Genomic DNA, 57,086 nt, shown 5'->3' on the forward strand with positions numbered 1-57,086 from the left:
GCAGGCGTTCGCACCGCCGAGTTGAGCACCACCGCCCGTACGCGGCCACCCTGGACCACCTGCTGGGACCAGAGCACCGGCGCGGCCTTGACCCGGTTGGTGGTGAAGACCCCGGCGACGGCGGTGTCGGGGCCCTCGTTGACCACCAGCGCCACGTCCGGCCCACCGCTGGTCTTGAGGCCGGCGGCGACCCCGGCCGCCCGGAATCCCTCGGGAGTGGTCACGGTCATGGCGCGGTCCCCCACACGGACAGGCCCGTGGTTTCGGGCAGACCGAACATCAGGTTGGCGTTCTGCACCGCCTGGCCCGCGGCACCCTTGCCCAGGTTGTCCAGCGCGGCGACCACGATCAGCCGGCCGGAGTCGACATCGACGCCGGCCTGCAGGTGGCAGGAGTTGCCGCCCAGCGTGGCGGCGGTGTGCGGCCACCGCCCCTCGGGCAGCAGGTGCACGAACGGTTCGTCCGCGTACGCCCGCGCCAGCACCGCGCGCGGGTCGGCCTCGCCGGTCGGCAGCGCGGTGACCGTGGCCAGGATGCCGCGCGGCATGGGCGCCAGCACCGGCGTGAACGACAGCCCGGTCGCCCCGGTGGCCTGCTTGATCTCGGGTACGTGCTGGTGTGCGCCCACCTTGTAGGGCGACAGGTCGCCCATCACCTCACTGGCCAGCAGGTGAGCCTTGGCCACCCGGCCCGCACCCGAGGTGCCGGACGCGGCGACGACCACCACGTCGTCGGGTCGGGCGGCACCGGCGGCGATCAGCGGCGCCAGCGCCAGGGTGATCGTCGCCGCGTAGCAGCCGGTGCTGGCCACCCGTTCGGCGGTGGCGATCCGCGCCCGCTGGCCGGGCAGCTCGGGCAGGCCGTAGGTCCACGCGCCCGCGTGCGGGCCGCCGTAGTAACGGGCCCAGGCGTCGCCGTCGGCGAGCCGGTGGTCGGCGCCGAGATCGACGATCCGGACCCCGGCGGGCAGTCGCGCCGCCAGGGCGGCGGACTCACCGTGCGGCAGCGCGAGGAAGACCAGATCGGCCTCGGCCAGCACCTCCGGCGTGGTCCCGCCGAGGGTGATGTCCAGCCCGGTCAGCTGCGGGTGAACGGCCTCGACCGGTTGCCCGGCCTGGCTGTGCGCGGTCGCGGCGACCAGGTCGAACTCGGGGTGCCCGGCGAGCAGACGGAGCAGCTCACCACCGGCGTACCCGCTCGCCCCGGCGACCGCAGCCCGAATCCCCATACCCACCTCCGCATGAATATGCATACGAGGCTAGCAGCAACGCAACGGTCATCGCAAGTTCATGCGTGGTGATGCATTACCATGAGAAGTTGCCCACGACCTCCACGTCCGCCAGGGCCGACCCAATGCCGCTGGCGACGGGCCGTCGCCACTCACAAGGGAATGGCCTGGTCCTCCTCAGCCTCCACCATCTTCTTCAGCGCGGGCGAGTATTGATCCGCCACGGAGCGGAAGTGAACGTTCAGATTAAGCAGCCGACGCCCGATCTCGATCCAGCGGAGAATACGGCGCGCGATGTCCTGTCGCTCGTCAACCGTGAAGAAGCTTCCACGCTGCAACCACAGCGTCCCGTCCTGCACAATGGTGGCGAAGGTGTGTGGCGAGCGATCGCCCTCCTGCGAGGCCACCCGTTCAAGTTCCTTGAACGCCTCCGCAGCCTCCGCGTGCAGCACACTGTCCGCAGGGCTCTCATTGGCCCGACGCAGGCACACCATCCCCCAGGTCGTAACGACCTTGAAGTGGTCTAAGCCACCCTCGCAACCCCTCGCGGTTTCCAAGTAGGTTGCCGCCAAGTCAAGGTTCCGCTTCTCCAATTCGTAAGAACCACACTGCAACCAATAGTGGAAGTCGTCCTTGAGGTAATCGTGCAGTTCGCTGTACACCTCACGAACGGTCTTGACAGACAACCCAGACTTGATCATAACTCGATGGTTGATCAACGCTACCATAGCACGGCGCGTGGGATCATTACGATCCGTTATGCCGGAACCACGTTGCACGTAGAAAAGAAGCAACTGTTCGAAAAGCTGACGAAAATACGCCTTGTCCCCGCGGAGGGACTTCTCCATCGCCTCCGCCACTACGCGGTGTCGCGTCCTAATGTGACCAGACTCTCGCCTGACCAGCATTCGCCGCGAACTGATTAGGCCCTCGATTGCGCGGTTAACGGCAGTGTCGGGCGGACCGTCCGAAGCGATCTGAAGCAGCGCATTCTGCGGAAGCGTCAGGGAGCGATCCTCATACTGCAGCGCCTCGAACATACAAACGGTGGCATATATGTTGCGCTCCCGCTGGTCGAGTTGGTCGAACTCGCTGTTTACTCGCTGCTCGAAGCGGTAACCGGTTATCACCTCCACCATCGCTGCCATCAAATCTCGGTCACAGACTTGGCGCAGTCGCTCGATCCTGGCTGCGTGCAGCTTCAGCTTCTTGAGCTTGCCGAGCTGGCGATACGTATCGAGGCGGCGCACCAACGCGTCCAGATCCTCGTCGGTCAGCCGCAGTGGCGGCACCTGAGTCAAACCGGGTACCTCGTCTAGGAGATGCCCGCGGGTGCTCCGGATCGTCGCGGCGACGAGCACATTTCCTCGACGGCCGAGCCGGGTCATAAGTCGGGCGGCTTCGGCACCGAAGATGTCGACGTCGTCGATGAGCACGGCATCCAGGCCGAGGGCAATGCACTCTTCGAACACGTCCTGGCTAGACTTAGTCGTAGCCCGGTCTACCCACCCCACCGCTAGACCCTTCGTGTGCAGGGCCATCGCGAACTGCATCAACGTCGTCGATTTGCCGGTGCCCGACCGGTCGTTGAGCACCAGCACAGGCCGCTGGGGGACGGATGCCTCGGCCGCCTTCAGCATCGTGCTCAGTGTCGACAGCGACGCGGGAATGGCCTCTTTGACATCCCCCCAGGTCGGGTCCGTGCCCCTAAGATAGAATGGATCGCCTTCAGGTGCCGCCTCCAACAGGGCGGAGACCATCTGCACCCCCGCATTGCGGTCCTGCACAGCTCGCATACGGGCGCGTAGCTGAATGCCGCGACGGATCGGCTCACGGCTCGTACCGAGTTGGTGCCGCGCCAACTCGGTGATCCCGACCGGTAGTTGTGCAAAACCAGCGCCAGCAAGCTTCCAGGCGACTATCGGATCATTCCCCGGCGCGATCACAAACCTCGGCGGTTGTCCCGTCGCAGGACCATCCTCCCCAACAAGCGCGTCCAGGTACAGCGACATGTGCCGGCTGTTGATTTCTTTAGACACGAACACCACCGGGTGCGTGATCAGATCCGCCTTCATCTGGCGAAACCACCGCGCGCGCGATCCCCGACCCCGATCGTCGATGTCGAAGACCACCGGAGCGACAGGGGTGCCCGGGGCGATGCCGTTCATGGCCACCACCTCAAGCTCCGGACGGAGGCTGCCGGGTGCCTCTCCGTGAGCGTCGACCACCACCACGTCCGCGCCTACCTGCACGCGTTCCGCTATTGCCGCGAAGATGTTCGTTCCGGTGCAGTCGTAGATGCGGTACCACGGTGCCAGCAGCAGACGCATGGCCGTCTTGTTGATCGCCGAGCCGGTGTCGACCAGCATGCCGGCAACGGTGCGGCGGACAAGGGCTGGATCCACCTGTCGCAGCCGGTTCATGACCTCAGCGAGAGCAACCCGCCCGTCGGTCTGCGCTGGTAGGTACTCTGCTAACGCCTCGAAAAGAGCGTCAGGAGTGCTCAGTTCAGTCTCCCACTCGCCGCACGACTCGGCCTCGATCCCGGAAGTAACCACAAGGACCGCGTTGCCGGTAGCGATGGATTGATCAAGGGCTCCGAGCAGGCCGAGTAGCTCCTCGTTAGTCGTTCGCAACGGCTCGCCGCCGTCGTTAACCGAGGAGGAAGGCTGCACCTTAGGTTGTGCCGGGCTTGCCGACTCATTCGAGACCGGTGCCATCACGTCGAGGCGATGGACTCGCATCTGGTCGGTCAACCGGACGTTCCCGGCCCCGTCTCGACCTGCGATGAGAAGGCTGACCCCTGGTTGAGCCATGTTCCAACCGGCAGCGGACGTCGGTCTTGGGCGTCCGACGATCGGAAAAGCGGGAACCGGCGCAACCGGCGCGAAATTTGCCGGGGCCAACGCTGTTACGAGCGCGAAGGCGTCTACTGGCGGCTGCCCGTTCGTGTCTCTCAGGAATGCCGGCATCTGCATCGGATGAAGCGTGGCGAGATCCTCACCGGCATCGACGGCAAGCATCCGGAATGCGGTGTTAGCCACTGCCAGTCCAAGTCGTACCCCGCCCGCATCAAGTACCACCCCTACGTCGCCGGGAAGCGTGCCATCCCACCGTCCCGACTCTGGCTGGTAATGCTCGTACCATCTGATGAAGTGGGCGAAACTGTCCCGGATGACCTCTTCCACATCGGGGGTCTCGCCTGCCCAAAAGCTCTCCTGTACCTGTGGCCACCAGTCGGTCAACGACCGCACGGTCACCAGCGAGGAGGCCCGCGGCTGCCGATCATGAGGCCCGGGCGCCGCTAGTACGGCAGCCGCCGTTTGAGATGTCGCTGGTGGGGCCGGGTAGACGAGGTGCGGCCACCGCGTGATCGTCTGTCTGCTGTGGACATAACTTCAGATCTGGCGGTGGCCGCGTGCCACAGCGTAAACCCTGCCCGGTGGCGGCGGGTTCTGGCCGGGGTGTGTGATGCGTTCGCGGGTCGGTTCGGGCGGGTCGAGCCGCGGCGGGCTGCGGCGGCGTTCGTGACCGGGCTGCTGGCGGATATCGAGGTCAAGACGTGCTGGCAGTTGGCGGAGCAGGCCGGGCATGCGCGGCCGGATGCGATGCAGAGGTTGTTGTATCGGGCGGTGTGGGATGCCGACGCCGTCCGCGACGATCTGCGTGACGTGGTCGTGGCCCGGTTCGGTGACTCGGACGCGGTGCTGGTCGTTGACGAGACCGGGGATCTGAAGAAGGGCACGCATACGGTTGGGGTGCAACGCCAGTACACCGGCACCGCCGGCCGGATCGAGAACGCGCAGGTAGGGGTGTTCTGTGGCTACGCCAGCCGGCATGGGCACACACTGATCGACCGCCGGGTCTACCTGCCGGTGTCGTGGACCGATGACCGGGACAGATGCCAGGCCGCCGGAGTTCCCGACGAGGTCGTCTTCGCCACGAAGTCCGAGCTGGCCGCCGACATGATCACCGCTGCCCTCGACGCCGGCGTCCCCGCTGGGTGGGCGGCTGCGGACGAGGCCTACGGCAACAGCAGTGTCTTCCGTGCTCGCCTGCGTGAACACCACCTGGGCTACGTCCTGGCCGTGTCCCGCAGCCACCTGGTCCCTCTCGACGGCGGGAAGACTCGGGTGCGGGCTGACCGGGTCGCCGCCGGCCTGCCGGCCTCGGCGTGGCAGCGCCGCAGCGCTGGCGCCGGATCCAAGGGCCCGCGTTTCTACGACTGGGCCTGGCTCGACGACGTCTGCACCGACGCCGACCCCGACGACGGCGGCCACCACAGCCTCCTGATCCGCCGCAACACCACCACCGGTGAACTGGCCTTCTACCGCTGCTGGACACCCAGACCGGCCACCCTCGCCCAGCTCGTGAGGGTCGCCGGCATCCGCTGGACGGTCGAGGAAAGCTTCCAAGCCGCCAAGGGCCAGGTCGGCCTCGACCAACACCAAGTCCGCCGCTGGGACTCCTGGCACCGCTTCACCACCCTCGCCCTGGCCGCCCTCGCCGTCTTGGCGATCTGCGCCGCCGAAGCCGACGATGATTCCACCGACACCGGTCTGATCAAGCTGACCGTCAACGAGACCCGCCGGCTGATCAACACCCTCGTACTCCGCCCGATCCGCGACCTCGCCCACCGTCTGCGCTGGTCAGACTGGCGCCGCCGCCATCAAGCCCGAGCCCGCCAAGCCCACTACACCCGACGCCTCAACCTCGAACTCCAGCCATGATCCCGAACGGCGGCTGCCGTACTAGGACGACAGGCAGTTCCTGGAGTCCAGGCGCCTCGAGGCATTCGCGCAGAACGCGGTCGACCAGCGCGGTGAGGGTCTCAAACTCAGGCGCAGAAGCATTCGTGGTCAGGTCACCGACAAGAACGATGGAATCAAGCGAGCCACCCTCCTCGTGCAAACGCCCAATCGCGTTGACGGCCGCCTCAATGATGTCCGTGGCAACCGCTGACAGGGCGGGTTCGCCGCACAACAGCAGGATCGCCGGATCGTGCCCCAATGCCATGCTGGCTAGCCCTCCCTAGTCAGTGTCCCTGCCACCGCGCTGCGCGGGATCCGTAAGGTCACCTGCCCATCGGTGCCACAGCGAGGAACTGTGATCGCGACGTACTGGCCACCCAATGTCGTCACGTCGATGTCGCCTTCGAGGCGCTCTAATGGGGCGTTACATAGCGTGGCAAGCAACCCTTGGCCCTCCGCACCGAGAATGAGGACTCCACGCCGCGACTTGTCCGGTTGTTCCATGAGAAGTGCGGTGGTGAAGGTGAATACCGTGGCCACCAGCGCGAGCACGGATACGATATTCGCCATGCTCTGCCGCCGATCTATCTGCAGCGCCTCGCGGTCAGCACGCTTGAGGACCTCCTCGATGAGCGAACGAGCGTCACGTGCCGCTGGCGCGGCTTCAGGTCCTACCGGCACGGAAGTGGCGATCGCACGCACGTATAGGACGGCGGCAAGTAGCCACAGACCCACGGCAACGCATCCGCCGGCACGAGTTAACTGCGGGGCGTTCGCCAATGATGTCAGGGTGAAGGTCGCCACCAGTGCCCCGGCGAACACGGTGACCACCGACTGTCCCGCCTGTGCCCTGGTCCGAGCCCCACTTGCGGTACGAACTCGGTCCGGATAATAAGCATGAACGACGGCCTCTTGGACCGAGCCCAGCAACGGATCAGAGGACGGTTCCGGCATATGAAGAAGTCCCTCGTTCTTGTTCACGAAGGACTGTAGGCGGTTGCTCTACTGACGGGTTGGAAGTGTAAAAAGACCGACACAATCATAAGACAGGGAGCTCTCGGCTGCTGTTTGGCAGGCTCCCGCTATGTCTCAGGCATAGCGGGAGGCCCTTCTGAGACCTAGTGCCGTGACCACGAACGTTCACGGTGTTGGTTGACACGCCGCGCGGCCTGTCGGGCGGGCGGCGTTGTGCGGGTCAGGCTGTGGCGGTGGCAGATCTTGTACGCGTGCGGCGGCTGAGTGACCAGGAAGGTCAGCAGCTGCTCAGAATCACCCGCCGGGGAACCGGTTCTCCGATCCGACTACGGCGGGCGATGGTCGTGCTCGCCTCGGCCGGTGGGAACACGGTGCCGGCGATCGCCCGCTTGGTCCAAGCCGATGAGGACACGATCCGGCAGGTCATTCACCGGTTCAACGAGATGGGGATGGCCAGCCTGGACCCTCAGTGGGCGGGTGGCCGTCCCCGCCACATCAGTAGCGACGAAGAGCAGTTCATCGTCGAGACGGCCAACACCCGCCCCGAGAAGCTGGGGCGGCCGTTCACCCGGTGGAGCATCCGCAAGCTCGCCGACCACCTGCGCCTGCATGCCACCCGCCGGGTCCGGATCGGGCGGGAACGGTTGCGGCAGATCCTGCACCGGCACCGGATCACCTTCCAGCGGACCAAGACGTGGAAGGAGTCCACCGACCCGCAGCGCGATGCCGAACTCGCCCGGATCGAGTACGTCAGCACCCACTTCCCACAACGGGTGTTCGCCTTCGACGAGTTCGGACCCCTCGTGATCCGCCCCCAGCCCGGCGCCGGGTGGGCACCCGCAGGCCATCCGCACCGGCTGCCCGCGAACTACCACAAGCTGCACGGCGTCCGGCAGTTCCACGGCTGCTACTCCGTCGGCGACGACCAGCTCTGGGGTGTCGTCCGGCGCCGCAAGAGCGCCGCGAACACCCTGGCCGCACTCACGTCGATCCGCGCCGCCCGCCCGGACGGGGCACCGATCTACGTCATCCTGGACAACCTGTCCGCGCACAAAGGCCGCAAGATCCGGGCATGGGCGGCCCGCAACAAGGTCGAGCTCTGCTTCACCCCGACCTACGCCTCCTGGGCCAACCCGATCGAAGCCCAGTTCGGGCCGCTACGCACCTTCGTCATCGCCGGCTCCAACCACCCGAACCACCCGGCGCTGACTCGAAAGCTGCAGACCTACCTGCGCTGGCGCAACGCCAACGCCCGCCACCCCGACGTCCTGGCCGCCCAACGCCGCGAACGAGCCCGCATCCGCAGCGAACGCCAACAACGCTGGGGCCAACCCGCCGCCCTCGCAGCCTGACCCAACACCGCGAACCTTCGTGGTCAAGGCACTAGAGGCGGCCCTCGGCGACCGCGTCGGTCACCCAGGGGATGACCTCGTCGAGCATCTCATCCAGGGATGTGGTGGCGGTGAAGCCGAGCACCTCATGGGCCTTCGTGGTGTCCGGCACCCGCTTCTGTACGTCATGCTGGAAGGGGTCGTCGCTGACGTACCGGAACGGCACGTCCGGTCCCTTGATCTTGCGCCAGATCAGCTCGGCCAACTCCAGCACGGTGGTCGACTCAGCGGTGGAGAGGTTGAAGTCCTCGTTGGCCGCCGCCGGATGCTCGATGGCCAGCGCGATGCCCCGGGCCAGGTCCCCGCCGTAGGTGTAGTGCCGCACCTGGTCGCCCTCGCCGAGGATGTGCAGCGGATCCTGCCCCTTGACGATCTTCTGCACCAGATCGGGCACCACGTGCGACATGGCCAGCTTGACGTTGCCGGAGAGCACCTCGGCCTGGCCCAGCGCCCGCCCCTCCCCCACGCCGACGCAGTTGAACGGCCGCACGATCGTGTAGGGCAACCGGTACTGGTCCCAGGCCGCGCGGGCGTAGTACTCCACGGCCAGCTTCTGGAAGCCGTACGAGGACAGCGGCGGCGGGACACGTCGCTCGTCGCCTTCCCGGCTGGGCCAGTGCTCGGTGGACTCGAACACCATCGAGGAGGAGAGGTAGGTGACCTTGGACAGCCGGCCGTCGCGGTGGGCTCGGATCGCCGCGTCACAGGTCGCCGCCATGATCCGCTCGTTGGTGGCGAGCAGGTCGTAGGCGTACGCGTGGAAGTAGGAGATCCCGCCGATCATCGCCGCCCCGGCGACCAGGTGGTCGCAGCCGTCGAGCAGCCCGGTCAGCAGCTCGGTGTCGCGGGCGTCCCCCTCCACGAACCGGAACCGGGGGTTCCCCTCGTGGCTCTGGGCGACCGGACCGTACTTCGAGAAGTTGTCGACACCCACCACCTCGTGGCCGCGGTCCAGCAGCTCCGCGACGAGATAGCCGCCGATGAAGCCGGCCGAACCGGTTACCAGGATCTTCGCCACGAACGCTCCTATGCCGTCTTCTCGTACTCGGTGCCACGCGGAGCCGGCACGGCCGCCGTCCGCACCCGGGCGGTCAACTTCTCCCGGCTCAGCCGTCGACCGTAGGCGAACAGGTACCAGCGCAGGTAGCCGGGGAGGAAGCGGCCCAGGTCGAAGTGGGACTCGCCGAGCGGACGGTCCAGCCAGATGGTCGGAATCTCCGCCACCGGCAGGCGCAGCCGGGTGGCCTTCGCGGTCAGTTCCAGCCCGATCTCGAAGCCGGTCCGCGACTCGATGCCGACCTCCCGGACGAACGCCGTGTCGTACGCCTTGAAGCTGTTGGTGGCGTCGCGGGTGCCGGCCCGGGCGAAGGTGTAAAGACTTCGTCCCGCCCAGCGGGACATCATCCGCTTGAGCCTCGGCCCGCCGACCTGCTGACCACCCGGCATGTACCGGGAGGCCGCGGCGACCACCACCCCCCGGTCCACCAACCGGGCCAACTCGTCGATCTGCCGGGGATCGTCACACCCGTCGGCCATCGTCACCACCGCGACCGGTGCCAGGGCCGCGTCGATGCCGAACCGGATCGCGTTGGCCGGGCCCCGGCCGTAGGTGTTGAGCACCGCCCGGACCCTGGGGTCGGTACGCGCGATCCGTTCGACGTACGGGACCGTGGTGTCCTCGGGCATGTCGTGCACGATCAGCACCTCGGCGGGCAGCATCAGTTCACGCAGCATCCGCTCCAGGCAGCGGATGATCGCCTCGCCCTCGTTGTAGACCGGCACGATCACCGAGACCCGGGGATTCATCACACCCGTACCCCCTGCCCGGTCAGACCCCACATGTCGATCACCGGTTTGTCGGTGTCCAGGCGGGCGTACTGCTCATGCGGTGCGGCGATGACCAGCAGGTCGGCCCGGCGCAACACCTCGTCCAGGTCGACGAAGCGGTCGTCGGCCACGTACGGGTCGGTGCAGAGCGTCTCCCGGGTCTTCAACGCCAGGATCTTGCGCAGCTTGTACGCCAGGCTCTCCCGGGGGTCGTCGCTGCCGCCCTTGAAGGCCATGCCGAGGATGCCCACCGTCGAGGTGGCCAGGTCGAACCGGTCTTCCAGGCGGGACACCAGATACAGCGGCAACCCCTCGTTGATCAGCATCGCCGAGTGGCCGAGCACGAAGTTGTTCCGGTTGAACGCGGCCAGTTGCATGGTGTCCTTGAACAGGCACGGCCCGGCGGCGAAACCGGGCATCGGCAGATCGGCCGCACGCGGGTAGTCGTACGCCACTGCGTGCCGGATCCGGGCGAAGTCCAGCCCGAAGTCGTTCGCCATCATCCAGAACTGGTTCGCGGTGGCGAACTTGATGTACCGCCAGGTGTTGGTGAACAGCTTCGCCAGCTCGGCCTCCTCGGGTTCGAGCGGGACGATCTGGTCGGTCAGGTGCCGGAACAGCTCTTCCGCCCGCGCCAGCGCCTCCGGGGTCCGCGCGGCGACGATCTGCGGCAGCGTGAACAGCTCGGTCATCGCCCGGCCCTCGGCGATCCGTTCCGGGCAGAACGCCACGTCCGCGCGCAGGCCCTTGCCGGCCAGCAACTTCTCGGTCAGCGCGGTGACCCCGGGGTAGACGGTGCTGCGCAGCACGATCAACTGACCGTCGCGCAGGTGTTCGGCGCAGCGTTCCAACGCGCGGGGCACAGCACCGAGATCCGGGTTGAGGTGCTCGTCGACCGGCGTACCGACCACGACGACCAGGTGGTCCGAGATCCCGACGGCAGCGGGGTCGGTGGTGGCGCGCAACCGGCCGGCCGCCACCGCCTCGGCCAGCGGATCGGCCGCGCCGGGCTCGGCGAAGGGGAGGGTGGCCGCGTTGACGCCCGCGACAGCCTCGGCGTTGATGTCGTACAGCACGACGGACAGCCCGCGGGCGGCGAAGGCGATGCCCAGCGGCAGGCCCACCCGGCCACAACCACCGACGATGCAGACGTCGACCGAGGCGGGCGGATCATCGGACATGAGGGGGCTCCCGTGGGGGTGGCGGGTGTGATCCCAGGGTCGTCGGGATACAGCAGGCTAACCCCTCAGACGTGACTCGCGGGTAACCAAACAGCCACCGGTGTTGACCTTTCGGTCGATCCCGCACCTACCCCCTTGCCGCCGTCACCGACCGCACACCGCTCCCACTCCCGCAGTGAGCAAGGGCCCCTTCCCCGCACGAGGCGTCGGGAAGGGGCCCTTGCCCGCCGCTCAGGCGCCGCGGAGGGCGGCGCCGCAGCGTTCGGCGGCGCGGGCGACGGCGGCGTCGCGGGCGGCCACCGCCTCCTCGACCGTCAACGTGCGGTTCGGAGCCCGGAAGGTCAACTTGTAGGCCAGTGACTTGCGTCCGGTGCCGAGCTGCTCCGAGGCGTACACGTCGAACAGGCTGACCGACTCCAGCAGCTCGCCGGCACCCTCGACGAGTGCCTGCCGGACCTGCGCCGCCGGTACCGACTCGGCCACCACCAGCGCCACGTCGATCAGCGCCGGCGGGTAGCCGGAGACAGCGGGCGCGGCCGTCACCGCAGGTGCCGGCAGAGCGTCCAGGTCCAGCTCCATGGCGCAGGTCCGCCTCGGCAGTTCGAGCGTCGCCACGACCTGCGGGTGCAGCTCACCGGCGTGGCCGACGACCGCACCGTCGACCAGCAGCGCCGCGCAGCGGCCCGGGTGCCAGGGGGCGTACTCGGCCGAGCGCACCTCGACCTGCCGGTCCGGTATCCCGGCGGCGGCGAGCACCGCGCGGCCCGCCTCGACGGCGTCCGCCCAGCCGGCCGCCCGCCCGCCGCCCCACCAGCCGGCCGGCTCGATCTCACCGGTCAGCACGACGGCGACGTGCCGGGGCTGGTGCGGAACCACCGCGTCGGCGGCGGCGAACTCCGCGTCGGTAGGACGCCGGTCCACGCCCATCGGCGGCGGGCTGCCGGCATCCACCCGAGGCTGGAAGACCGTGCCGATCTCGTAGAGGGACAGGTCCCGCAGGCCACGGCCGAGGTTGCGCCGGACGATGCCGAGCAGCGGGCCGAGCAGCGTGGTGCGCAGCAGCGGCTCCTCCTCCGACAGCGGGTTGGCCAGCCGCACCGCCCGGCGGCGCGGGTCGTCGGCGGGCAGGCCGAGCTGGTCGGCCAGCTCGGTGGCGACGAACGGGTGCGCCAGTACCTCGACGTAGCCGCGCTCGGCCAGGGAACGGGACACCGCCCGGTGGCGTCGCTGCTGCCAGGTCAGGCCCCGGCCGGGCGGCGCGGTCGGCAGCACCGACGGCACCTTGTCGTACCCGTCGAGGCGGACCACCTCCTCGACCAGGTCCGCCGGATCGGTCAGGTCGGGCCGCCAGGTCGGCGGGGTGACGCTCAGCGCCTCGCCGTCTCCGGCGGCCACCCCCACCGAGCCCGGTTCCTCGGCCAGCCGGTCGGTGCCGCGCGCCACGGTGCAGCCGACCTGCTCCAGCAGCGCGACCACCCGGGCCGGCGGGTAGTCCACACCGACCCGCCGGCTGGGCAGGTCCGCCGGCAGGGTGACCGGGGTACGCGGCCGGACGTGGTTGATGTCCAGCACCTCCTCGCCGGCGGTGCCGCCCGCGTACGAGGTGAGCAGCCCGACCGCCCGGTCCAGGGCGACCAGCGGCAGCGCCGGGTCGACCCCGCGCTCCCAACGCTTCGCCGCCTCGCTGAACAGCTTGTGCCGGCGCGCGGTGCGACCCACCATCGCCGGGTCCCAGTGCGCGGCCTCGAAGAGCACGTTGACGGTGCCCGGCAGCACCTCGCTGGTCTCGCCGCCCATCACGGCGGCCAGTGAGATCGGCATGCCGTCACCCTCGGCGGCGACCGGGTTCGGCAGCCCGGCGTCGCAGATGACCATGTCCTCGGGGGCGAGGGCGCGGGTCACCCCGTCGAGCGTGGTCAGTTTCTCCCCCGGTACCGCCCGGCGCACCACCAGCGGGCCGGCGATCCGGTCGGCGTCGAAGGCGTGCATCGGCTGGCCGAGTTCGAGCATCACGTAGTTGGTGATGTCCACCGGCAACGAGATGCTGCGGATGCCGGCGATGGTCAGCCGTTGCCGCATCCAGTCCGGGGTCTGCGCCGCCGGGTCGACGCCGCGCACCATCCGGGCCGCGAACCGGTCGCAGCCGACCGGGTCGCGCACCTCGACCGGGTACGCCGGCTCGGCCGTGCCGGGCGTCGCGGGCATCCGGCCCCGGTCGGAGTAGTCGAGGCCGAGGCCGTGCGCCAGTTCGCGGGCGAGCCCGCGCAGTGACATCTGGTAGCCCCGGTCCGGGGTGATCTCCACCTCGACGATGACGTCGTCGAGGCCGACCACCGGACGGGCGTCGTCGCCGGGCGCCGCCACCACGTGCTCGGGCAGCACCAGGATGCCGGAGTGGTCGTCGCCCAGGCCCAGTTCCCGGGCCGAGCAGATCATGCCGCTGGAGTTGCGCCCGTACGTGCGGCGGGCACCGATGGCGAAGCCACCCGGCAGCACGCCGCCGGGCAGGATCACCACCACCCGGTCACCCGGGGCGAAGTTGCGGGCACCGCAGACGATTTCCTGCGGCTCACCGGTGCCGTTGGCGGCGCCCACGTTCACCAGGCAGAACCGGATCGGCTTCTTGAAGCCGGTCAGCTCCTCGATCTCCAGGACCTCGCCGACCACCAGTTGCCCGGTGACCGTGCCGGACAGGTCCACGATGGACTCGACCTCGATGCCGAGGTCGACCAGGGCCCGCTCCAGCTCGTCGACGGGCAGGTCGGGTACGTCGACGTACTCCCGCAGCCAACTGAGAGAAACTCGCATTATGGGTAACCACCGTCTCCGTAACTCGCGCCCGCACTAAGCCCCGTGGCCGAACGCCCGGGTGAACCGGACGTCGCCCTCGACCAGGTCCCGCATGTCGCCCACTCCGTGCCGGAACATCACCGTCCGGTCGATGCCCATGCCGAAGGCGAAGCCGGAGTAGACCTCCGGGTCGATGCCGCAGGCCCGCAGCACCCGCGGGTTGACCATGCCGCAGCCACCCCACTCGACCCACTGCGGGCCCTTGCGGTGCTCCGGGAACCACACGTCGAACTCCGCCGACGGCTCGGTGAACGGAAAGTAGTGCGGCCGGAACCGGGTCTTCGCCCCCGCGCCGAACATCGCCCGGGCGAAGTGGTCGAGGGTGCCCCGCAGGTGCGCCATCGTGATGCCCTTGTCCACCACCAGACCCTCCACCTGGTAGAAGACCGGGGAATGGGTGGCGTCCAACTCGTCGGTGCGGTAGACCCGGCCGGGCACCACCACGTAGATCGGCGGTTTGCGGCTGAGCATGGTGCGTGCCTGCACCGGTGAGGTGTGCGTACGCAGCACCAGACCGGAACCCTCCGGTGCGATGTGGAAGGTGTCCATCAGCCCCCGCGCCGGGTGGTCGGCGGGGATGTTCAGCGCGTCGAAGTTGGTCCACTCCAGCTCGACCTCGGGGCCCTCGGCCACCTCGTAGCCCATCCCGATGAACAGGTCGCTGATCTGCTCCATCAGCAGCGTGATCGGGTGTCGGGAGCCACGCGGGCGCCGGTCGTACGGCAACGTCACGTCGACTCGTTCGGCGACCAGGACCCGCTCGGCCTGCTCGCGCTCCAGCACCTCGGCCCGGGCGGCGTGCGCCTGCTCGATGGCCCGGCGGGCCTCGTTGACCCGCTTGCCGGCGTCGGCCTTGGCGGCCGGCGGCAGCGCGCCGATCTCGCGACGGGCCAGCGAGACCGGGGCCCGGTCGCCCAGGTGCGCCGGGCGCACCGCGGCCAGCGCGTCCGGGTCACCGGCGGCGGCGAACGCCTTCTCGGCCTCGGTCACGGCCTCGGCCAGCGCGGCCGGGTCCAGCAGGGCGACCTGCTTCGGGTCGTACGGATCGTTGCGGTAAGTCATGGCGTACGGGCACTCCCTCACGACGGCGCCGGCCCTCGCGGGCGGCTAGGCGAGTCTACGGACGCGCGGCTGTGCCGCAGCCCGCCGGTGGGAGTCGTGTGGAGAGCAGGTCAGGCCCGCCGCCCGCCGACACCGGCGGGCTGGCTAAACGAACGCCGTGGTGCGTTCACCATGGGGGCCGCGTCTCCTCCGTCATGCGCGCCTGACCTCGGGTCAGCGCTGTGCTCTGGCCGAAGCGTACAGGCAGACGGCCGCCGCCGCAGCCAGGTTGAGGCTCTCGGCCCGCCCGTGCAGCGGCACCCGGACCCGGGCGTCGGCGGCCTCGGCCAGGTCGACGGGCAGGCCGTGCGCCTCGGAGCCGAACAGCCAGGCGGTCGGTGCCGCCAGCCGGCCGGCGTCGACCAGCTCGTCGAGGTCAGATTCGCCGTGGCCGGTGGCGGCGAGCACCGTCAGTCCGGCGGCCCGGGCGGCGGTGAGCGTTGCGGCCGGGTCGCGTTCGCGTACCACGTCGACGTGGAAGAGGCTGCCGGCCGACGACCGGACGCACTTGCCGTTGTACGGGTCGACGGCGTCACCCGCGAAGATCACCGCGGTGGCGCCGGCCGCGTCGGCGGTCCGCAGCACGGTGCCGGCGTTGCCCGGGTCACGGATGCCGGCGAGCACGGCCACCAGCCGGGGGACGCGTGACAACGCGACCTCCAGGGACACGTCGAGGTGCCGGCAGACGGCGACCAGCCCCTGCGGGGCGACGGTCTCGGCGAGCGCGGCCAAGGCCTCGTCGGTCACCTCGGAGACGGGCACGTCGCCGCCGGCGGCGCTCGCCGCCAGATCGGCGTACCGGTCGAGGGCGGCCGGGGTGCCGAACAGCTCCAGCACGGTGCGGGGTCGGCTCAGCGCCTCCCGGACCGCCTGCGGTCCCTCGGCGAGGAACCGACCCGCGGCCTCGCGGTCGCGGCGACGCTGGAGTCGGCGCGCGGCCACCACCCGGGGCGTACGCGGTGTGAAGAGCATGGTCTCGGCCGCACGCGCGAGGCGTCCCCCGTTGCCGAGGGACGCCTCGCTGCGCTGCGTGGGACTCAGGCGGCCTGGGCGGGCGCGCCGCCGGTGCCCTCGGCCTGCACGGCGGCCCGGGCCAGCTCGACGATCGCCGCGAACGCGGCGGCGTCGTTGACGGCCAGGTCAGCCAGGATCTTGCGGTCGACCTCGATGCCGGCCAGGCGCAGGCCCTGGATCAGCCGGTTGTAGGTCATCCCGTTGGCGCGGGCACCCGCGTTGATCCGCTGGATCCACAGCTGCCGGAAGTCGCCCTTGCGGTCGCGACGGTCCCGGTAGGCGTACTGCATCGAGTGCAGCACCTGCTCCTTGGCCTTGCGGTACAGCCGGGAGCGCTGACCGCGGTATCCGCTCGCGGTCTCCAGCAGGGTACGGCGCTTCTTCTGGGCGTTAACAGCCCGCTTGACGCGTGCCATCTCAACTCCTTCTTGGATTCAGGTGGCGCGCGTCAGCGGCCGAGCAGCTTCTTGATGCGCTTGACGTCAGCCTTGGCCACCTCGACCACGCCCGTCAGCCGGCGGGTGCGGGTGGAGGGCTTCTTCTCGAGGTTGTGACGCAGACCGGCCTGCTGCTTCGTGATCTTGCCCTTGCCGGTCACGCGGACCCGCTTGCCCATCCCCGTGTGGCTCTTCATCTTCGGCATGTGGAACGTCTTCTCCCCTGTTACTGACCGCTGGTGTCAGCGGTCGTGCCGGTCTCACCGGCTGCTGCGCTCTCACTGGTCACCGCAGGTTCGGCGGCCGCGGCGGTGGCGGGCTCCTCCGCGGTCCGCTCCCGGGGTCCACCGCGGGACGCCGTGGCGGCGACCGCGGAGGCCTTAACGGCCCGGTGCGGAGCGAGAACCATGATCATGTTTCGGCCGTCCTGCTTCGGAGCGGACTCCACGTATCCCAGTTCCGTGATCTCGGACTCGAGCCGGCGCAGGAGCCGGTAGCCCAGCTCCGGGCGGCTCTGCTCGCGACCGCGGAACATGATCGTCACCTTGACCTTGTCACCGGCCTTCAGGAACCGCACCACGTGACCCTTCTTGGTCTCGTAGTCGTGCGGATCGATCTTCGGCCGGAGCTTCATCTCCTTGATGACGGTCTGCTGCTGGTTACGCCGCGCTTCGCGCGCCTTCAGTGCGCTCTCGTACTTGAACTTGCCGAAGTCCATGAGCTTGCACACCGGCGGGCGCGCCATCGGCGCAACCTCGACCAGGTCCAGATCGACGTCCGCGGCCAGCTGAAGGGCGCGCTCCAGCGGGACGATGCCCACCTGCTCACCCTCGGGGCCGACCAGTCGGACCTCACGTGCCCGGATCTGCTCGTTCACGCGTGGTTCGACGCTGATGGGGCCTCCTCGAGTCGGATCTTCATGCGTGGCCGACCCGGCGGCTCCCGGTGGGAGCCGGCCCGGAAAGTAGAAGGCCCCGGCGTATGCCAGGGCCCGCTCGACCGGTCGGCACGATCACAGGATCGCGCATCCGGCGCCGGGACGTGCCCGGAACCGGTGACCGGACCCGGACGCCACAGGCGGCGACTCGGGTGGGAGCAGGCGCTCCGCTTTCACGGCCGTCCTAACGGTTAGGACAGCCTGGTCGACTCGACAACACTACACCCTCGGCCAGCGGCTCCTCAAACCGGGCGCCGGCCCGCTGCCCGCTCAGCGAGCGCGGTCAGGTGCGCCTGGTGCAGGCGGCGCAGGGCGCGTACCCCGTCGACGGCGAGCTGCTTGTCGGCGGCCTGGAGGGCGACCACCGGCAGCAGGTCGTCGTCGTAGAGCTCCAGCGCCGCCCAGGGTGCCCCACGGTCGAACCGGACGCCGCGGACGACCTCCCAGGGCAGCTCGTACGAGCCGATGATGTTGCGGACCCGCACCCCCCGCACGTCCGCCTCGACCCGGGGTCGGGTGAACAGCAGGGTGCCCAGGGCGAACATGATCCCGAGCCCGATCATGGCCAACTGGTCGCCGCGCTGGAAGGTGCCGTACCCGTTACCGGTGGGGCCGGTGAGGGTGGTGGCGACCAGGGCGAAGACCACGACCAGCAGGATGGCCGACACCCAGCAGACCAGCCGGATTCGCCGGGGCCGCACCCGGACCACGTCGGTGTCACTCACCCCACCAGTCTGCCATCCGGTCGTACCCGGGCGGCCGCCGCCACACAGCGACGTACCGGCCCACCCACCGGTCACAGCCGGCAGGCGTGGATGTTGGTGACCAGGATCGCGCGGGCGCCCAGTTCGTAGAGTTCGTCCATGATCCGGTGCACGTCGTCGCGGAGCACCATCGCCTGCACCGCCACCCAGCCCTCCCGGTGCAACGGGGAGACCGTCGGCGACTCGATACCCGGGGTGAGCGAGCTGGCCCGGTCCAGCAGCCCGGCCGGCACGTCGTAGGCGAGCATCACGTAGCGGCGGGCCACCAGCACCCCGTGCAGCCGGCGCATCAGCTGCTCGGCCTGCGGGTGCGCCGCCGCGCCGGTGCGGCGGACCAGCACCGCCGAGGACTTCAGCAGGGGCTCACCGAAGACCACCAGACCGGCCTGACGCAGCGTGGCTCCGGTCTCGACCACGTCGGCGACCACGTCGGCGACACCCAGCCGGATGGCGTTCTCCACCGCACCGTCGAGCCGGATGACGTCGGCCTTGACGCCCAGCTCGGCGAGGTGCCGCTCGACCAGCCCCGGGTACGCGGTGGCGATCCGGTGCCCGCCCAGCTCCCGTACGTCGTCGACGTCGTCCGGACGGGCGGCGAACCGGAAGGTGGCCCGCCCGAAGTTCAGGTCGACCACCTCCTCGGCCGGCGCACCGGAGTCGATGAGCAGGTCCCGGCCGGTGATGCCGACGTCCAGGTCACCGGAGCCGACGTAGGTCGCGATGTCCTTCGGGCGCAGGTAGAAGAATTCGATGTCGTTCGCCTGGTCACGGCAGACCAGGTCCTTGGTGTCGGTGCGCTGGCGGTAGCCCGCCTCACGCAGCATCTGGGCGGCCGAATCGGCCAGCGCGCCCTTGTTGGGTACGGCGACACGCAGCATGACGGGAGTGCTCCTTCGATCGGGTCTCTGGTCGACGGCGGGGGCACTCACAGATGTCGGTAGACGTCCTTCAGGTCCAGACCACTGGCGAGCATCAGCACCTGGACCTGGTAGAGCAGCTGGGAGATCTCCTCCGCGGTGCGCTCGGGCCCCTCGTGCTCGGCGGCCATCCACGACTCGGCGGCCTCCTCGACGACCTTCTTGCCGATGAAGTGCACGCCCTTCTCCAGTGCGGCGACCGTGCCCGAGCCGGGGGTGCCGGCCGCGGCCTTGGCCTGCAACTCCGCGAACAACTCCTCGAACGTCTTCACGGAGACGGATTCTCGCAGTCGCCGAGGGTCGCCCCGAGCACCGGGTCGGTGGTGACCGGTGGACGGGACCGGCGCACCTGGCGGAGCGGTGGGACAACCCTTCGATCCTCGCCTATGTTGGTCGTACGCTGTCCGCCATGGTCACCACCCCGCGTACCCTCGCCTTCGCCTCCGCGGCGGCCGTCCTGCTCGCGGCCAGCGCCTGCACGCCGCAGGCCCAGCCCGCGCCCATGCCGACCGTGTCGATGGCGTGCGCCAAGGACAGCCTGCCCACCCAGTCGCCGGGCACCCTCACCGTCGCCACCGGCGAGCCGGCCGAGGCGCCGTGGTTCGTCGACGACCAGCCGGCCAACGGCAAGGGTTTCGAGTCCGCCGTCGCCTACGCGGTGGCGGAGCAGCTCGGCTACGCCCGCGACGACGTCACCTGGACCCGGGTGCCGTCCGACGCCGCCGTCGCCGCCGGGCCGAAGACCTTCGACTTCGGCATCGACAGGTACCCGATGACCGATGAGCACCGGCAGGCGGTCGACTTCTCCGCGCCGTACTACCTGGTCCGGCAGGCGGTGGTCGCGCTGGAGTCCTCCAAGATCGCCGACCGGAGGGCGCTGACCGAGCTGCGGGACGCCCGGCTCGGCGCCCGGACCGGCACGGCCGGCTACCAGGCCATCACCGATCTGGTCCGGCCGAAATCCGAACCGAGGACCTACAAGTCCGACGACGAGGCCACGAAGGCGCTGCGCGGCGGGCGGATCGACGGCCTGGTGGTGGACCTGCCCACCGCGTTCGACCTCACCGGCGGGGAGATCGACGACGCGGTGGTCGTCGGACAACTGCCCCAGGTGGGCAGCCCGGAGGCGTTCGGACTGCTGCTGGCAAAGGACTCGCCGCTGGCCGGCTGCGTCAGCGCGGCGGTCGGGCAACTCGCCGCCGAGGGCGTCCTCGAACAACTCGAACAACAGTGGCTCACCCAGGCCGCCAAGGCCCCCGACCTCACCTGACTCGGCCCTCCCCCGCCCTCCACCTCAAGTGTTGATCAAGAAGTTTTCGTCGCCCGAGCACGGTTTCTTGACGCGAACTTCTTGATCAACCGGGCAGGGGGTGGGGGTCAGGAGGTGAAGCCGACGCGCTGATTGGCGGAGGTGGCGACCTGGCGGATGGCCAGGGCGGCGTCGAGGGCGGCCACCGTCGACGACCAGCCCTTGTCCTCGGCGGAGTCGGGCAGGCCGGCGCGGTCGCGGGCCTGCTCGATGGTGTCCACGGTCAGCACGCCGTGGGCGACCGGCTTGCCCTCGTCCAGGGCGACCCGGGTCAGCCCGTCGGTGACCGACCGGCAGACGTAGTCGAAGTGGGCGGTGGCACCGCGCACCACCACGCCGAGGGCGACCACCACGTCGCAGCGCCGCGCCAGCGCCTGCGCCACCACCGGTAGTTCCACCGAGCCGGCCACCCGGGCCACCACCGCCCGGGCGCCGCACGCCTGCGCGGCGGCCACCGCCCGGTCGAGCATGTGGTCGGTCAGGTCACCGTGCCATTTTGCGGCGACCACACCGACGGTCATCCCGGCCGCGTCGACCGGAGCCGAACCCGGCTCCCCGAAACCCGCCATCTCGCCTACGCTCCGATCTCTGTGCCCGGCACCGTACGCCCCATCGGCGCTTCGGCGGCCTCGTCCAGCTGGTCCAGCAGGTGCCCCATCCGGTCCCGCTTGGTCCGCAGGTACCGTACGTTCTCCGGGTGCGGGCGCACCGGCAGCCCCTCGCGGCCGGTGATGGTCAGGCCGTAGCCCTCCAGCCCCGCCCGCTTGGCCGGGTTGTTGGTCAGCAGTCGCATCGAGCGCACCCCGAGGTCGTAGAGGATCTGCGCGCCGGTGCCGTAGTCGCGCGCGTCGGCCGGCAGCCCCAGGTCGAGGTTCGCGTCCACCGTGTCCCGGCCCTGGTCCTGCAACTGGTACGCCTGGAGCTTGTGCAGCAGCCCGATGCCGCGCCCCTCGTGGCCCCGCACGTAGAGCACCACGCCCCGTCCCTCGCGAGCCACCCGGTCCAGGGCGGCGTTGAGCTGCGGGCCGCAGTCACAGCGCACCGACGAGAAGACGTCACCGGTCAGGCACTCCGAGTGCACCCGGACCAGCACGTCGCGGCCGTCGCCGAGGTCGCCCATCACCAACGCCACGTGCTCGGCCGAGTCGTACTCGCTGCGGTAGCCCAGCGCCCGGAACACTCCGTGCTCGGTGGGCATCCGGGCGTCGGCGACCAGCTCGACCTGCTTCTCGGTACGCCGCCGGTAGGCGATCAGATCCGCGATGGTGACCAGGGTCAGCGAGTGCTCGGCGCAGAACTTCTCCAGGTCCGGCAGCCGCATCATGGTGCCGTCGTCGTTGACCAGTTCGCAGAGCACCCCGGCCGGGCGCAGCCCGGCCAGCCGGGTCAGGTCGACGGCCGCCTCGGTGTGCCCGGGACGGCGCAGCACCCCACCCGGACGGGCCCGCAGCGGCACCACGTGCCCGGGACGGGCCAGGTCCGTCGATCCGGTGGCCGGGTCGGCGAGCAGCCGGATGGTGTGCGCCCGGTCGGCCGCCGAGATGCCGGTGGTCACCCCCTCCCGCGCGTCGACGGTCACCGTGTACGCGGTCTGCCGCCGGTCCTGGTTGGTGTGGTGCATGGGCGGCAGGTCGAGCCGGTCGCACTCGCTCTCGGTGAGCGGTACGCAGATGAAGCCCGAGGTGTGCCGCACCGTGAAGGCCAGCAGTTCCGGGGTGGCCAGCTCGGCCGCGAAGATCAGGTCGCCCTCGTTCTCCCGGTCGGCGTCGTCGACCACCACGACCGGGCGGCCGGCGGCGATCTCGGCCAGGGCCTGCTCGATGTCGGCGAAGGTCATGCCGGCACCTCCGCCCCGTCGGCCGCGCGAGCGCCCAGCAGCCGCTCGACGTACTTGCCCAGCACGTCCACCTCCAGGTTGACCGGATCACCGACGGACCGGCTGCCGAGGGTGGTCGCCGACAGGGTGGTGGGGATCAGGCCGACGGTGAACCAGTCGTCGCCCACCTCGGCGACGGTCAGCGAAACCCCGTCGACGGTGATCGAGCCCTTCTCCACCACGTAGCGGGACAGCGCGGCGGGCAACCGGAACCGGACCGTCTCCCAGCGCGCCGCCGGCTCGCGGGAGAGCACCTCGCCCACGCCGTCCACGTGCCCCTGCACCAGGTGACCGCCGAGGCGGCCGCCCAGCGCGGCGGCCCGCTCCAGGTTGACCCGGTCGCCGGTACCCAGCGCGCCCAGCGCCGAGCGGCGCAGCGTCTCGCCCATCACGTCGGCGGTGAACACCCCGCCGTCGACCTCGACGACGGTCAGGCAGACGCCGTTGACCGCGATCGAGTCGCCGTGCCGTGCGTCGGAGGTGACCAGTGGGCCACGGACCGCTACCAGGGTCGAGTCCTCCGCCGTCGGGGTCATCCCGACGACCTCGCCCAGTTCCTCGACGATGCCGGTGAACATGCCTAGCCCTCCCTCTTCCGGGGCAGCGCGGTGATCCGCAGGTCGGGACCGACCTGCGTAACGTCGGTGAGTTCCAGGTCGATCGCCTCGGCGATGGTGCTCACACCCGCGTCGACGAGCGCGGCTGGCCCGGCGCCGAGCAGCCGGGGTGCGAGGTAGCCGACCACCCGGTCGACCAGGCCAGCGGCGAGGAACGCCCCGGCGAGCCGGGGGCCGCCCTCCAGCAGCACCGCCCGTATCCCCCGGGTGTGCAGGGCGGCGAGCAGCGCCGGCAGGTCCACCCCGCCGTCCGGGCCGGTGCCCACCTCGGCGGCGGTGGCCACCCAGGTGCGGGCGGCGCCGTCGCGGACCCGGGCGTCGTCCGGGGTACGCCCGGCCGAGTCGACCACCACGCGCAGCGGCTGCCGGATGGCCAGACTGCCGTCGCGCAGGTTGCGCACGGTGAGCCGGGGATCGTCGGCGAGGACCGTGCCGACGCCGACGACCACCGCGTCGACGGTGGCGCGCAGCGCGTGCACGTCCATCCGGGCAGCCTCGGAGGTGATCCACATGCTGGTGCCGTCGGCCGCCGCGGAACGACCGTCGAGGGTCGCCGCGTACTTCCAGATCACGTACGGCCAGCCTCGGCGCATGGCGGTCAGCCAGGCCACGTTGCCGGCCTCCGCCTCGGCCTCGCGGACGCCGACGTCGACCCGGATGCCGGCGGACTGCAACGTGGCCGCGCCGCCGGTGGCGACCGGGTTGGGATCCGGCACCGCGATGACGACCCGGGCCACCCCCGCCTGGACCAGCGCGGTGCTACAGGGGCTGGTGCGGCCGACGTGGTCGCAGGGTTCCAGGGTGACCACCGCCGTGCCACCCTTGGCCCGCTTGCCGGCCTGGGCCAGCGCGACGATCTCCGCGTGCGGTCCCCCGGCGTACGCGTGGAAGCCCTCGCCGACCACCTCACCGTCGGCGTCGAGCAGCACGCAGCCGACGACGGGATTGGGACTTGTGGTGCCGAGCCCGCGCGCCGCGAGTTCGATCGCCCGACGCATCGCCTCGTCCACGGAGACGCTCGCCATCGCCTGCCGTTGCCCTCTCGCTCGTACGCGCGGGCGGGGAGTTCGGCCAGGTGGCCACGGGCAGGCGGAGTCCGGGTACGGCACAGCCGCCCCGGTCGGGACGCGCGCACGCCGGAGCCCGGCGAGCCACACGGCCCCCTTCCGTCCCGCGCGCTGTCTCCCATCCGGACTGTCTGGGCGCGGACGAGCCGCCCCCAACCGTCGGCCCCGGATTCTCACCAGGTCCACCGGGCGGACGAACCGCTCCCGGGTCGCGGGCTTACCACGGTCGGACCGTGGATCACCGCCGGTTCGGAATTACACCGAGTCCCGCCAGCGCGTGGTGGGTACTGAGCAAAGTCTTACACGCCCGCCGGGGCGTCGGGGCACCCGGGCGAGCTACTTCACATGACGGTGACCGGGGTCGGCGACACCGCGACGACGGTCCACCGCCACGTACGAGCCGGGTTGGCTCTTGGCCACGGTCTTCATCTCGGAGGCGACCGTCATCGCCTCCAGCGGATCGGTGATGCGCTTGTCGGTGTCGGAGATCGCGACCCCGATGGAGAGGGTGACCAGCGCCGCCCGGCGGATGTTGCCGCGCCGGTCCTTCAACTCCACGTAACCGCGTTCCCGGTCGGTGGGATCGTAGAGGGCGTCCGCAGCCTTCTCGAAGTCCGCCGACACCCGCAGGGTGAGCGGCCGCACCTGCTCGGGCGTGCACACGAAGACGAAATCGTCGCCGCCGACGTGGCCGAGGAAGGCCGGCGGCAGGGCCACCGCGACCACCGCCCGGTGCAGGCTGCGGGCCAGCGCGGAGATGAAGCCGTCGCCCCGGACGAACCCGTACCGGTCGTTGACGCTCTTGAACCGGTCGATGTCGATGTAGCCGACGGCGTAGTCCGCGCCGCCACGGACCCGGTCAGCGATCTCCCGGCGGATCCGGCTGTTGCCCGGCAGGCCGGTCAGCGGGGAGACCTCCCGGAACTCCTTGTTGCGCCGCAGCGTGGAGCTGACCCGGGCGACCAACTCGGCGTTGTCGAAGGGCTTGACCAGGTAGTCGTCGGCGCCGGCGTTGAGCCCGTGAACCTTGTCCTGGGTCATTCCCTTAGCCGTCAACATGATCACCGGCAGGGCGGCGGTCATCGGGTCGGCGCGCAGACGTCGGGTCAGTTCCAGCCCGTCCACCCGGGGCATCATCAGGTCGACCACGGCCAGGTCCGGCCGCTGGCGTTCGATCAGCTCCAGTGCCTCCTGGCCGTCGGCGGCGAGGATCACGTCGAAGCCCTGCAGACGCAGGTTGAACTCGACGAAGCGGGCGATGTCCTCGTCGTCGTCGACGACGAGGATCACGTCCTTGCGATCGTCGGAGGTCTCCACGTCAGGCCCGGGTCGCCGCGCGCTCGGCCAGCCCGCGCAGCCGGCGTACCGCCTCGGCCGGGTCGTCGGCGCCGTAGACGGCGGTGCCGGCCACGAAGGCGTCGGCACCTGCCTCGGCCGCCTGTTCGATGGTGTCGGCGGCGATCCCGCCGTCGACCTCGATGCGCAGCTCCAGGTGGCCGGCGTCGACGTGCCGGCGCGCGGCGCGGACCTTGTCCAGCAACTGCGGGAGGAACCGCTGCCCGCCGAACCCGGCCTTGATGGTCATGACCAGCAGCGTGTCGAAGCTCGGCAGCAGGTCGAGGTACGGCTCGATCGGGGTGTCCCGGTCGATCGCCAGCCCCGCCTTGGCGCCCGCCGCCCGCAGGTCGCGGGCCAACGCCACCGGGTCGTCGCAGGCCTCGGCGTGGAAGGTGACGTTGTACGCCCCGGCGTCGGCGTAGCCAGGCGCCCAACGCCGCGGGTCGGTGATCATCAGGTGTACGTCGAAGGGCAGCTTGGTGGCGGCCCGCAGGCTCTGCACCACGGGCAGCCCGATGGTCAGGTTCGGCACGAAGTGGTTGTCCATGACGTCGACATGCAGCCAGTCCGCGGCGTCCTCGACGGCACGCACCTCTTCGGCGAGACGGGAGAAATCGGCGGCGAGGATGCTGGGCGCGACGATCGGCGGCGGTACGGTCACGGAGCCAGTGTACGAACGTGGCCAGCGGCCACGGCAGCGTGCCAGCAACCGGGACGCCTGGTGACCCGGAGGTGACCAATGGTGCAGAATGACCCCCTTCGAACCGGTGAAACGGAATGAAGCTCGGCTTCCACTGGCCAGACGACCCATTCGCGGCAACACTCCATCGGGGACGGTGACGGTATCGTGCAGGCCGGTGGGCGCGGGAGCCGGCAGCCGGGCGGCAGCTCCCGGAAAGGGCGGACGATGCGACGGTGGCTCGCGGCACTGGCGCTGGCCAGTGTGGCTGCGATGGTGCTCGGCGGCTGCGTGCGGCCGGGCGGAACCGACGGCGACCTCACCGACGACTGGCAGACACTGCGGGCACCCACGATGTTCGTCCCGGCCACCGACGCCTGCCTGCCCCGGATCACCTCGGTCGTGCAGGCGAGCACGTACGAGACCGTGGACTGCGCCCGCAACCACCTCGCCGAGACCATCCACGTCGGTACGTTCACCGACGACGACGCCGAGGGCGAGCGTCCGGAGCCGGGGTCGGCGGCGCTGCGTACCGCCCGGGCGGAGTGCGATCAGCGGGCCCGGCTGGTGCTCGGCGGTGACTGGCACACCGCCCGGTTGACGCTCAACATCGCCCTGCCGTCGGTGCCGGCCTGGAACGGCGGCGCCCGCTGGTTCCGGTGCGACCTGAGCGAGACCGACAGCATCGACAACACCCGGCCGGTCAACCGCACCGGCAGCCTGCGTGGCGCGCTGATCGGCGACTCACCGCTGGTGCATCGCTGCTTCGACCCGAAACTGATCGGCGACAGCCTGAACTACATGGCACCGGTGCTGTGCACCGAGCCGCACGGCGCGGAGTTCGTCGGTGTCTACGTCGAGCAGGACATGAGCTGGGAACAGTTCGTCGCCTCGGCCGGCCGGGCCCACAAACGGTGCATGGAGCTGATCGCCGCCTTCGCGGACGTGCCCAACAACGCCGACCTGCCCTACCGCGCCGGTTCCATCTTCTACCCGCCCTCGCAGCGGGAGTGGGAGGAGGGCGACCGGGGGGTGCGGTGCATCCTGTGGAGCGACGACCGCAAGCTCACCGGCTCGATGCGCGGCGTCGGCCCGCGGGGACTGCCCGTGACGTGAGCACGGCGCGCGAACGTCCCCGGCACCGTCCGATCCCGGTACCGTATGCTGCCGCTTCGACGGGCGGCAGCGGGAGGTCGGCGGGGATGCGGCGATGGTTGACCGGAGTCGCACTGGGTGCCGTGGTGGCGTTGGCGGCGACCGGCTGCACCAGACCGGCCGGCACCGACGGTGACCTGGTCGACGACTGGGCGTCGATGGCGGTGCCCGCGTCCTTCACTCCCGACTCCGGCACCTGCCACCGGCGACCGCAGGAGGTCGGTTACCTCAGCGCGTACGCCCCGGTGGACTGCGCCGAGCCGCACCAGGCCGAGACCCTGCACGTCGGTACCCTCACCGACGTGACCGGGAATCGGCCACCGGAGGTCGGCAGCGAGGGGATGCGCGTCGCGTTCGGCGAGTGCGACCGGCAGGTCCGTCGGATCATGGGCGGCGACTGGCGCGCTGCCCGGATCGGACTCACCGTCGTCCTGCCCTCGCCGCCGGCATGGGCCGGCGGCGCCCGCTGGTTCCGCTGCGACGTCCACGAGCTACGCGGGCTCGACACCCCGGTGCCGGTTCGGCGCACAGCCAGCCTGACCGGCGTGTTGGACAAGGCGTCACCGCTGCGGCACGGCTGCTTCAATGCCCGCACCGAGGGCGACGAGGTGATCGAGATGGTCGCCGTCGAGTGCACCGCGCGGCACCGGGCCGAGTTCGTCGGTCTGTGGCAGGCGCCGGAGAGCACTTGGTCGGAGTTCCTGGAGAACCCGGCGCGCGCCCATCGTGGTTGCCGCGGCGCCATCGCCCGCTATGCGAAGGTGCCGGACGACGGCAACCTCCAGTTCCGGGTCGGCACCATCTTCTACCACCCCGCCGAGGGCGAGTGGCGCAGCGGCAACCGGTCGGTGAAGTGTTTCCTCTGGATGAGCGACCGCACCCTGACCCGCTCGGTGAAGGGCGCCGGCACCCGCGCCCTCCCGATCACCTGAGCCCCCCGGCCACACCCCTCGGGCCCCGGCCCTCGGCCGTGGCGGCAGAGCCGCGACCCTGACACAGCCTCAGCCCCTCGTCCCCACCGACAGCCCACCCACGGCACAACACCCCCACCCCTCACCCCGCACAGCAGCCCGCCCCGCACGCCGATGCCGTCACCGCGGCGGGTGCCGCGCGCAATCTTGGAAAGTTTCCGTTAGGCGCTAACGGAAACTGTCCAAGGTCTTGGCGGATCGTTGGGATTTCGGAATGTGGGAGGTGACCGGGCGGTGGTGGGTCTTGCGGCTCGGTTTGGTCACGGTGGAGCGCCCGCCCCCCGGTGGGGACGGGCGCCTGTGGACGGGTCGGGTCAGGGCTGCTCGGCGAGTCGGGCGACAAACGCCTGCCAGGCCGCCGGTGCGAAGGCCAGGGCCGGACCGGTCCGGTCCTTCGAGTCGCGGACACCGACGACGCCGGGAAGGTTGTCGGCGACCTCGACGCAGTCGCCGCCGTTCGAGCTGCTGCGGGTGCTGGTGCGCCACACGGCGCCGGTCAGGTCAGCCATGATCGTGCCTCAAGGAAGTCGATGGTCTGGCGGCGCGGCAGCGCCACCGAGCGCAGCGTATCCCAAATGGACCAGAGCGCGGCGGTGTCGTCGGTCAGCCGGCCGGCGGCCTGGTCGTCCAGGTACGCGACGTCGCCGTCCTCGGTCGTCGCGATGACGAACGGCCCCGCCTGCCCCGGGTGCAGGCCGGCGTCCAGCGGCAGCACGTGCAGCAGGATGTTGGGCCGCCGCGCCAGGTTGACCAGGTGGTCCAGTTGCGGGTGCATGATGTCCGGGGCGCCGCGGCGGAGGGCGAACTCGTCGATGACCGCGACGAAGAGCGGCGGTTTGCGCCGTTCCAGGACCGACGCCTGCCGGCGCATCCGGGTCTCGACGTAGCCGGCCACCTCGTCGGGGGCGAGCAGCCCGCTGCTGAGCACCGCCGAGGCGTACTCGGGCGTCTGCAACAGCCCCGGGATGACCGCCACCTGGAAGGACCGTAACGCGGTCGCCTGGAGTTCGGTCTCCACCCAGGGGCGCAGCCAGGCCGGCTCGCGCCGCTTCAAGACGTCCGGCCAGATGTCCTCGATGTCGCGCCCCAGCGCCGCAGCCGCCGCCGCGCGGTGCCGGGGATGCGGCACCCGTCCCGGGGCGACCCACCGCGAAACCGTCTTGGGATCCACGCCGACCTGTTCGGCGAGACTCTCGGCGGTCTCGCCCGCGTCCACCATGGCTGCTCGCAGCGCCTGATTCATGCCCGCCTCCCGCATGACGTCCTTGACGTCTATAGAACCTATGCCTACGCCCTGTAGTCGTCCACATTCGGTGGGCAATTGTCTTGATGGGCGGCGCGCGCGGGCCTGGGACGGCAATCCCGCTCGCCGGGTCGCCGGGGGTCGCCCCTGGGCGAGCAGACCGGGGCGGCCCTCTCCAACCACTACGGAGGAGAAGTCCCATGTCCCTGCGAGAGCCGGCGCGTGGCTGGTGACCCGGCGGGAGGGCGACATACCCGGGTCCGCCCCGGCGTGTACCTGCTGACCCGGGCAGCATCCCCGCAGTTCCACACACCGATCCTGGTCCGGGTGATCCGGCACCTGGACCGCACGACGTACGACGGGTGGGCCTGGGTCGACGTCTACCAGCTCGACCGGCACGGGGACGCGACGCAGCGACGAGCGCTGTTTCTGCGACCGGCGGGGATGCGGCCGGTCAACGTCCCGCCCGTCCCGTACGCCGAGCGTCGCTCCCGGCCCCGCTGCGCCGCCGCGAGCGCGACCGGATGAACGGCCGGATCGAGGAGCACGTCCCGTCCCGCCCGACGTGGCGGTGCCGGGCCTGCGGGATCGCCTGGCCCTGCTCGCCGGCGAAGCTGAATCTGCTCGCCACCTACCGGGAGGACAAGCCGGCGCTCATGGTGCACCTGGTGGAGTTGCGCGAAGAGGCCGCCGAGCAGCTTGCCGGGCTAGCGCCCGGTGAACAGCTCCCGGATCTGCACCGACGGTTCACGGACTGGGTACCCGTCCGGTCCGCCGAATAGCCACCCGCCCCGGTCGCTGCGGCTCTTCCCCCGACCGCCGCGCCGGGGCGGGTCCGGGCGGCCGGTCCGCAGCACGCCACAAGCGGATCCCGGCGGCGAGGTCCGCAGCACGCCAGGAAACACGACGGTGCCGGTCAGCCGACCAGGCACGCCACGAACGGATCCCGGGCGGTACCGGGGCCGCATCAGGTGCGGCGGAGCAGGGCGAGGAACATCGCGTCGGTGCCGTGCCGGTGCGGCCACAACTGCACCGTCGGCCCGTCGCCCAGGCCCGGCATTCCGGCCGGCAGCACCGTGCGGGCGTCAACGAAGTCGACCGGCACTCCGCTGCGGCGGGCCGCCTCGGTCACCGTCACGTGCGTCTCCACCGTGTGCGGTGAACAGGTCACGTAGGCCACCACCCCACCCGGCCGGGCCGCCCGCAACCCGGCGGCGAGCAACTCGCGCTGCAACCGGGTCAGGGCGGACAGGTCGGACGGCTGCCGCCGCCAGCGCGACTCGGGGCGGCGGCGCAGCGAGCCCAGCCCGGTGCACGGCGCGTCGACGAGCACCCGGTCGAAGTGTTCCTCCGGCAGTTTCGGCTCGGTGCCCACCAGCCGGCCGTCGGTGTTCAGCACGGTCACCGGCAGCCCTCGGGTGGCACCGGCGACCAGCCGGGCCCGGTGCTCGGCCACCTCCACGGCGGTCAGCCGCGCGTCGCGCTGCGCCGCCAGGGCACCGAGCAGACCCGACTTGCCGCCCGGACCGGCGCACAGGTCGAGCCACCGGCCGTCCGGCCCGTCCACCGGTGCCAGCGCGAGCGCGTTCGCGACCAGTTGGGAACCCTCGTCCTGGACGTGGGCCCGGCCGTCGGCCACCGCCGCCAGCTCGCCCGGGGCGCCACCGGCGAGGTAGACCGCGTACGGCGAGAAGGCACCGGGCGCGCCGCCCACCTCGTCGGCGAGGTCGACCGGGTCGGCCAGGCCGGGTCGGGCAGCCAGGTGCACCGGCGGGCGCTCGTTGTCCTCGATCAGCAGGCGGGTGGTCTCGCCGAGGTCACCGCCGAGCGCCTCGCTGAACGCCCGCACGATCCATTGTGGATGGCTGTAGGCCAGCGCGAGGTGACCGATCGGGTCGCTCTCGACCGCCGGCGCCAGTCTTGTCACCCACGCGTCGAGGTCGTGGGTGGCGACCTCGCGCAGCACCGCGTTGGCGAAACCGGTTGCGCCCTGGCCGACGGCCCGGACCAGGTCGACGGTGGAGGAGACCGCCGCGTGCGCCGGCACCCGGGTGTGCAGCAGCTGGTACGCGCCGATGCGCAGCGCGTCACGGACCGGCGGGTCGATCCGCTGCACGTCCCGCCCGGCCGCATCGGTCAGGATCGCGTCGAGCGTGCCGAGGTGGCGCAGGGTGCCGTAGGTCAGTTCGGTGGCGAAGGCGGCGTCCCGGCCGACAAGTCCCGCGTCGGTCAGGATCGCCGGCAGCACCAGATTGGCGTACGCGTCGTCGCGGTGCACCGCCGCGACCGCCTCGTACGCCGCGTACCGTGGCCGGTCGACCAGCGGCCGCCCCCGACGCTCTCCGCTGCGGCGGGCGGCGGTCTCCCTCACGCGAACTCCTCCCCGGCACCGACCCGGGCACCGCGCGCCCAGTCGGTCGCCGGCATGGCCCGCTTGCCGGCCGCGCGCACCTCGCCGAGACGCACCGGGACGGTGGCCGTGCCGGCCAGCACCCGTGCCTTCTCCACGAGCAGCTCACCGGGCTTCAGGTCGGGCGCGTCCGGTGCCGGGGTGACCGGGCCGAGCTTCACCCGCTCGTCCCGGAAGGTCGTCCACGGCCCGGGAGCCGGGGTGCAGGCGCGGATGCGCCGGTCCACCGCGAAGGCCGGATCGGCCCAGCGCACCCGGGCGTCCTCCACGGTCAGCTTCGGGGCCAGCGAGACGCCGTCGGCCGGCTGCGGCTCGGCCCTGGCGGTGCCGTCCTCCAGCGCGTCCAGCACCGCGACCAGCAGCCCGGCCCCGCTGTGCGCCAGGCGCTCCAACAGGTCACCGGAGGTGTCCCCGGGCCGGATCTCGTCGGTGAGCGTGCCGTAGACCGGGCCGGTGTCCAGCCCCTCCTCCAGCTGGAAGACGCTGGCCCCGGTCAGCTCGTCGCCGTGCAGCACCGCGTGCTGCACGGGTGCGGCTCCCCGCCACGCCGGCAGCAGCGAGAAGTGCAGGTTCACCCAGCCGTGCCGGGGGATCTCCAGCGCGACCGGCGGCACCAGCGCGCCGTAGGCGACCACCGGAACGCAGTCCGGCGCCAACTCCCGCAGCCGGTCCAGGAACTCCGGCTCACGCGGACGCGCCGGCGTCAGCACCTCCACACCGCGCTCGTCGGCCCAGGCGCCGACCGGGGAGCGGACCAGCCCCCGACCACGCCCGGCGGGCGCGTCCGGCCGGGTCACCACGGCGACCAACTCGTGCCGGGAGTCGGCCACGGCGGCCAGGGCCGGAACGGCGACGGCCGGCGTACCAGCGAAGATCACCCGCATCCGGTCACCGCCCCAGACCGAAGGGGCTGCCGGCGGCGTGCGGGCTCAGCTTGACCGTCGGCGGGGCGGCGGCGTCGTACCACTCGGCCTGACGGATCGCCTTCATCGCCTCCTTACGACCGGCCGGATCCAATCGGTCGAGGAAGAGCACCCCGTCGAGGTGGTCGGTCTCGTGCTGCACGCAGCGGGCCATCAACCCGGTGCCGACGATCTGCATCGGGTCGCCGTAGCCGTTGAAGCCCTTGGCGATCACGTTCTGCCGGCGCTTGGTGTCGAAGTAGAGCCCGGGAATGGACAGGCACCCCTCCGGGCCGTCCTGCTCCTCCTCGTCGGGGAACTCCAGCACCGGGTTCACCAGGTGGCCGAGCACGTCGTCGACGTCGAAGGTGAACACCCGCAGGCCCACACCCAGTTGCGGCGCGGCGAGACCGGCGCCGCCCTGCTCACGCATGGTGTCGGTGAGGTCCTCGACGAGCTTGCGCAGCTCGACGTCGAAGTCGACCACCGGATCGGCCGGCGTGCGCAGCACCGGATCCCCGAACAGACGGATGGGCTGGACGGTCACGCGGGTTGGCTCCTTCACGGCGGGACGGTAGTGCCGTACCAGTCTACGGACTGCCGATGACCGTGCCGGCCGGCGCACCACCAACCGTGGCGGGCAGTGGTTCACCCACGGTGACCGGCAGGTGATCGTACCCGCGCAGGGTCAGCCGGATCCGTCGCCGGGGCTGCCCGGCCGACGCCAGTTCGGGCAGCCGGCGCAGCAGCGCCGGGAAGGCGACCTGCGCCTCCAGTCGGGCCAGCCCCGCTCCCAGGCAGTAGTGCGGCCCGGCACCGAAGGAGAGCGGATTCAGTTGCGCCCGCCACGGGTCGAACCGCTCGGGCCGGGGATACCGCCGGGGGTCCCGGTTGGCCGCCCCGAGCAGCAGCAGGAGCCAACTGCCGGCGGGCACCTCGACCCCGCCGAGCCGAACGGCTTCGCCGCTGGTCCGGGTGGTCAGTTGCACCGGTGAGTCGAAGCGGAGCAGTTCGTCCACGTACGCCGGGGCGTGCTGCGGATGCTGACGCAGCACGTCAGCGGCCCCGGGGTGGGCCAGCAGTACCGCCAGCCCGTTGCCGAGCAGGTTGGTGGTGGTCTCGAAGCCCGCGACGAGCAGGATCACCAGGTTCGCCAGCAGTTCCTCGCCGGAAAGCCGGTCACCGGCGTCGTGCGCCTGCACCAGGGCGGTGGTCAAGTCGTCGGCGGGGTGCCGACGACGGGCGGCCACCAGCTCGGTGAAGTAGTCCCGAAGCTCGGTGGCGCCCGCATCGGCCACGGCCAGCTCCGCCGGAGTGATCTCGGGCTCCAGGACGCCGGTCAGGTCGGCCGTCCACCGCCGGAACAGCGGACGGTCGGCGGCAGGTACTCCGAGCAGTTCGCAGATCACCCCGACCGGCAGCGGGTAGGCGAACTCGGCCATGAAGTCGACCGGAACGCCGCCCCGGCCGTTCGCCGCCATCGCGTCGATCAGCTCGTCGGTCTGCGCCGCGACCACCTCGCGCATGGTGCCGATCCGGCGCGGGGTGAAGGCTCCGGCGGCGAGCCGGCGCATCCGGCTGTGGTCGGGCGGGTTGGTCCGCAGCATCGAACGGGCGATCGAGGACACGGCCGGGCTGTCACGCCAGTCCGACAGGAGGCCGTCCCGCAGATGCTCATCGAGCACCCGGATCCGGGCATCGCGCAGGAGTTCGTCGGCCTCTGCGTAGCCGGTGACCACGAACACGCCCGGATCGGCCTGCACGATCGGCCCATGGGCGCGTAGCCACTCATACGCCGGGTACGGGTGGACCCGCCCTTCGGGCGACATCAGCCAGGCAAGCGCCGCAGCGAGTTCCATCCGGCCTCCTCGGTGTGTCCCGGAGGCTCCATGATGCCGGGGCGATGCCATCGCGGCCGGCACCCGACGTGGGTCAGCCGGCGGGGCTCTCGCCGGCGAGCACCGCGTCGCCGGCGAGCAGGGCGTGCTCGGGCAGCGGCAGGTGCAGGTCGTGGGCCGCCTCCCAGTCGTGGATCAGGCTGGGCCGGGCCTGCGCGACGAAGTAGTCGACCGCGCTCACCCCACCGACCACCGGTTCCTCGACCTCGGCGACCAGCCGGCCCGCCACCAGCCGGGAGCCGCTGCGCAGTGCGGCGCTGAGTCGGCGGTGCCCGTTGACCACGAAGAAGTACTCGCCGGTGTACCCGATCTCCAGGGGTTCCAGGCCGGTCTCACCGTCGGCGGCGACCTCACCGGTGAAGGCCGAGTCCCAGGTGCCGCGCAATCCGGCGATGTCCTCGGTCGGGTAGACCCGGCCCGGGTCGAGCAGCAGCAGCGGCGGGGCACCGCGCAACACCTCGGGCGCCAGCCGTCCCTCGTACGCGTCGACGATGCGTTCGATCACCTCGTCGGCGGACGCCCGGGTGGTGTCGCAGATCAGGTCGTAGTTACGCAGCCGGGCCTTGTCCACGCCGTACCGGACCAGGAACCGGCCACGCTCGCTCTCGCTGCGTTCCCTGAGCTTGGCCTTCGCCTCGTCGAGGGAGGTGTAGCTCTCGGCCGGCCCGGAGGGGCGCAGCAGGACCCGGCGGGCGGCCTCCCCCGGCTCGGTGATCATGTGCACCTTGAGGGCGTCGGTGAAGAAGTGCCAGGCCAACCGGGAGTCCATGACCAGGCTCTCCCCGGACGCGGCGATGTCGCGCTGGAGCTGGTCGACGTAGCCGTCGACGGCCTGGTCCAGCTCGGCGTGCAGGTTCAGCTGGAGCGCGGTCATCTGCCGCTCCTGGGCCATCTTCCGGTAGAGGTCACCGACGCTGACCCGGCGCAGGCCGAGCCGCTTGGCGATCTCGACGGAGACGGTGCTCTTGCCGCTGCCCAGGTCACCGTTGAAGACGATCGACTGACGAACGGTCACGACTTGTCCACCCCTGATCACCGGCCGGTTGAGATCATCGATTTCCGCGCCGGACCGACGCGGTGCCGCAGTCGTCGCGCCGCCCTCGGACACCTCCAGCCCGACCTGGAGTCGCCGTACGCACCGGCATGACGGGCGATGCTACCACCTCGTGCGGCTCGACCCTCGGGACGCGACCCCGAGCGGGCGAGTCGATACTCACAGTCATGATCGGGTAACATATCGCACTGATTGGGACACTAACCGGTACCCTCCGTCACCGGCCGCGGTCAGAACAGCGCGAGCGGGTCGACCTGGAGGCGTACCGGTTCGGCCGCCTTGCGGGCGCTGCGCACCCCGGCCGCCGCGTGCAGCGCACCGGCCATGGCGGCGGCCCTGGCCCTGGGCACCCGTACCAACATCCGCTCCCGCTCGCCGTCGGCCGGCACCGGACCGAGCAGCTCGGCCCCGTCGGGCAGCCGCGCCTGCGCCAACAGGTCGGCGACCGCCGCCGGCAGGCCCGTCACGCTGGCCATCCGCATCGCCGGTGGAAAGCCCAGCTCCCGCCGCTCGGCCAGCTCGCGGGCGGCGAACCAACCGGCGTCCCAGCGCAGCAGCGCCTGCACCGGGGCGAGCGCGCCGTCGGCGACCACCACCACGCGCCCCCCGGCGGAGGCCGGCCGGGCCAGGGCCGCGGCGGCCGTCCAGCGGCGCAGCGCCTCCTCCCCGGCCCGCAGGTCGGCGCGGGTCAGCAACGCCCAGGTGTCCAGCAACAGGACCGCGCCGTACCCGCCGGCCGTCACCGGCTCGGCCCCCGGGGTCGCGATCACCAGACCGGCGCCGCCGGGGACGTCGGCCAGCACCTCCTCCCGACCGGAGGTACGCACCGGCACCCCCGGGAAGGCCCGCCCCAACTCCTCGGCGGTCCGCCGGGCACCGGTGACCGAGGCCCGCAGCCGCCGCCCGCCACACCGGGGACAGGCGTACGCGGCGGCGATCCGGGCGCACCAGCGGCAGGCCGGCGACCCGCCGGCCGACGGCAACGCGAGCGGGCCGGCGCAGTGCGGGCAGCGGGCCGGGGTGCGGCAGTCGGCGCAGGCCACCGAGGGCAGGTAGCCGCGCCGGGGCACCTGCACCAGGACCGGCGCGTCCGCGCGCAGGGCCTCCCGGGCGGCGGTCCAGGCCAGGCTCGGCAGCCGGGCCGTCGCCGCACCGGGATCGCGGGCCAGTTGCGGGTCGTCGCCGGTCGGCACGATCGCCGGGGTACGCGCCCGCAGCACCGCCCGGTCGGCGACCACCTCGCGGGCCCAGCCGGTCTCGACGAGCAACTGCGCCTCGGCGGTCCGGGCGTAGCCGCCGACGAGTGCGCCGGCCTGCGCCAACTGGGCCCGGGTGAGCAGCACCTCGCGGGCGTGCGGGTACGGGGCGCGCGGCTCGGCGTGCAGATCGTCACCGTCGTCCCAGATGGCCACCAGACCCAGCCGGTCGACCGGGGCGAACATGGCCGCCCGGGTGCCGATCACCACCGGGGCGTCGCCGCGACGGGCCGCCAGGAACGCCCGGTACCGCCGTGCCGGACCGAGGGCGGAAGACAGGCAGACGTGCCGGCCCGCGCCGAGCCGCGCGGTCAGCGCGACGTCGAGCCGATCCAGGTCGCGCCCGTCGGCGACCACCACCAGCGCCCCCCGGCCGGCGGCCACCGTGGCGGCGACGGCGGTGGCGTAGCGGGCCGCCCAGTCCTCCCCCGGCAGCGCCGACCACACCGCCCGGGGAGAGCGCCCGTCGGCGAGCGCCCGCAGCAGCGCCGGCCCGGCCGGGTAGTCGTGCCACCCCTCCGGCTCCGGCACCGGCGGAGCGGCCACGGTCGCCGCCGGATCGGCCCGTGCCGCCGGTGACAGCGGGTCGGACGCCGCCGGGTCGGGCGAGTCGGTCGGTGTCGGGTCGGTCGGTGTCAGGTCGGCGGGAAGGGCCTGGGCGATCGCTTCCTTCTCCGCCCGGGCGTGCCGGGGCGGGACCGCGAGCCGCAGCACGTCGGCCAGGCTGCCGGCGTACCGGTCGGCGACGACCCGGGCCAGCCGGGCCACCTCCGGGGCGAGCACCGGCACCGCGGAGACGACCTTGTCCAGGTACGCCAGCTTGGGGTGGTCGGATCGTTCGGTCCGCTCCAGCAGCCAGCCGTCGACGAGTTGACCGGCGAAGCGCACCTTGACCCGGACCCCCGGCACGGCGTCAGCGGACAGCGCCTGCGGAACCAGGTAGTCGAAGGGGCGGTCCAGGTGGGCCAGGGGCACGTCGACGCAGACCCGGGCGACCGGCGACCCGTCCGCGGGCCGCCGGTCGTCACGCCGGGTGGTTGTCAGGCTCCGGCGGCCGACTTGAGGTCGGCGGCGCGGTCGGTGGACTCCCAGGTCAGCTCGGGCAGTTCGCGGCCGAAGTGACCGTAGGCGGCGGTCTGGGCGTAGATCGGCCGCAGCAGGTGCAGGTCCCGGATGATGGCGGCCGGGCGCAGGTCGAAGATCTCGGTGACCGCCTTCTCGATCGAGGCCACCGGCACCGTCTCGGTACCGAACGTCTCGACGAACAGGCTCACCGGGTGCGCCTTGCCGATCGCGTACGCCACCTGCACCTCGCACCGCTCCGCGAGACCGGCGGCCACCACGTTCTTGGCCACCCAGCGCATCGCGTACGCGGCCGACCGGTCGACCTTCGACGGGTCCTTGCCGGAGAAGGCCCCACCACCGTGGCGGGCGTAGCCACCGTAGGTGTCCACGATGATCTTCCGCCCGGTCAGACCCGCGTCGCCCATCGGGCCACCGATCTCGAACCGACCGGTCGGGTTCACCAGCAACCGGTAGCCCTCGGTGTCCAGCCCCAGACTCTCCAGCTCCGGGGCGATGACGTGGTCACGCACGTCCGGGGTGAGCAGCGACTCCAACGAGATGTCCGCGGCGTGCTGGCTGGACACCACCACCGTGTCCAGGCGCACCGGCCGCAGACCGTCGTACTCGATGGTGACCTGCGTCTTGCCGTCCGGGCGCAGGTAGGGCACCGTGCCGTCCTTGCGTACCGCGGCGAGCCGGCGGGCCAGCCGGTGCGCCAGCGCGATCGGCAACGGCATCAGCTCGGGCGTCTCCGAGCAGGCGAAGCCGAACATCATGCCCTGGTCACCGGCGCCCTGCGCGTCCAGCGCGCTCTCCGACGTCCCGGTACGCAGCTCGAACGCGTTGTCCACACCCTGCGCGATGTCCGGCGACTGGGAGCCGATCGAGACACTGACCCCGCACGACGCCCCGTCGAACCCCTTCTTCGACGAGTCGTAACCGATACCGAGGATCGTCTCCCGCACGATCGTCGGGATATCGGCGTACGCCTTGGTCGTCACCTCACCGGCGACGTGCACCTGACCGGTGGTGATCAGAGTCTCCACCGCCACGCGGCTGTGCGGATCCTGCGTCAACAGGGCATCGAGAATGCCGTCGCTGATCTGGTCGGCGATCTTGTCCGGGTGGCCTTCCGTGACCGATTCGGACGTGAAGAGGCGGCGTGTCACGGTACTCCTAAGTCTTGGACGTCGTTCCGCGGCAGTCTAGTCACCAACCGTCGACGGTATCGTCCACGGTCGTCTCGGGCCCAGCCGTCAGGAGGAGTTACCGGCCAACCGGGCGACCACCAGGTCCCACACCCCGTCGGCGAGGTCCTCCTTGGACCGCTCGGGCATCCGGCTGACCGAGCCGTCCACGCTGATGACCGTGGCCGCGTTGGTCTCGGCGCCGAAGACCTTGTCCGGCCCGACCTCGTTGATGACGATGAGGTCGGCCCGCTTACGGGCCAACTTGGCCCGTCCGTTGGCCTCGGCGTCGCTGGTCTCGGCGGCGAACACCACCAGCACCTGCTCCGGCCGACGACGCTGACCCAGCTCGGCGGCGATGTCCGGGTTGGTCACGAGTTCGATGGTGGGTGCGGTGCCGTCGTCCGACTTCTTGATTTTGCCAGGCGTGTACGTCGCCGGGCGGAAATCGGCCGGAGCCGCCGCCATCACCACCACGTCGGCGTCCACCGCCGCCTTCAACGTGGCCTCCCGCAGTTCCCCGGTCGTACCCACGCGGATCAGATCCGCGCCGGCCGGGTCGGGCAGTGCGACGTTGGCCGCGATCAGCGTGACCCGGGCACCACGGGCGAGCGCGGCCCGGGCGAACGCGTAGCCCTGCTTGCCGGAGGACCTGTTGCCCAGGAAGCGCACCGGGTCCAGCGGTTCCCGGGTGCCACCGGCGGTGACCACCACCCGCCGGCCGGTCAGGTCGGCCGGCGCGTCGACGCCACGGGCCAGGACGCGGCGGGCGACGGCGAAGATCTCCGTCGGCTCCGGCAGCCGGCCCTTGCCGGTGTCGACGCCGGTGAGTCGCCCCACGGCCGGCTCGACGACCCGGATCCCTCGGGCCCGTAGCGTCGCGACGTTGGCGACGGTGGCGGGGTGCTCCCACATCTCGGTGTGCATGGCCGGCGCCAGCAGCACCGGGCAGCGAGCGGTGAGCAGGGTGTTGCTGAGTAGGTCGTCGGCGAGGCCGTGGGCGGCGCGGGCCAGCAGGTCGGCGGTGGCGGGCGCGACCACCACCAGGTCGGCCTGCTGACCGAGGCGCACGTGCGGCACCTCGTGCACGTCGGACCAGACGTCCTCGGCCACCGACTGCCCGGAGAGCGCCGCCCAGGTCGGCGCGCCGACGAAGCGCAACGCGGCCGCGGTGGGCACCACCCGCACCTGGTGGCCCGACTCGGTGAACAGGCGCAGCAGCTCACACGCCTTGTAGGCGGCGATCCCGCCGCCGACGCCGAGGACGATCCGGGCGTTCATCGACGCGCGGGAGGTTACGGCTGGTCGGTCGGCTCGGCGGTGAGCAGGCCCGAGTTGATCTCGCGCATCGCGATGGAGAGGGGCTTCTCCTGGGGAGTGGTCTCGACGAGCGGGCCGACGTACTCCAGCAGGCCCTCACCGAGCTGGCTGTAGTAGGCGTTCACCTGACGGGCGCGCTTGGCCGCGAAGATGACAAGCGCGTACTTCGACGTCGTCTTCTCCAGGAGCTCGTCGATCGGCGGGTTGGTGATGCCTTCGGGGTTGGCGATGGATCCCACGGATGAACCTCTGCGTCTTTCGCACGGACCGCGCGTGCGCGCGGTGCCGGCGCTCAACCGCGCGGACGCGGCCGGGCCGGAGCCAGGAAGGAAGAACCGATGAATCCTACCAGTTCGTCCACGACCCGCTCGACGCGGTCGTGCGACACGCTGAGGTCGACGGCCGCCACCACGGGCAGGCCCGGCAGCCGACCGGGCGGATGGAGCAGGACGATTCGCGCCTCCGGCCACCCCGCCCGGACCAGCAACGCCCCGGCCAGGTCCAGTGCGAGCAGCACCGGCTGCCCGGCGGCGAGCCGACGGCGCAGCGGGGTGATCTCCGTACCGCGCCGGTACCCGCCGAGCCGGCTCCATTCCAGCAGCTCGCCCTCGGCGAGCCGACGGTCGAACTCCTCCGACGTGACGAAGTGTCGGTGGACGCCGTCCAGTTCGCTGTCCCGGCGGGGCCGGGTGGTGACCGCGATCGGCGTCCACACTGACGGAGAACGCGCCCGGACCAGCTCGACGACACTCTCCCTGCCGGCACCGGATGGGCCAGCCAGGACAGTGAGCCGAGCCGCCGGGCGCGCCTCGTCATCCAAGCTCACTGCTTGTTTCTACCCGCAGTCGTGCTCAGTTGGCGGCGAACTCCCCAAGCAGGGCCTTGCGCTGCTGCTCGCCGAGGCCACGCAGACGGCGGCTGTCGGCGATCTTGAGCTTCTCCATGATTTGAGTAGCCCGGATCTTGCCGATGCCCGGCATGGCCTGCAGCACGGCCGACACCTTGAGCTTGCCGACGACATCGTCGGACTCGGCCCGCTCAAGAACGGCTCCGAGGGTGGTCTTGCCCTGCTTGAGCTGCTCCTTCAGCTCGGCACGGGCTTTGCGGATCTCCGCAGCCTTCTCCAGCGCGGCTGCGCGCTGCTCGGGGGTCAGTGACGGGAGCGGCACCAGTTCTCCTCAGGTCCCTATCGCGACGGGCGGGACGCGCCGCCGCATCTGTGAAACGTGGTGTCGCTGTGAACCAAGGGGTTCCCAGCGCGGGGAAAACTAGCGGTCAACGGAGCTTTCGGCAACGTGGGCGCGCGATGATCACCACAAAGTGACCGAGTCATCAGTCAGTCATGACATCGCCAGGACCGCGCGACACTCGGCCACGGCGCGGTCCGCGGCGGCTCGCAACGCCGCCGGATCGGGCCCGGCGCCCAGCACCTCACGGGAGTACGCGGGCAGCACGGCGGGCACCGCGGAGCCGAAGACGACCCGCAGATCCGCCGCCGTGGCGCCCTGCGCGCCGAGGCCGGGTGCGAGCAGCGGGCCGTTCACCGCCGAGAGGTCGCAGTCCGTCTTCCCGACCGTGGCACCGATCACGGCCCCGACGCTTCCGATCGGCTCAGCACCCGCGTTGAGCTGGGAAATCTCGTCTAGAACCGTCTGCGCGACGGTACGTCCGTCGGCGCTGCGCGCCCGCTGCACCGAGGCGCCCTCGGGGTTGGAGGTGAGGGCCAAGACGAAGACGCCACCGCCGTGCTCGGCAGCCAGCTCGAACATCGGCGCCAGCGAACCGACCCCCAGGAAGGGGCTCGCGGTCACCGCGTCGACATACATGGGGCTGGATGGATCAAGGTAGGCCGACGCGTACGCGCGGACCGTCGAGCCGATGTCGCCGCGCTTGGCGTCGAGGAGAACGAGCGAGCCGAGATTTCGTAACTGTCGGATAGTTGACTCAAGGACCGCCATCCCTTGAGACCCGAACCGCTCGAAGAACGCCGACTGGGGCTTGACCACCGCAACCTGGTCGCCGAGGGCGTCCACGACGGTCCGGGCGAATCGTTCCAGGCCGGCGACATCGTCGCCGAGGCCCCACTGGGCCAGCAGCGCCGGATGTGGGTCGATTCCCACGCAGAGCGGACCGCGCTCGCGCATTGCCCGGTGCAGCCGGGCGCCGAAGCTCTCCATAGCCAGTACCTTCCTCTCGTCCGGTGCCGGATTTGCACCATCCGCGCCTACTCAGCAAGCCGGGTTCAGACCCCCGCCGGGATACTCCAATTCCCGGCACCTGCTGAGCACGGCTACTCAAATCGAGCCAAGCGTCGGCGACCGCCTACTCAGCCCACCGCGATCGCTGCCGCGACACCCGTCACCAGGGTCGCCAGGTCGGCGTCCGTGGTGACGTACGGCGGCATCGTGTAGACCAGGTTCCGGAAGGGACGCAGCCACACCCCCTGGGCCACCGCGGCGGCCGTGGCCGCGCCGACGTCCACCTCGTGGTCCAGTTCGACCACGCCGATGGCGCCGAGCACCCGCACGTCCACCACGCCCGGCGCGCCGCGCAGTGGCGCCAGCCCGGACCGCAGCCCCCGCTCGATCCGCGCCACCCGCTCGGACCAGTTCCCGGCCCGCAGCAGGCCCAGCGACGCGTTGGCGACCGCGCAGGCGAGCGGGTTGCCCATGAACGTCGGGCCGTGCGCGAGCACACCACCGGCGCGGATGCCCCGCGCGACCTCGGCCGTGCACAGCGCGGCGGCCAGGGTGAGGTAGCCGCCGGTGAGCGCCTTGCCGACGCAGAGCACGTCCGGGGTGACCCCGGCGTGCTCGGCGGCGAACATCGTCCCGGTACGGCCGAAACCGGTGGCGATCTCGTCGAAGATCAGCAGCACTCCGTGTGCCCGGGTCACCTCGCGCAGCACCCGCAGATAGTGCGGATGGTGGAAGCGCATGCCGCCCGCGCCCTGCACCACCGGCTCCACGATCACGGCGGCCAGCTCGTGGGCGTGCCGCTCGACCGCGTCGATCAGCGCCGCCTCGTACGCCGGATCCGGCGGGCTGTCGAAGCCACCCGGCGGTACCGGGGCGAAGACCTGTCGCGGCAGCACGTCCCCCCAGAGGTGGTGCATGCCGCCGTCGGGGTCGCAGACGCTCATCGGATGGAAGGTGTCGCCGTGGTACCCGCCCCGCCAGGTGCCCAACCGGTGCCGCCGCGGCCGGCCGGTGCCCCGCTGGTACTGCAGGCACATCTTCACGGCGACCTCGACACTCACCGAACCGGAGTCGGCCAGGAACACGTGCTCCAGCCCGTCCGGCGTCAGCTCGACCAGGGTACGGGCCAACTCCACGGCCGGCGCGTGGGTCAGCCCGCCGAACATGACGTGACTCATCCGACCCACCTGGTCGATCACGGCCGCGTCCAGGACCGGATGCCGGTAGCCGTGGATCGCCGCCCACCAGGACGACATCCCGTCGACCAGCTCACGGCCGTCGGCCAGCCGCAGCCGCACCCCCTCGGCGCTGTCCACCAGGTACGGCGCCACCGCCGGCGGCAACGCCGCGTACGGATGCCACACGTGCGCCGCGTCGGCGGCAAGCACCTCCTCCGGCGTCATCAGCCCTCCTTCTGCCCCCTTTGCTCTGCTTCACCGGACGCACGAACTTCTGCCCCGAAACCGTTGCGTGGGGTGAAGCAGAGCAAAGGGAGTGGTGAGATAGGTGGTGTTCGTCAGGCTCCGGTGGTGGCCGGACGTACGGCACCGGCGGCCGCGCGGGCGACGGCGCGGGGCAGCGCCGGGCCACGGTAGATGAAGCCGGTGTAGAGCTGCACCAGGCTGGCACCCGCGTCGAACATCCGGGTCGCGTCGTCGGGATCCACGATGCCACCCACCCCGATCACCGGCAGTCGCCCGCCCGTCTCGGCGTGCACGAAGGCGACCACCTGCCGCGCCCGGTCGGCCAGGGGACGGCCGGACAGCCCACCGGCCTCGCCGGAGCGCCCCCGGTCGGCCGGGGCCAGCCCGTCGCGCCCCAGGGTCGTGTTGGTGGCGATCACACCGGCGGCGCCTCGGGCCAGGCACACCTCGAGCAACTCGGCGATGGCCGGTTCGGTGAGATCGGGAGCGATCTTCACCAGCACCGGCTTCTCCCCCACCAACGCCGCCAGCAGCGCGTCCAGGTGCCCCCGGTCCTGCAACGCGCGCAGCCCGGGGGTGTTCGGTGAGGAGACGTTGACCGCGAAGTAGTCACCGTGATCGCGCAGCGCACGGTACGACTCCCGGTAGTCCTCCACCGCGTCCTCCAGGGCCGTCATCTTCGACTTGCCCAAGGAGATGCCCAGCGGTACGCCGAGCGGACGTGGCAGCGCCGCGAGCCGGTCCGCCAGCGCCTGCGCCCCGGCGTTGTTGAAACCCATCCTGTTGATCACGGCCTCGCTGTCGACCAGCCGGAACAGCCGGGGCCGGGGATTGCCCGGCTGCGGACGCGCCGTCACCGTGCCGACCTCGACGAAACCGAAGCCCAGCGCCGGCCACGCCGGCAGCGCCACCCCGTCCTTGTCCATCCCGGCGGCCAGCCCGACCGGATTCGCGAACCGCACTCCGAACACGGTGCGCGGCGCGGCCACCGCGTACCGGGCCCGCACCGCCGCCAGTGCCACCGGCATCCGGGACAACGTGGCCAACCGCCGCAGGGTGAACTCGTGCGCCGCCTCCGCGTCGCCACCCCCGACCCGGAACAACCCCCGCCGCACGGTCCCCTCGAAAATCACGCCACCCCTCCCGAACGCCATGCGTCGATCATGAAGTTGTTGTCGCGACACGCCGGGGCGGCAGACAACAACTTCATGATCAACGGAAGCTGGGGGGTCACTGGGCGGGCCGGAGGGTGGCGTGCAGGGACTGGAGGGGGCGGACCTGCATGTCGCCGCGGATGCGGGCCTCGATGCCCATGACGGCGGCGGCGGCGCCGGGGACGGTGGTGATGCAGGGGATGTCGGCGGTGACCGCCGCGCTGCGGATCTCGTAACCGTCGGAGCGGGCGCTGGCACCGGAACCCTGTGGCGTGTTGACGACCAGGGCGACGTGTCCGCCGAGGATCAGCGACACCGCGTCGTCCTCGGAGCCGGCCTCGTAGTGCTTCGGAACCTGCTCGCAGGCGATGCCGTGCCGGCGCAGCACCTCGGCCGTACCGCTGGTCGCGACGATGTCGAAGCCGAGATCGGCCAGCCGCTTGATCGGGAAGATCATGCCGCGCTTGTCCCGGTTGGCCACCGAGACGAAGATCCTGCCCTCGGTCGGCAACGAACCGTACGCCGCCGACTGCGACTTGGCGAAGGCCTGCCCGAAGGCGGTGTCGATCCCCATCACCTCGCCGGTCGACTTCATCTCCGGGCCGAGCAGCGAGTCCACGCCCTTGCCGGCCGGGGTACGGAACCGCTTGAACGGCAGCACCGCCTCCTTCACCGCGATCGGGGCGTCCGGCGGCAGCGAGCCACCGTCCCCGGTCGCCGGCAACATGCCCTCGGCGCGCAACTCGGCCAGGGTCGCGCCGAGGGCGATCCGGGCCGCCGCCTTGGCCAGCGGCACCGCCGTGGCCTTCGAGACGAACGGCACGGTACGCGAGGCGCGCGGGTTGGCCTCCAGCACGTACAACGCGTCGTCCTTGAGCGCGTACTGCACGTTGAGCAGTCCGCGTACGCCGATGCCCCGGGCGATCGCCTCGGTGTAGCGGCGGACCTGGGCCACGTGCGAACTGGCCAGGGTGATCGGGGGCAGGGCGCAGGAGGAGTCGCCGGAGTGGATGCCCGCCTCCTCGATGTGCTCCATGATCCCGCCGAGGTAGACCTCGCCGTCGGCGTCGCAGAGCGCGTCCACGTCGATCTCGATGGCGTCGTCGAGGAAGCTGTCGACGAGCACCGGGTGGTCGGGTGAGATGTCGGTGGCCCGGCCGATGTAGTCGCGCAGCGTGGCGTCGTCGTACACGATCTCCATGCCGCGACCGCCGAGCACGTACGACGGCCGGACCAGCACCGGATAGCCGATCTCGTCGGCGATCTCCTTCGCCTCGTCGTACGAGGTGGCGGTGCCGTGCGCCGGCGCGCGCAGGCCGGCCCGGGCCAGCAGCGACCCGAAGGCACCCCGCTCCTCGGCCAGGTGGATCGACTCGGGGGAGGTACCCACCACCGGCACTCCGGCATCCTTGAGCCGCTGGGCCAGCCCCAGCGGGGTCTGCCCGCCCAGCTGCACGATCACGCCGACCACGCCCGGCCCGCCGGCCGCCCGGCCGGAGGAGTCCTCCGCGTGCCAGACCTCCAGCACGTCCTCGAAGGTCAGCGGCTCGAAGTAGAGCCGGTCCGCGGTGTCGTAGTCGGTGGAGACGGTCTCCGGGTTGCAGTTGACCATCACGGTCTCGAAACCGGTGCCTGCGGCGCCGGAAGCGGACGCAGCGGCCATCCCGACCGGGGCGCTTCGCAGCGCCTGAACCGCGTGCACGCAGGAGTAGTCGAACTCGATGCCCTGGCCGATCCGGTTCGGCCCGGAGCCCAGGATCAGCACCTTGGGCCGCACGGAGCCGACCACCTCGGTCTCCTCGTCGTACGAGGAGTAGTGGTACGGGGTCATGGCCTCGAACTCGGCGGCGCAGGTGTCCACCGTCTTGTAGACCGGCCGGATGCCGAGGCGGTGCCGCAGCTTCCGCACCCCGTCCTCGGCGGCCAGCTCGGGGCGCAACGCGGCCAGCTGCCGGTCGGACAGGCCGGCCCGCTTCGCCCGGCGCAGCAGCGCCGCGTCCAGCACCGGTGCCGCCACGATCTCGGCACGCAGCTCGACAAGGGCGGCGACCTGGTCCAGGAACCACGGGTCGATGCCGCCGGAGGCGGCGCTGACCTCGGCGATCGAGGCGCCCAGCCGCAACGCCCGCTCCACCGTGTAGAGCCGCCCGTCGTGCGGCATGGCCAGCGCGGCGAGGGTGTTCTCCCGGGTCGCCCCGACCGGGTCGGGCACGGTCCAGAAGCCGGCGGCCTTGGTTTCCATCGAGCGCATCGCCTTGTTCAGCGCCTCGGTGAAGTTGCGCCCGAGGCTCATCGCCTCGCCGACCGACTTCATCGTGGTGGTCAGCTCCGGGTCCGCGCCGGGGAACTTCTCGAACGCGAACCGGGGGATCTTCACCACCACGTAGTCGAGCGTCGGCTCGAACGCGGCCGGCGTCTTGCGCGTGATGTCGTTGGGGATCTCGTCGAGGGTGTAGCCGATGGCCAGCTTCGCGGCGATCTTCGCGATCGGGAAGCCGGTCGCCTTCGACGCCAGCGCCGAGGAGCGGGACACCCGAGGGTTCATCTCGATGACGACGATGCGACCGTCGGCCGGGTTCACCGCGAACTGGATGTTGCAGCCCCCGGTGTCGACGCCGACCTCCCGCAGCACCGCGATACCCAGATCGCGCAGGTGCTGGTACTCCCGGTCGGTGAGCGTCATGGCCGGAGCCACGGTCACGCTGTCACCGGTGTGCACGCCCATCGGGTCGAGGTTCTCGATCGAGCAGACCACCACCACGTTGTCGTGGCGGTCCCGCATCAGTTCGAGCTCGTACTCCTTCCAACCGAGCACGCTCTCCTCGATGAGCACCTCGTGCACCGGGCTGGCGGCCAGCCCGGCGCCCGCGATGCGTTCCAGGTCCGCGTCGGTGTGCGCCATGCCCGAGCCGAGGCCGCCCATGGTGAACGACGGCCGGATCACCACCGGCAGGCCCAGCTCGGCGACCGTCTCCCGGACCTCGTCCATCGAGTGGCAGACCCGCGAACGTGGCACCAGCGCCGACGGGTCGGCCACGCCGAGGCGTACGCCGGCCTTCGCCACGATCTCCTTGAACAGCTGCCGGTCCTCGCCGCGCCGGATCGCGTCGATGTTCGCGCCGATCAGCTCGACGCCGTACTTCTCCAGCACCCCGGCCTCGTGCAGGGCCACGGCGGTGTTCAGGGCGGTCTGCCCGCCCAGGGTGGGCAGCACCGCGTCCGGGCGTTCCTTGGCGATGACCAGCTCGACGAACTCCGGGGTGATCGGCTCGACGTAGGTGGCGTCGGCGAACTCCGGGTCGGTCATGATCGTGGCCGGGTTGGAGTTGACCAGGCTGACCCGGATTCCCTCGGCCCGCAGTACCCGGCACGCCTGCGTCCCCGAGTAGTCGAACTCGCAGGCCTGTCCGATGACGATCGGTCCCGACCCGATCACCAGGATGTGCTTGAGATCGGTCCGCTTAGGCATTGGTACGTCCCCCACTGAGAGCCCGGCCGTCGATCAGCTCGGCGAAGCGGTCGAAGAGATAGTCCGCGTCGTGCGGGCCGGCCGCCGCCTCCGGGTGGTACTGAACGGTGAAGGCGGGCACGTCGCGCGCCCGCAGCCCCTCGACCACGTTGTCGTTGAGGCAGACGTGCGACACCTGGACGCCACCGAACTCGGTGTCGATCACCTGGTCCGGCACGACCGCCCCGGCCCGGACACCCGGAACCTCCACGGCGAAGCCGTGGTTGTGGCTGGTCACCTCCACCTTGCCGGTGGCCCGGTCGAGCACCGGCTGGTTGATGCCCCGGTGGCCGTAGCCGAGCTTGTAGGTGCCGAAGCCGAGCGCCCGGCCGAGAATCTGGCTGCCGAAGCAGATGCCGAACAGCGGCACCTCGCGGCGCAGCACCTCGCGCGCCAGGGCGACCGGAGCGTCGGCGGTCGCCGGGTCGCCGGGGCCCGGTGAGAAGAAGACCGCGTCGGCGCCGGTGGCCAGCAGGTCCTCGATCGTCGAGTGGGCCGGCAGCACGTGGGTGGTCACGCCACGCGCGGCGAGCCGGCGCGGCACGTTGCGCTTGATGCCCAGGTCGAGCGCGGCCACCGTGAACCGGTGCTCGCCCTCGGCGGCGACCACGTACGGCGTGGCGGTGGTCACCTCGGCGGAGAGGTCCGCGCCGAGCATCTGCGGCGACCGGCGGACCCGGTCGAGCAGCGCCTGCGGATCGTCCTCGACACTGGAGACGCCCACCCGCATCGCGCCGCGTTCGCGCAGGTGGCGGGTCAGCGCCCGGGTGTCGACGCCGCTGATGCCGACCACCCCCTCGGTGGCCAGCCGGTCCTCCAGCCCGCCGGTGGCCCGCCAGTTGGAGCTGACCCGGGCCGGGTCACGCACCACGTAGCCGGCCACCCAGATCCGGCGCGACTCGTCGTCCTCGACGTTGACGCCGGTGTTGCCGATGTGCGGGGCGGTCTGCACCACCACCTGCCGGTGGTACGACGGGTCGGTGAGCGTCTCCTGGTAACCGGTCATCCCGGTGTTGAAGACCGCCTCGCCGAAGGTCTCACCGACACTGCCGTACGCCTCACCGTGGAAGGTGCGCCCGTCCTCCAGGACGAGAATCGCCGACCTGCGCTTCACTGGGCCCGCCTTTCGTTAGCGACTGCGGGACTCCGCTCCGTTGCATTCCTCGCGCTCACCGGAGAACCTTTCCGTCCAGAACCGTCGCCTCGCCACGCAGGAAGGTCGCCACGATGCGACCCGGCAGCGTCATCCGGGCGTACGGGGTGTTGCGGCTACGGCTGGCCAGTTCCGCCGGCTCGATCACCCGACGGGCCGCCGGGTCGACCAGGGTCAGGGTGGCCGGCGCGCCGGGAGCCGGATCGTGGCCGTGCTCGGTGAGCCCGGCGATCCGGGCCGGGGTACGGGACATCCGCTCGGCGATCAGGTCCCACCGCGGACCCAGCACGTCGAGCGCGATGGACAGCGCCGTCTCCAGCCCGAGCATGCCCGGCCGAGCGTACGCCCACTCGCACTCCTTGTCCTCGACGGCGTGCGGGGCGTGGTCGGTGGCGACGATGTCGATCACTCCGTCGACCAGGGCGGTCCGCAGCGCGGCGATGTCGGTGGCGGTCCGCAGCGGCGGGTTGACCTTGAACACGGGGTCGTAGGTCTCGGCACGCGCGTCGGTGAGCAGCAGGTGGTGCGGGGTCACCTCGGCGGTGACGCGTACCCCTCGGGCCTTGGCGTGGCGGAGCACCTCGACGCTGCCGGCGGTGGAGACGTGGCAGACGTGCAGCCGGCTGCCCACGTGCTCGGCCAGCAGCACGTCCCGCGCGATGATCGCCTCCTCGGCGACCGCCGGCCAGCCGGTCAGACCCAGCCGGGTGGAGACCTCACCCTCGTGCATCTGTGCGCCCTCGGTGAGCCGGGGCTCCTCGGCGTGCTGGGCGATGATGCCGTCGAAGGCCTTCACGTACTCCAGCGCCCGACGCATCAGGCGGGGGTCGGCGACGCAGTGGCCGTCGTCGGAGAAGATCCGCACCCGGGCCGCCGAGTCGGCCATCGCGCCGAGTTCGGCCAGCCGCTCGCCGGCCAGACCGACGGTGACCGCGCCGATCGGCTGCACGTCGACCAGCCCGGCCTCGCGGCCGAGCCGCCACACCTGTTCCACCACGCCCGCGGTGTCGGCCACCGGCGAGGTGTTCGCCATCGCGCAGACCGCCGTGTAGCCGCCGAGGGCCGCCGCCCGGGAACCGGTCTCGACGGTCTCGGCGTCCTCCCGGCCGGGCTCGCGCAGGTGGGTGTGCAGGTCGACCAGGCCGGGCAGGGCGACCAGCCCGTCGGCGTCGACCACCGTGGCGTCGGGCGCGGCGAGCCCCGCGCCGGTCTCGGCGACGACGCCGTCGCGGATCAGCAGGTCGGTCGGTGCGGCGCCGAGGACGCTGACGTTCCTGATCAGGTACGAGTTCACTGTGCTTCCTTCGTTCGCGACTGCGGGGCTCGCAGAACCGGCTCACTCCTCGCGCTCACCGGTTGTTCCCCCCGAGCAGCAGGTAGAGGACGGCCATCCGGACGGAGACCCCGTTGGCGACCTGTTCGACGATGGTGGAGCGGGGCGAGTCCGCGACCTCCGGCGTGATCTCCATGCCCCGGTTCATCGGGCCGGGGTGCATGACGATGGCGTGCTCGGGCAGTCGGCCCATCCGCGGTCCGTCCAGGCCGTACCGGCGGGCGTACTCACGGGCGGACGGGAAGTAGGAGTCGTTCATCCGCTCGCGCTGCACCCGCAGCATCATCACCACGTCCGCGGCGGGCAGCACCGCGTCGAGGTCGTAGCAGACGTCGGTACCGGGAGCGAGGGCGGCGGCGATGTCGACCGGGATCAGCGTGGGCGGTCCGACCAGCGTCACCTTGGCACCGAGGGTGGACAGCAGCAACACGTTGGAGCGCGCCACCCGGGAGTGCAGCACGTCGCCGACCACCGCCACCGACAGGCCGGCCAGCCGCCCCAGCCGGGACCGCATCGTGTACGCGTCGAGCAGCGCCTGGGTGGGATGCTCGTGGGTGCCGTCGCCGGCGTTGACCACCGAACCGTCGACCCAGTCGGCGAGGCGGTGCGGGGCACCCGAGGCGGGGTGACGAACCACCACCGCGTCGGCCCCCATCGCCTGCAGGGTCAACGCGGTGTCCTTCAGGCTCTCACCCTTGGCGACGCTGGAACCCTTCGCCGAAAAGTTGATCACATCGGCGCTGAGCCGCTTGGCCGCCGCCTCGAACGAGATCCGGGTCCGGGTCGAGTCCTCGTAGAAGAGGTTGACCACGGTCCGGCCGCGCAACGCGGGCAGCTTCTTGACCTCGCGTCCGGCCACCGCGGCCATCTCCGCCGCGGTGTCCAGGATCTGGGTGGCGGTGTCGGCGTCGAGGTCCGCGCCGGAGAGCAGGTGCCTGATCATGAGGAGGCCTCCTCGCCGTGGAGCCGGACCTCGTCCACGCCGTCGGTCTCGGCCAGCGTCACCTTGACGTTCTCGGCGAGCGCGGTCGGGATGTTCTTGCCGACGTAGTCGGCGCGGATCGGTAGCTGCCGGTGCCCCCGGTCGACGAGCACGGCGAGTTGCACCGAGGCGGGCCGCCCCAGGTCGCCGAGCGCGTCGAGGGCGGCCCGGACGGTCCGCCCGGAGAAGAGGACGTCATCGACGAGGATCACCCGTTTGCCGTCGATGCCACCGGCCGGCAACTGGGTGGGGCCGACCGCGCGGGTGGCGTGTCGGCGCAGGTCGTCGCGGTAGAGAGTGATGTCGAGCACGCCGACCGGCACGGAGATGCCCTCGAAGGAACTGATCCGGGCGGCGAGGCGGTCGGCGAGGGGGGCACCCCGGGTGGGGATGCCGAGCAACACGGTGTCGGCCGCGCCCTGGGTCTTCTCGAGGATCTGGTGAGCGATGCGATCGACCACGCGGTGCAGGTCGGCGCTGGTCAGAATCACCTTTACCGAGGGTTGTCGCGGCGGCGACGACTGGGCAGCCGGTGGGTAGGCCACGGCGGACCTCCTTCCCCGCCTCACGGGACGGGTCGTTAAAGGACGTCGGAACCTCCCGGCCGGGCCGGGAGCGGCCGGCGGAGGGGCTTGGGCAACGTTACCAGTGGTCGTCGCCGCCTCGACGCGCGGGCACCAGGTACGACGGCGTCACCCGTCGCCGTTGGCTGACCGGCCAGTCAGCGAGACGAAACCGGACAAGTCACCCGGAGTGCACCACGGGAAGATCGCGACCACTTGACCAGGTGTACGAATCCCCGTACCGTCACGCTCCGTAGCGAATCGCTGGGAGAACCCGAGCAGCACTGGGAGTGTCCGAATGCCCTCTGAATACGCCAAGTCTCTGGGCGCCCGCCTGCGCTCCATCCGCCAGCAGCAGGGCCTGTCCCTGCAGGGGGTGGAGGAGAAGTCGAACGGGCGATGGAAGGCCGTCGTGGTCGGCTCGTACGAGCGCGGCGACCGGGCCGTCACGGTGTCCCGACTGGCCGAGCTGGCCGAGTTCTACCGCGTTCCGGTCTCGGAGTTGCTGCCCGACGGCAGCGGGGTGCGACACGAACCCACCAGCAAGATCGTTCTTGACCTGGAGCGTCTCTACGACGAGGCCAGCGAGGACCTCGCCTACGTGGCCCGCTACGCGCGCGCCATCCAGCAGCAGCGCGGGGACTACAACGGCCGGGTGCTGTCGATCCGCGCCGACGACCTGCGTGCCCTCGCGATCGTCTACGACGCCTCACCGTCCGGCCTGATCGAGCGGCTGACCGAGCACGGCGTACTGGTCGCCGACCCCCGGGCATTCTTCGCCTCCTGAGATCAACCACGCGACAAGGGCCCGTGCCATCCGGCACGGGCCCTTTTTCGTCGCTCTCGTCGCAGCTGCGCGGCGGTCATCGGCCACCGCCACCCACCTCAGCGGGTGGCGTACTCGGCGATCCGGCCGAGCAGACCGTTGAGGAAGCGCGGCGAGTCGTCGGTCGACATCTGCCGCGCCAGCTCCACCGCCTCGCTGATCGCCACCGCGTCGTCGATCTCGTCCAGGTAGAGCAGCTCGTAGACCGCGATCCGGGCGAGGTTACGGTCGACCACCGGCATCCGGTCGAGCGTCCAGCCCTCGGCGTAGCTGGAGATCAGCTCGTCGATCCGGTCCAGATGCCCGGCCACCCCCTCGACCAGGCCGACCGCGTACCCCAGGTGGTCAGGGCGCGGCTTCTCGATCCGCTCGACGTAGCCGGCCAGCACCTCGACCGGCGGACGATCACGCAGGTCGGCCTCGAAGAGCACGTCCAACGCCCGCTTACGCGCCTTGCGGCGCGCCGGCATCTGCTGCTTCGGACCCTCGGACATCAGGCGCGGCCGAGGTAACGGCCGTCGCGGGTGTCGACCTTGATCTTCTCGCCGGTGGTGACGAAGAGCGGCACCTGGACGGTCGCACCCGTCTCCACCGTCGCCGGCTTGTTGCCACCGGTGGACCGGTCCCCCTGCAGACCCGGCTCGGTGTAGGTGACCTCCAGCACCACCGAGGTCGGCAGCTCGATGTAGAGCGGCACGCCCTCGTGGGTGGCCACGATCGCCTCGGCCTCGGGCAGCAGGTAGTTGGCGGCCTCGCCGACCGTCCCGCCGAGCACCGTGATCTGGTCGAACGTCTCCATGTCCATGAAGACGTAGTCCTCGCCGTCGGCGTAGAGATACTGCATCGTGCGCTTGTCCACGGTCGCGGTCTCGACCTTGGTGCCCGCGTTGAAGGTCTTGTCGACCACCTTGCCGGAGAGCACGTTCTTCAGCGTGGTACGCACAAACGCACCACCCTTACCGGGCTTGACGTGCTGGAACTCGACGACGGCCCAGAGCTCCCCGTCGAGGTTGAGTACCAGGCCGTTCTTCAGGTCGTTGGTGGTGGCCATTTCCTGCCTTGATCATCATTTGGCGGACAGACCTGGCAAGTCTACTAGCCGCTCCCCGACCCGCCGACCGCCGTCGCCCGCTGCTGGCCGCCCACCCCCGTCCGGCCCGTCCCTCCGCAGTCCACACGGCGTGACGAGGTCCGGCGCGGTCCGGCACGGTCCGGCACGGTCGGGCGCGGTCCGGCGCGGTCCGGCGTGACACGCACGGTTTGCACGCCGTGCCTGGCACAGTCGGTAATGCTCCGTCCCCACCCTCACTACCAGGTTGGCCCCTTTGCTCTGCTTCAACCCACGCAACAGTCACGTTCCGTGACAGCAACGCCTCACATCGTCGCCTCACCGCGTCAGGAAGATGCTGGTCAGCCGCTAGTGCGTGGGTTGAAGCAGAGCAAAGGACCGCGAGGGAAGGTGGGTGGGGGCGCCGGCTCGTCACCGAGGGTATGCGACACCAAACGTAGTGGGCGGTGCGCATGAGGCGTTGGAAGGTGTCAGCCGGGCTGGGCGCGAGGCGGGACGCACGCCAGCCGAGCCGGACTCAGGCGGGGCCGGACTGAGGCCGCGCCGGACTGAGGCGGAGCCGGACTGAGGCGGAGCCGGACTCAGGCGGGCTGGTCGCGGCGGTTGGCCAGGTGGTGCAGGGCGAGGCGGTAGCCGTCGACGCCCAGTCCGCAGATCACGCCGGTCGCCACCGCCGAGACGACCGAGTGGTGGCGGAACTCCTCCCGGGCATGGATGTTGGAGATGTGCACCTCCACCAGCGGCCCACGAAGCATCGCGCAGGCGTCCCGCACCGCGATCGAGTAGTGCGACCAGGCCGCCGGGTTGAGCACCACGGCGGCACCCTCGTCGGCGGCGGCGTGCAGCCAGCCGAGCAACTCGTGCTCGGCGTCGGTTTGCCGCACGACGACGTCCAGCCCGAGGTCACGACCGGTTGTCTCGCACAGTTCCACCAGGTCGGCGTAGCTGGTCACTCCGTAGACGTCGACCTGGCGGGTGCCCAACCGGCCCAGGTTCGGTCCGTTGAGCACGTACACCTTCATGCTCACCGAGGCATCTCCGTTCGCGCTCACCCGGACACGGCGGCGTAGGCGGAGTGCAGCAGGTCGTCGTCCGGGCCGTCGAGGATCGCCGGGCGGGCCAACCCGTCGAGCACCACGAAACGCAGCCGACTGCCCCGGGCCTTCTTGTCCACCCGCATGGTGGCCAGCAGGCGGGACCACGCGTCGGCGTGGTAACCGGTCGGCAGGTCGAGCGCCGTCAGCACCGCACGGTGCCGCGCCGCGGTGGCCGCGTCCAACCGGCCGGCGAGGCGGGCCAGCTCGGCGGCGTACACCAGGCCGACCGACACCGCGTGACCGTGCCGCCAGCGGTACCCCTCGACCTTCTCGATCGCGTGGGCCAGCGTGTGCCCGTAGTTGAGCACCTCCCGTACGCCCGACTCCCGCAGGTCCCCCGCGACCACGTCGGCCTTGACCTGGATGGCCCGCTCGATCAGCTCCCGGGTGACCGGCCCGGCGGGGTCGGTCGCGGCGGCCGGATCGGCCTCGATCAGGTCGAGGATGACCGGATCGGCGATGAAGCCGCACTTGACCACCTCGGCCAGGCCGGCGGCCAGGTCGGCCGACGGGAGGCTGTCCAGCGTGGCGAGGTCGGCCAGCACACCGACCGGCGGGTGGAAGGCACCGACGAGGTTCTTGCCGGCGGCGGTGTTGATCCCGGTCTTGCCGCCGACCGCCGCGTCGACCATGCCGAGCAACGAGGTGGCCACCGGCACCCAGCGCACCCCGCGCAGCCAGCACGCCGCCACGAACCCGGCCAGGTCGGTGACGGCACCGCCACCGATACCGACCACCGCGTCGGTACGGGTGAACCCCGCCTCGCCGAGCCGGTCCCAGCACTGCGCCGCGACGTCGACATGCTTGCCGGCCTCGGCGTCGGGTACCTCGATCGGCAGGGGCGTCACCCCGGCCGCCGCCAGGCCGGCGCCGACCGCGTCGGCCAGTTCCTTCAGGGGCGGCGTGTGCAGCACCGCCGCCCGGGTGGCGTCGGGCAGCAGACCAGGCAGCGCACCGAGCAGGTCGCGGCCGACCAGCACGTCGTACGGTCGGTCGCCGCCGACCGGGATCCGGGTCACCTCGTCCATCGCCGGGAGCCTAGCCCACCCACCACCGATC

Annotated in this window: 55 protein-coding genes, 1 pseudogene and 1 riboswitch; of the genes and pseudogenes, 8 read left to right on the top strand and 48 right to left on the bottom strand. The window is 71.2% G+C overall.

From position 1 onward, the window contains the following. The 3 genes and pseudogenes from O7605_RS08935 to O7605_RS08945 form a co-directional block, all read right to left on the bottom strand. Nucleotides 1-230: pseudogene (locus O7605_RS08935) on the bottom strand (bifunctional ornithine acetyltransferase/N-acetylglutamate synthase); the annotation flags it as partial. Continuing rightward, nucleotides 227-1,228 carry an N-acetyl-gamma-glutamyl-phosphate reductase gene (gene argC / locus O7605_RS08940; protein ID WP_269737348.1) on the bottom strand — a complete coding sequence of 334 codons (1,002 nt, stop codon included), beginning with the start codon at nt 1,226-1,228 and terminating at the stop codon, nt 227-229. The gene argC and the pseudogene O7605_RS08935, both read right to left, overlap by 4 nt. A gap of 152 nt (nt 1,229-1,380) precedes the next feature. Continuing rightward, nucleotides 1,381-4,473 carry a P-loop NTPase gene (locus tag O7605_RS08945; protein ID WP_269738767.1) on the bottom strand — a complete coding sequence of 1,031 codons (3,093 nt, stop codon included), beginning with the start codon at nt 4,471-4,473 and terminating at the stop codon, nt 1,381-1,383. 165 nt (nt 4,474-4,638) lie between these two features. On the opposite strand from O7605_RS08945, the gene O7605_RS08950 reads away from it, so the two are divergent. Further along, entirely contained in the window at nt 4,639-5,958 is a 1,320-nt protein-coding gene (locus O7605_RS08950; RefSeq protein ID WP_443083905.1) for an IS701 family transposase, read from the top strand. On the opposite strand, the gene O7605_RS08955 is transcribed toward O7605_RS08950, so the two are convergent. Beyond that, on the bottom strand, nt 5,936-6,244 hold the full coding sequence (locus O7605_RS08955) for a hypothetical protein (RefSeq protein ID WP_269738768.1): 309 nt from the start codon (nt 6,242-6,244) through the stop codon (nt 5,936-5,938). The genes O7605_RS08950 and O7605_RS08955 overlap by 23 nt on opposite strands. Nucleotides 6,245-6,249: 5 nt before the next feature. Continuing rightward, nucleotides 6,250-6,960 (bottom strand): hypothetical protein, encoded by a 711-nt coding sequence (locus O7605_RS08960; RefSeq protein WP_269737346.1) that lies wholly within the window; start codon nt 6,958-6,960, stop codon nt 6,250-6,252. Nucleotides 6,961-7,187: 227 nt separating this feature from the next. Between O7605_RS08960 and O7605_RS08965 the strand changes: the two genes are divergently transcribed. Continuing rightward, nucleotides 7,188-8,306, top strand: coding sequence for an IS630 family transposase (locus O7605_RS08965; protein ID WP_269737345.1), 1,119 nt, complete (start codon nt 7,188-7,190; stop codon nt 8,304-8,306). A 31-nt stretch (nt 8,307-8,337) separates the two neighbouring features. Here O7605_RS08965 and O7605_RS08970 read toward each other — a convergent pair whose 3' ends face one another. The 12 genes from O7605_RS08970 to O7605_RS09025 form a co-directional block, all read right to left on the bottom strand. Beyond that, nucleotides 8,338-9,363: an NAD-dependent epimerase/dehydratase family protein gene (locus tag O7605_RS08970; RefSeq protein ID WP_269737344.1), complete on the bottom strand. Its 1,026-nt coding sequence runs from the start codon at nt 9,361-9,363 to the stop codon at nt 8,338-8,340. Between the two features lie 8 nt (nt 9,364-9,371). Further along, entirely contained in the window at nt 9,372-10,151 is a 780-nt protein-coding gene (locus O7605_RS08975; RefSeq protein ID WP_164445141.1) for a glycosyltransferase family 2 protein, read from the bottom strand. Beyond that, on the bottom strand, nt 10,151-11,353 hold the full coding sequence (locus tag O7605_RS08980; RefSeq protein ID WP_269737343.1) for a nucleotide sugar dehydrogenase: 1,203 nt from the start codon (nt 11,351-11,353) through the stop codon (nt 10,151-10,153). The genes O7605_RS08975 and O7605_RS08980 overlap by 1 nt, the downstream gene beginning before the upstream one ends. 231 nt (nt 11,354-11,584) lie before the next feature. Then, complete coding sequence (gene pheT, locus O7605_RS08985; RefSeq protein ID WP_269737342.1) at nt 11,585-14,161, bottom strand: phenylalanine--tRNA ligase subunit beta; 2,577 nt, start codon at nt 14,159-14,161, stop codon at nt 11,585-11,587. Nucleotides 14,162-14,197: 36 nt separating this feature from the next. Beyond that, on the bottom strand, nt 14,198-15,265 hold the full coding sequence (gene pheS / locus O7605_RS08990; RefSeq protein ID WP_269737341.1) for a phenylalanine--tRNA ligase subunit alpha: 1,068 nt from the start codon (nt 15,263-15,265) through the stop codon (nt 14,198-14,200). Between the two features lie 213 nt (nt 15,266-15,478). Then, a complete protein-coding gene (locus O7605_RS08995; protein ID WP_269737340.1) occupies nt 15,479-16,276 on the bottom strand; it encodes a TrmH family RNA methyltransferase in 798 nt (265 codons plus the stop codon). Nucleotides 16,277-16,341: 65 nt separating this feature from the next. Beyond that, nucleotides 16,342-16,734, bottom strand: coding sequence for a 50S ribosomal protein L20 (rplT, locus tag O7605_RS09000; RefSeq protein WP_093404272.1), 393 nt, complete (start codon nt 16,732-16,734; stop codon nt 16,342-16,344). 32 nt (nt 16,735-16,766) lie between these two features. Next, nucleotides 16,767-16,961 (bottom strand): 50S ribosomal protein L35, encoded by a 195-nt coding sequence (gene rpmI / locus O7605_RS09005; protein WP_093404274.1) that lies wholly within the window; start codon nt 16,959-16,961, stop codon nt 16,767-16,769. Between the two features lie 20 nt (nt 16,962-16,981). Continuing rightward, complete coding sequence (gene infC, locus O7605_RS09010; protein ID WP_269737339.1) at nt 16,982-17,632, bottom strand: translation initiation factor IF-3; 651 nt, start codon at nt 17,630-17,632, stop codon at nt 16,982-16,984. A 302-nt stretch (nt 17,633-17,934) separates the two neighbouring features. Then, nucleotides 17,935-18,417, bottom strand: a complete 483-nt coding sequence (locus tag O7605_RS09015; RefSeq protein WP_269737338.1) for a PH domain-containing protein — start codon at nt 18,415-18,417, stop codon at nt 17,935-17,937. Between the two features lie 71 nt (nt 18,418-18,488). Further along, the gene (gene hisG / locus O7605_RS09020; protein ID WP_269737337.1) at nt 18,489-19,334 is read right to left on the bottom strand and encodes an ATP phosphoribosyltransferase; all 846 of its coding nucleotides are present in this window, start codon (nt 19,332-19,334) and stop codon (nt 18,489-18,491) included. A 47-nt stretch (nt 19,335-19,381) separates the two neighbouring features. Then, a complete protein-coding gene (locus O7605_RS09025; protein WP_088947482.1) occupies nt 19,382-19,645 on the bottom strand; it encodes a phosphoribosyl-ATP diphosphatase in 264 nt (87 codons plus the stop codon). Nucleotides 19,646-19,782: 137 nt separating this feature from the next. Here O7605_RS09025 and O7605_RS09030 point away from each other — a divergent pair, with 137 nt between their 5' ends. Next, nucleotides 19,783-20,643: an ABC transporter substrate-binding protein gene (locus O7605_RS09030; protein ID WP_269737336.1), complete on the top strand. Its 861-nt coding sequence runs from the start codon at nt 19,783-19,785 to the stop codon at nt 20,641-20,643. A 107-nt stretch (nt 20,644-20,750) separates the two neighbouring features. Here O7605_RS09030 and ribH read toward each other — a convergent pair whose 3' ends face one another. The 6 genes from ribH to rpe form a co-directional block, all read right to left on the bottom strand. Further along, the gene (ribH, locus tag O7605_RS09035) at nt 20,751-21,251 is read right to left on the bottom strand and encodes a 6,7-dimethyl-8-ribityllumazine synthase (RefSeq protein WP_269737335.1); all 501 of its coding nucleotides are present in this window, start codon (nt 21,249-21,251) and stop codon (nt 20,751-20,753) included. 5 nt (nt 21,252-21,256) lie between these two features. Continuing rightward, entirely contained in the window at nt 21,257-22,519 is a 1,263-nt protein-coding gene (locus O7605_RS09040) for a bifunctional 3,4-dihydroxy-2-butanone-4-phosphate synthase/GTP cyclohydrolase II (protein ID WP_269737334.1), read from the bottom strand. Then, nucleotides 22,516-23,136 (bottom strand): riboflavin synthase, encoded by a 621-nt coding sequence (locus O7605_RS09045; protein WP_269737333.1) that lies wholly within the window; start codon nt 23,134-23,136, stop codon nt 22,516-22,518. Before O7605_RS09045 ends, O7605_RS09040 begins: the two co-directional genes overlap by 4 nt. 2 nt (nt 23,137-23,138) lie before the next feature. Then, complete coding sequence (gene ribD / locus O7605_RS09050; protein ID WP_269737332.1) at nt 23,139-24,200, bottom strand: bifunctional diaminohydroxyphosphoribosylaminopyrimidine deaminase/5-amino-6-(5-phosphoribosylamino)uracil reductase RibD; 1,062 nt, start codon at nt 24,198-24,200, stop codon at nt 23,139-23,141. A 148-nt stretch (nt 24,201-24,348) separates the two neighbouring features. Then, a riboswitch (FMN riboswitch) is annotated at nt 24,349-24,521 on the bottom strand. A 57-nt stretch (nt 24,522-24,578) separates the two neighbouring features. Further along, nucleotides 24,579-25,559: a response regulator gene (locus O7605_RS09055; protein WP_269737331.1), complete on the bottom strand. Its 981-nt coding sequence runs from the start codon at nt 25,557-25,559 to the stop codon at nt 24,579-24,581. A gap of 1 nt (nt 25,560) precedes the next feature. Further along, a complete protein-coding gene (gene rpe / locus O7605_RS09060) occupies nt 25,561-26,241 on the bottom strand; it encodes a ribulose-phosphate 3-epimerase (protein WP_269737330.1) in 681 nt (226 codons plus the stop codon). 246 nt (nt 26,242-26,487) lie between these two features. On the opposite strand from rpe, the gene O7605_RS09065 reads away from it, so the two are divergent. Then, the gene (locus O7605_RS09065) at nt 26,488-27,375 is read left to right on the top strand and encodes a septum formation family protein (protein WP_269737329.1); all 888 of its coding nucleotides are present in this window, start codon (nt 26,488-26,490) and stop codon (nt 27,373-27,375) included. An 86-nt stretch (nt 27,376-27,461) separates the two neighbouring features. Further along, complete coding sequence (locus tag O7605_RS09070; protein ID WP_269737328.1) at nt 27,462-28,346, top strand: septum formation family protein; 885 nt, start codon at nt 27,462-27,464, stop codon at nt 28,344-28,346. Between the two features lie 353 nt (nt 28,347-28,699). Here the strand turns inward: O7605_RS09070 and O7605_RS09075 are convergent, their stop codons facing one another. Together O7605_RS09075 and O7605_RS09080 are read right to left on the bottom strand one after the other, a co-directional pair. Further along, nucleotides 28,700-28,894 carry a DUF397 domain-containing protein gene (locus O7605_RS09075; protein ID WP_269737327.1) on the bottom strand — a complete coding sequence of 65 codons (195 nt, stop codon included), beginning with the start codon at nt 28,892-28,894 and terminating at the stop codon, nt 28,700-28,702. After that, nucleotides 28,882-29,628 (bottom strand): DUF5753 domain-containing protein, encoded by a 747-nt coding sequence (locus O7605_RS09080; protein WP_269737326.1) that lies wholly within the window; start codon nt 29,626-29,628, stop codon nt 28,882-28,884. The genes O7605_RS09075 and O7605_RS09080 overlap by 13 nt, the downstream gene beginning before the upstream one ends. A 270-nt stretch (nt 29,629-29,898) precedes the next feature. Here O7605_RS09080 and O7605_RS09085 point away from each other — a divergent pair, with 270 nt between their 5' ends. Beyond that, complete coding sequence (locus O7605_RS09085) at nt 29,899-30,156, top strand: hypothetical protein (protein ID WP_269737325.1); 258 nt, start codon at nt 29,899-29,901, stop codon at nt 30,154-30,156. Further along, entirely contained in the window at nt 30,153-30,410 is a 258-nt protein-coding gene (locus O7605_RS09090) for a flavin reductase (protein ID WP_269737324.1), read from the top strand. The genes O7605_RS09085 and O7605_RS09090 overlap by 4 nt, the downstream gene beginning before the upstream one ends. Before the next feature lie 185 nt (nt 30,411-30,595). Here the strand turns inward: O7605_RS09090 and O7605_RS09095 are convergent, their stop codons facing one another. The 19 genes from O7605_RS09095 to pyrR form a co-directional block, all read right to left on the bottom strand. Beyond that, on the bottom strand, nt 30,596-32,041 hold the full coding sequence (locus O7605_RS09095) for an RsmB/NOP family class I SAM-dependent RNA methyltransferase (RefSeq protein WP_443083848.1): 1,446 nt from the start codon (nt 32,039-32,041) through the stop codon (nt 30,596-30,598). Continuing rightward, nucleotides 31,996-32,922: a methionyl-tRNA formyltransferase gene (gene fmt / locus O7605_RS09100; protein WP_269737322.1), complete on the bottom strand. Its 927-nt coding sequence runs from the start codon at nt 32,920-32,922 to the stop codon at nt 31,996-31,998. The genes O7605_RS09095 and fmt overlap by 46 nt, the downstream gene beginning before the upstream one ends. 4 nt (nt 32,923-32,926) lie before the next feature. Then, complete coding sequence (gene def, locus O7605_RS09105; protein WP_164445161.1) at nt 32,927-33,487, bottom strand: peptide deformylase; 561 nt, start codon at nt 33,485-33,487, stop codon at nt 32,927-32,929. A gap of 43 nt (nt 33,488-33,530) precedes the next feature. Next, the gene (locus O7605_RS09110) at nt 33,531-34,799 is read right to left on the bottom strand and encodes a cytochrome P450 (RefSeq protein ID WP_269737321.1); all 1,269 of its coding nucleotides are present in this window, start codon (nt 34,797-34,799) and stop codon (nt 33,531-33,533) included. A 73-nt stretch (nt 34,800-34,872) separates the two neighbouring features. Continuing rightward, nucleotides 34,873-35,853, bottom strand: coding sequence for an AAA family ATPase (locus O7605_RS09115; RefSeq protein ID WP_269738771.1), 981 nt, complete (start codon nt 35,851-35,853; stop codon nt 34,873-34,875). A 269-nt stretch (nt 35,854-36,122) separates the two neighbouring features. Further along, on the bottom strand, nt 36,123-38,123 hold the full coding sequence (locus tag O7605_RS09120; protein ID WP_269738772.1) for a primosomal protein N': 2,001 nt from the start codon (nt 38,121-38,123) through the stop codon (nt 36,123-36,125). A 65-nt stretch (nt 38,124-38,188) separates the two neighbouring features. Continuing rightward, nucleotides 38,189-39,382 (bottom strand): methionine adenosyltransferase, encoded by a 1,194-nt coding sequence (gene metK / locus O7605_RS09125; protein WP_269738773.1) that lies wholly within the window; start codon nt 39,380-39,382, stop codon nt 38,189-38,191. Between the two features lie 87 nt (nt 39,383-39,469). Beyond that, complete coding sequence (coaBC, locus tag O7605_RS09130) at nt 39,470-40,681, bottom strand: bifunctional phosphopantothenoylcysteine decarboxylase/phosphopantothenate--cysteine ligase CoaBC (RefSeq protein WP_269738774.1); 1,212 nt, start codon at nt 40,679-40,681, stop codon at nt 39,470-39,472. Between the two features lie 14 nt (nt 40,682-40,695). Further along, on the bottom strand, nt 40,696-40,959 hold the full coding sequence (gene rpoZ, locus O7605_RS09135; RefSeq protein WP_030335666.1) for a DNA-directed RNA polymerase subunit omega: 264 nt from the start codon (nt 40,957-40,959) through the stop codon (nt 40,696-40,698). A 53-nt stretch (nt 40,960-41,012) separates the two neighbouring features. Beyond that, nucleotides 41,013-41,546 (bottom strand): guanylate kinase, encoded by a 534-nt coding sequence (locus tag O7605_RS09140; protein ID WP_269738775.1) that lies wholly within the window; start codon nt 41,544-41,546, stop codon nt 41,013-41,015. Between the two features lie 25 nt (nt 41,547-41,571). Next, on the bottom strand, nt 41,572-41,889 hold the full coding sequence (gene mihF, locus O7605_RS09145; protein WP_007458370.1) for an integration host factor, actinobacterial type: 318 nt from the start codon (nt 41,887-41,889) through the stop codon (nt 41,572-41,574). Between the two features lie 171 nt (nt 41,890-42,060). Then, the gene (pyrF, locus tag O7605_RS09150) at nt 42,061-42,897 is read right to left on the bottom strand and encodes an orotidine-5'-phosphate decarboxylase (protein WP_269738776.1); all 837 of its coding nucleotides are present in this window, start codon (nt 42,895-42,897) and stop codon (nt 42,061-42,063) included. Nucleotides 42,898-43,046: 149 nt separating this feature from the next. Beyond that, nucleotides 43,047-44,321, bottom strand: a complete 1,275-nt coding sequence (locus O7605_RS09155; RefSeq protein WP_269738777.1) for an adenosylmethionine--8-amino-7-oxononanoate transaminase — start codon at nt 44,319-44,321, stop codon at nt 43,047-43,049. 113 nt (nt 44,322-44,434) lie between these two features. Then, nucleotides 44,435-45,475 carry a quinone-dependent dihydroorotate dehydrogenase gene (locus O7605_RS09160; RefSeq protein ID WP_269742572.1) on the bottom strand — a complete coding sequence of 347 codons (1,041 nt, stop codon included), beginning with the start codon at nt 45,473-45,475 and terminating at the stop codon, nt 44,435-44,437. 97 nt (nt 45,476-45,572) lie between these two features. After that, nucleotides 45,573-48,965, bottom strand: coding sequence for a carbamoyl-phosphate synthase large subunit (carB, locus tag O7605_RS09165; protein ID WP_269738778.1), 3,393 nt, complete (start codon nt 48,963-48,965; stop codon nt 45,573-45,575). Continuing rightward, entirely contained in the window at nt 48,958-50,118 is a 1,161-nt protein-coding gene (gene carA, locus O7605_RS09170; protein ID WP_269738779.1) for a glutamine-hydrolyzing carbamoyl-phosphate synthase small subunit, read from the bottom strand. The genes carB and carA overlap by 8 nt, the downstream gene beginning before the upstream one ends. A gap of 55 nt (nt 50,119-50,173) precedes the next feature. Continuing rightward, the gene (locus tag O7605_RS09175; protein ID WP_269738780.1) at nt 50,174-51,451 is read right to left on the bottom strand and encodes a dihydroorotase; all 1,278 of its coding nucleotides are present in this window, start codon (nt 51,449-51,451) and stop codon (nt 50,174-50,176) included. Nucleotides 51,452-51,506: 55 nt separating this feature from the next. Further along, on the bottom strand, nt 51,507-52,433 hold the full coding sequence (locus O7605_RS09180) for an aspartate carbamoyltransferase catalytic subunit (RefSeq protein ID WP_269738781.1): 927 nt from the start codon (nt 52,431-52,433) through the stop codon (nt 51,507-51,509). Continuing rightward, the gene (gene pyrR / locus O7605_RS09185; RefSeq protein ID WP_269738782.1) at nt 52,430-53,017 is read right to left on the bottom strand and encodes a bifunctional pyr operon transcriptional regulator/uracil phosphoribosyltransferase PyrR; all 588 of its coding nucleotides are present in this window, start codon (nt 53,015-53,017) and stop codon (nt 52,430-52,432) included. Before pyrR ends, O7605_RS09180 begins: the two co-directional genes overlap by 4 nt. A 316-nt stretch (nt 53,018-53,333) precedes the next feature. Here pyrR and bldD point away from each other — a divergent pair, with 316 nt between their 5' ends. Next, nucleotides 53,334-53,822: a transcriptional regulator BldD gene (bldD, locus tag O7605_RS09190; RefSeq protein ID WP_007458348.1), complete on the top strand. Its 489-nt coding sequence runs from the start codon at nt 53,334-53,336 to the stop codon at nt 53,820-53,822. Between the two features lie 98 nt (nt 53,823-53,920). Here the strand turns inward: bldD and nusB are convergent, their stop codons facing one another. The 4 genes from nusB to aroB form a co-directional block, all read right to left on the bottom strand. Further along, nucleotides 53,921-54,331 carry a transcription antitermination factor NusB gene (gene nusB, locus O7605_RS09195; protein ID WP_170863437.1) on the bottom strand — a complete coding sequence of 137 codons (411 nt, stop codon included), beginning with the start codon at nt 54,329-54,331 and terminating at the stop codon, nt 53,921-53,923. A 23-nt stretch (nt 54,332-54,354) separates the two neighbouring features. Next, a complete protein-coding gene (gene efp, locus O7605_RS09200) occupies nt 54,355-54,912 on the bottom strand; it encodes an elongation factor P (protein ID WP_169599241.1) in 558 nt (185 codons plus the stop codon). A gap of 599 nt (nt 54,913-55,511) precedes the next feature. Continuing rightward, the gene (gene aroQ, locus O7605_RS09205) at nt 55,512-55,952 is read right to left on the bottom strand and encodes a type II 3-dehydroquinate dehydratase (protein WP_269742573.1); all 441 of its coding nucleotides are present in this window, start codon (nt 55,950-55,952) and stop codon (nt 55,512-55,514) included. 26 nt (nt 55,953-55,978) lie between these two features. After that, nucleotides 55,979-57,055: a 3-dehydroquinate synthase gene (gene aroB / locus O7605_RS09210; protein ID WP_269738783.1), complete on the bottom strand. Its 1,077-nt coding sequence runs from the start codon at nt 57,053-57,055 to the stop codon at nt 55,979-55,981. Between the last annotated feature and the right edge of the window lie 31 nt (nt 57,056-57,086).

This window comes from Verrucosispora sp. WMMA2121 (assembly GCF_027460185.1).
GTDB lineage: Bacteria > Actinomycetota > Actinomycetes > Mycobacteriales > Micromonosporaceae > Micromonospora > Micromonospora palythoicola.

Excerpts from the sequence above, each read along its gene's own strand:
- O7605_RS08975 (WP_164445141.1), bottom strand. The coding sequence starts at position 10,151 with ATGAATCCCCGGGTCTCGGTGATCGTGCCGGTCTACAACGAGGGCGAG.
- efp (WP_169599241.1), bottom strand. The coding sequence starts at position 54,912 with ATGGCCACCACCAACGACCTGAAGAACGGCCTGGTACTCAACCTCGAC.
- O7605_RS09080 (WP_269737326.1), bottom strand. The coding sequence starts at position 29,628 with ATGAATCAGGCGCTGCGAGCAGCCATGGTGGACGCGGGCGAGACCGCC.
- ribD (WP_269737332.1), bottom strand. The coding sequence starts at position 24,200 with ATGGCGAGCGTCTCCGTGGACGAGGCGATGCGTCGGGCGATCGAACTC.
- rpmI (WP_093404274.1), bottom strand. The coding sequence starts at position 16,961 with ATGCCGAAGATGAAGAGCCACACGGGGATGGGCAAGCGGGTCCGCGTG.
- aroQ (WP_269742573.1), bottom strand. The coding sequence starts at position 55,952 with ATGAAGGTGTACGTGCTCAACGGACCGAACCTGGGCCGGTTGGGCACC.
- pheS (WP_269737341.1), bottom strand. The coding sequence starts at position 15,265 with ATGACTTACCGCAACGATCCGTACGACCCGAAGCAGGTCGCCCTGCTG.
- O7605_RS08995 (WP_269737340.1), bottom strand. The coding sequence starts at position 16,276 with ATGCTCTTCACACCGCGTACGCCCCGGGTGGTGGCCGCGCGCCGACTC.
- O7605_RS09065 (WP_269737329.1), top strand. The coding sequence starts at position 26,488 with ATGCGACGGTGGCTCGCGGCACTGGCGCTGGCCAGTGTGGCTGCGATG.
- pheT (WP_269737342.1), bottom strand. The coding sequence starts at position 14,161 with ATGCGAGTTTCTCTCAGTTGGCTGCGGGAGTACGTCGACGTACCCGAC.
- O7605_RS09155 (WP_269738777.1), bottom strand. The coding sequence starts at position 44,321 with ATGACGCCGGAGGAGGTGCTTGCCGCCGACGCGGCGCACGTGTGGCAT.
- fmt (WP_269737322.1), bottom strand. The coding sequence starts at position 32,922 with ATGCGGGTGATCTTCGCTGGTACGCCGGCCGTCGCCGTTCCGGCCCTG.
- O7605_RS09180 (WP_269738781.1), bottom strand. The coding sequence starts at position 52,433 with ATGATCAGGCACCTGCTCTCCGGCGCGGACCTCGACGCCGACACCGCC.
- pyrF (WP_269738776.1), bottom strand. The coding sequence starts at position 42,897 with ATGGAGAGCTTCGGCGCCCGGCTGCACCGGGCAATGCGCGAGCGCGGT.
- carB (WP_269738778.1), bottom strand. The coding sequence starts at position 48,965 with ATGCCTAAGCGGACCGATCTCAAGCACATCCTGGTGATCGGGTCGGGA.
- rplT (WP_093404272.1), bottom strand. The coding sequence starts at position 16,734 with ATGGCACGCGTCAAGCGGGCTGTTAACGCCCAGAAGAAGCGCCGTACC.
- O7605_RS09110 (WP_269737321.1), bottom strand. The coding sequence starts at position 34,799 with ATGGAACTCGCTGCGGCGCTTGCCTGGCTGATGTCGCCCGAAGGGCGG.
- aroB (WP_269738783.1), bottom strand. The coding sequence starts at position 57,055 with ATGGACGAGGTGACCCGGATCCCGGTCGGCGGCGACCGACCGTACGAC.
- coaBC (WP_269738774.1), bottom strand. The coding sequence starts at position 40,681 with ATGAACGCCCGGATCGTCCTCGGCGTCGGCGGCGGGATCGCCGCCTAC.
- O7605_RS09090 (WP_269737324.1), top strand. The coding sequence starts at position 30,153 with ATGAACGGCCGGATCGAGGAGCACGTCCCGTCCCGCCCGACGTGGCGG.
- ribH (WP_269737335.1), bottom strand. The coding sequence starts at position 21,251 with ATGGCGGGTTTCGGGGAGCCGGGTTCGGCTCCGGTCGACGCGGCCGGG.
- O7605_RS08980 (WP_269737343.1), bottom strand. The coding sequence starts at position 11,353 with ATGTCCGATGATCCGCCCGCCTCGGTCGACGTCTGCATCGTCGGTGGT.
- O7605_RS09045 (WP_269737333.1), bottom strand. The coding sequence starts at position 23,136 with ATGTTCACCGGCATCGTCGAGGAACTGGGCGAGGTCGTCGGGATGACC.
- argC (WP_269737348.1), bottom strand. The coding sequence starts at position 1,228 with ATGGGGATTCGGGCTGCGGTCGCCGGGGCGAGCGGGTACGCCGGTGGT.
- O7605_RS09030 (WP_269737336.1), top strand. The coding sequence starts at position 19,783 with ATGGTCACCACCCCGCGTACCCTCGCCTTCGCCTCCGCGGCGGCCGTC.
- O7605_RS08955 (WP_269738768.1), bottom strand. The coding sequence starts at position 6,244 with ATGGCATTGGGGCACGATCCGGCGATCCTGCTGTTGTGCGGCGAACCC.
- bldD (WP_007458348.1), top strand. The coding sequence starts at position 53,334 with ATGCCCTCTGAATACGCCAAGTCTCTGGGCGCCCGCCTGCGCTCCATC.
- nusB (WP_170863437.1), bottom strand. The coding sequence starts at position 54,331 with ATGCCGGCGCGCCGCAAGGCGCGTAAGCGGGCGTTGGACGTGCTCTTC.
- O7605_RS09075 (WP_269737327.1), bottom strand. The coding sequence starts at position 28,894 with ATGGCTGACCTGACCGGCGCCGTGTGGCGCACCAGCACCCGCAGCAGC.
- O7605_RS09070 (WP_269737328.1), top strand. The coding sequence starts at position 27,462 with ATGCGGCGATGGTTGACCGGAGTCGCACTGGGTGCCGTGGTGGCGTTG.
- hisG (WP_269737337.1), bottom strand. The coding sequence starts at position 19,334 with ATGCTGCGTGTCGCCGTACCCAACAAGGGCGCGCTGGCCGATTCGGCC.
- O7605_RS09040 (WP_269737334.1), bottom strand. The coding sequence starts at position 22,519 with ATGACCTTCGCCGACATCGAGCAGGCCCTGGCCGAGATCGCCGCCGGC.